Source organism: Bradyrhizobium sp. RD5-C2 (assembly GCF_019972155.1).
GTDB lineage: Bacteria > Pseudomonadota > Alphaproteobacteria > Rhizobiales > Xanthobacteraceae > Bradyrhizobium.
Genome location: NZ_BOVL01000018.1, coordinates 7294 through 63949, shown reverse-complemented (window position 1 = coordinate 63949; position 56656 = coordinate 7294). Strand labels below are relative to the sequence as shown.

The 56656-nt window shown below is 64.1% G+C and carries 51 protein-coding genes (1 of these 51 cut by a window edge); 28 read left to right on the top strand and 23 right to left on the bottom strand.

The window, feature by feature from the left end:
• Window positions 1–319, top strand: the 3' portion of a protein-coding gene (locus tag BraRD5C2_RS20810) for a circularly permuted type 2 ATP-grasp protein (RefSeq protein WP_223970915.1). The gene continues 2213 nt to the left of window position 1, outside the view; 319 of the gene's 2532 nt are visible here — the last part of the coding sequence; its start codon lies off the left edge, out of view; its stop codon occupies window positions 317–319.
• The gene (locus BraRD5C2_RS20805; RefSeq protein ID WP_223970912.1) at window positions 316–1194 is read left to right on the top strand and encodes a transglutaminase family protein; all 879 of its coding nucleotides are present in this window, start codon (window positions 316–318) and stop codon (window positions 1192–1194) included. The genes BraRD5C2_RS20810 and BraRD5C2_RS20805 overlap by 4 nt, the downstream gene beginning before the upstream one ends.
• 44 nt (window positions 1195–1238) lie before the next feature.
• Here BraRD5C2_RS20805 and BraRD5C2_RS20800 read toward each other — a convergent pair whose 3' ends face one another.
• Complete coding sequence (locus BraRD5C2_RS20800; RefSeq protein ID WP_223970909.1) at window positions 1239–2741, bottom strand: sensor domain-containing diguanylate cyclase; 1503 nt, start codon at window positions 2739–2741, stop codon at window positions 1239–1241.
• 171 nt (window positions 2742–2912) lie between these two features.
• The gene (locus tag BraRD5C2_RS20795) at window positions 2913–4619 is read right to left on the bottom strand and encodes a methyl-accepting chemotaxis protein (RefSeq protein WP_223970906.1); all 1707 of its coding nucleotides are present in this window, start codon (window positions 4617–4619) and stop codon (window positions 2913–2915) included.
• A 349-nt stretch (window positions 4620–4968) separates the two neighbouring features.
• Between BraRD5C2_RS20795 and BraRD5C2_RS20790 the strand changes: the two genes are divergently transcribed.
• From BraRD5C2_RS20790 to BraRD5C2_RS20775, 4 genes are all read left to right on the top strand, one after another.
• The gene (locus tag BraRD5C2_RS20790; protein WP_223970902.1) at window positions 4969–6351 is read left to right on the top strand and encodes an ethanolamine ammonia-lyase subunit EutB; all 1383 of its coding nucleotides are present in this window, start codon (window positions 4969–4971) and stop codon (window positions 6349–6351) included.
• 128 nt (window positions 6352–6479) lie between these two features.
• A complete protein-coding gene (locus BraRD5C2_RS20785) occupies window positions 6480–8066 on the top strand; it encodes a B12-binding domain-containing radical SAM protein (protein ID WP_223970899.1) in 1587 nt (528 codons plus the stop codon).
• A gap of 4 nt (window positions 8067–8070) precedes the next feature.
• Window positions 8071–8865, top strand: coding sequence for an ethanolamine ammonia-lyase subunit EutC (eutC, locus tag BraRD5C2_RS20780; protein ID WP_223970896.1), 795 nt, complete (start codon window positions 8071–8073; stop codon window positions 8863–8865).
• 197 nt (window positions 8866–9062) lie between these two features.
• The gene (locus BraRD5C2_RS20775) at window positions 9063–11447 is read left to right on the top strand and encodes an efflux RND transporter permease subunit (protein ID WP_223970893.1); all 2385 of its coding nucleotides are present in this window, start codon (window positions 9063–9065) and stop codon (window positions 11445–11447) included.
• 80 nt (window positions 11448–11527) lie between these two features.
• Here the strand turns inward: BraRD5C2_RS20775 and BraRD5C2_RS20770 are convergent, their stop codons facing one another.
• Window positions 11528–12031: a hypothetical protein gene (locus tag BraRD5C2_RS20770; RefSeq protein ID WP_223970891.1), complete on the bottom strand. Its 504-nt coding sequence runs from the start codon at window positions 12029–12031 to the stop codon at window positions 11528–11530.
• A 405-nt stretch (window positions 12032–12436) separates the two neighbouring features.
• Here BraRD5C2_RS20770 and BraRD5C2_RS20765 point away from each other — a divergent pair, with 405 nt between their 5' ends.
• The 10 genes from BraRD5C2_RS20765 (at window position 12437) to BraRD5C2_RS20720 (ending at window position 23058) form a co-directional block, all read left to right on the top strand.
• Window positions 12437–12673, top strand: a complete 237-nt coding sequence (locus tag BraRD5C2_RS20765; protein WP_223970889.1) for a cysteine rich repeat-containing protein — start codon at window positions 12437–12439, stop codon at window positions 12671–12673.
• A gap of 196 nt (window positions 12674–12869) precedes the next feature.
• A complete protein-coding gene (hpnC, locus tag BraRD5C2_RS20760; RefSeq protein ID WP_223970886.1) occupies window positions 12870–13748 on the top strand; it encodes a squalene synthase HpnC in 879 nt (292 codons plus the stop codon).
• The gene (gene hpnD, locus BraRD5C2_RS20755; protein WP_223970883.1) at window positions 13745–14581 is read left to right on the top strand and encodes a presqualene diphosphate synthase HpnD; all 837 of its coding nucleotides are present in this window, start codon (window positions 13745–13747) and stop codon (window positions 14579–14581) included. The genes hpnC and hpnD overlap by 4 nt, the downstream gene beginning before the upstream one ends.
• Complete coding sequence (gene hpnE, locus BraRD5C2_RS20750; RefSeq protein WP_223970881.1) at window positions 14581–15831, top strand: hydroxysqualene dehydroxylase HpnE; 1251 nt, start codon at window positions 14581–14583, stop codon at window positions 15829–15831. The genes hpnD and hpnE overlap by 1 nt, the downstream gene beginning before the upstream one ends.
• Window positions 15832–15897: 66 nt before the next feature.
• Window positions 15898–17859, top strand: a complete 1962-nt coding sequence (gene shc, locus BraRD5C2_RS20745) for a squalene--hopene cyclase (RefSeq protein ID WP_223970879.1) — start codon at window positions 15898–15900, stop codon at window positions 17857–17859.
• Window positions 17856–18614, top strand: coding sequence for a phosphorylase (locus tag BraRD5C2_RS20740; protein WP_374708029.1), 759 nt, complete (start codon window positions 17856–17858; stop codon window positions 18612–18614). Before shc ends, BraRD5C2_RS20740 begins: the two co-directional genes overlap by 4 nt.
• A gap of 362 nt (window positions 18615–18976) precedes the next feature.
• Window positions 18977–19621, top strand: coding sequence for a TetR/AcrR family transcriptional regulator (locus BraRD5C2_RS20735; protein WP_223970873.1), 645 nt, complete (start codon window positions 18977–18979; stop codon window positions 19619–19621).
• The gene (locus tag BraRD5C2_RS20730) at window positions 19618–21306 is read left to right on the top strand and encodes an acyl-CoA dehydrogenase family protein (protein WP_223970870.1); all 1689 of its coding nucleotides are present in this window, start codon (window positions 19618–19620) and stop codon (window positions 21304–21306) included. The genes BraRD5C2_RS20735 and BraRD5C2_RS20730 overlap by 4 nt, the downstream gene beginning before the upstream one ends.
• Before the next feature lie 13 nt (window positions 21307–21319).
• Entirely contained in the window at window positions 21320–22162 is an 843-nt protein-coding gene (locus tag BraRD5C2_RS20725) for a class II aldolase/adducin family protein (RefSeq protein WP_223970867.1), read from the top strand.
• Window positions 22108–23058, top strand: coding sequence for a Rossmann-like and DUF2520 domain-containing protein (locus BraRD5C2_RS20720; RefSeq protein WP_223970865.1), 951 nt, complete (start codon window positions 22108–22110; stop codon window positions 23056–23058). The genes BraRD5C2_RS20725 and BraRD5C2_RS20720 overlap by 55 nt, the downstream gene beginning before the upstream one ends.
• A 71-nt stretch (window positions 23059–23129) precedes the next feature.
• Here the strand turns inward: BraRD5C2_RS20720 and hpnH are convergent, their stop codons facing one another.
• Both hpnH and ispH read right to left on the bottom strand, forming a co-directional pair.
• Entirely contained in the window at window positions 23130–24290 is a 1161-nt protein-coding gene (gene hpnH / locus BraRD5C2_RS20715) for an adenosyl-hopene transferase HpnH (RefSeq protein ID WP_223970864.1), read from the bottom strand.
• A gap of 45 nt (window positions 24291–24335) precedes the next feature.
• Window positions 24336–25262 carry a 4-hydroxy-3-methylbut-2-enyl diphosphate reductase gene (ispH, locus tag BraRD5C2_RS20710; RefSeq protein ID WP_223970862.1) on the bottom strand — a complete coding sequence of 309 codons (927 nt, stop codon included), beginning with the start codon at window positions 25260–25262 and terminating at the stop codon, window positions 24336–24338.
• A gap of 452 nt (window positions 25263–25714) precedes the next feature.
• On the opposite strand from ispH, the gene hpnN reads away from it, so the two are divergent.
• On the top strand, window positions 25715–28330 hold the full coding sequence (gene hpnN, locus BraRD5C2_RS20705) for a hopanoid transporter HpnN (protein WP_223970860.1): 2616 nt from the start codon (window positions 25715–25717) through the stop codon (window positions 28328–28330).
• Window positions 28331–28458: 128 nt separating this feature from the next.
• Here hpnN and BraRD5C2_RS20700 read toward each other — a convergent pair whose 3' ends face one another.
• Complete coding sequence (locus tag BraRD5C2_RS20700; protein ID WP_223970858.1) at window positions 28459–29115, bottom strand: DUF2147 domain-containing protein; 657 nt, start codon at window positions 29113–29115, stop codon at window positions 28459–28461.
• 102 nt (window positions 29116–29217) lie between these two features.
• Here BraRD5C2_RS20700 and hpnO point away from each other — a divergent pair, with 102 nt between their 5' ends.
• A complete protein-coding gene (gene hpnO, locus BraRD5C2_RS20695; RefSeq protein WP_223970856.1) occupies window positions 29218–30609 on the top strand; it encodes an aminobacteriohopanetriol synthase HpnO in 1392 nt (463 codons plus the stop codon).
• Window positions 30610–30813: 204 nt separating this feature from the next.
• Here the strand turns inward: hpnO and BraRD5C2_RS20690 are convergent, their stop codons facing one another.
• From BraRD5C2_RS20690 to BraRD5C2_RS20675, 4 genes are all read right to left on the bottom strand, one after another.
• Window positions 30814–31578 carry an anti-sigma factor family protein gene (locus BraRD5C2_RS20690; protein WP_223970855.1) on the bottom strand — a complete coding sequence of 255 codons (765 nt, stop codon included), beginning with the start codon at window positions 31576–31578 and terminating at the stop codon, window positions 30814–30816.
• Window positions 31575–32132 (bottom strand): sigma-70 family RNA polymerase sigma factor, encoded by a 558-nt coding sequence (locus BraRD5C2_RS20685; protein ID WP_223970994.1) that lies wholly within the window; start codon window positions 32130–32132, stop codon window positions 31575–31577. Before BraRD5C2_RS20685 ends, BraRD5C2_RS20690 begins: the two co-directional genes overlap by 4 nt.
• Before the next feature lie 94 nt (window positions 32133–32226).
• Window positions 32227–32550, bottom strand: coding sequence for a cupredoxin domain-containing protein (locus BraRD5C2_RS20680; protein WP_097670580.1), 324 nt, complete (start codon window positions 32548–32550; stop codon window positions 32227–32229).
• A gap of 12 nt (window positions 32551–32562) precedes the next feature.
• Window positions 32563–33516: a metallophosphoesterase family protein gene (locus tag BraRD5C2_RS20675; RefSeq protein ID WP_223970852.1), complete on the bottom strand. Its 954-nt coding sequence runs from the start codon at window positions 33514–33516 to the stop codon at window positions 32563–32565.
• 251 nt (window positions 33517–33767) lie between these two features.
• On the opposite strand from BraRD5C2_RS20675, the gene BraRD5C2_RS20670 reads away from it, so the two are divergent.
• Window positions 33768–34175, top strand: a complete 408-nt coding sequence (locus BraRD5C2_RS20670; RefSeq protein WP_223970850.1) for a GFA family protein — start codon at window positions 33768–33770, stop codon at window positions 34173–34175.
• A 90-nt stretch (window positions 34176–34265) separates the two neighbouring features.
• Here BraRD5C2_RS20670 and BraRD5C2_RS20665 read toward each other — a convergent pair whose 3' ends face one another.
• The 3 genes from BraRD5C2_RS20665 to BraRD5C2_RS20655 form a co-directional block, all read right to left on the bottom strand.
• Entirely contained in the window at window positions 34266–34532 is a 267-nt protein-coding gene (locus BraRD5C2_RS20665) for a hypothetical protein (RefSeq protein WP_223970848.1), read from the bottom strand.
• Window positions 34533–34645: 113 nt separating this feature from the next.
• Entirely contained in the window at window positions 34646–35074 is a 429-nt protein-coding gene (locus tag BraRD5C2_RS20660; protein ID WP_223970846.1) for a universal stress protein, read from the bottom strand.
• 185 nt (window positions 35075–35259) lie between these two features.
• Window positions 35260–35634, bottom strand: coding sequence for a Spy/CpxP family protein refolding chaperone (locus BraRD5C2_RS20655; RefSeq protein WP_223970844.1), 375 nt, complete (start codon window positions 35632–35634; stop codon window positions 35260–35262).
• A gap of 385 nt (window positions 35635–36019) precedes the next feature.
• On the opposite strand from BraRD5C2_RS20655, the gene cax reads away from it, so the two are divergent.
• Window positions 36020–37123: a calcium/proton exchanger gene (gene cax, locus BraRD5C2_RS20650; protein WP_223970843.1), complete on the top strand. Its 1104-nt coding sequence runs from the start codon at window positions 36020–36022 to the stop codon at window positions 37121–37123.
• Between the two features lie 28 nt (window positions 37124–37151).
• Here the strand turns inward: cax and BraRD5C2_RS20645 are convergent, their stop codons facing one another.
• Window positions 37152–37634: a hypothetical protein gene (locus BraRD5C2_RS20645; RefSeq protein WP_223970840.1), complete on the bottom strand. Its 483-nt coding sequence runs from the start codon at window positions 37632–37634 to the stop codon at window positions 37152–37154.
• A 501-nt stretch (window positions 37635–38135) separates the two neighbouring features.
• Between BraRD5C2_RS20645 and BraRD5C2_RS20640 the strand changes: the two genes are divergently transcribed.
• Window positions 38136–38351, top strand: coding sequence for a hypothetical protein (locus BraRD5C2_RS20640; RefSeq protein WP_223970837.1), 216 nt, complete (start codon window positions 38136–38138; stop codon window positions 38349–38351).
• Window positions 38352–38465: 114 nt separating this feature from the next.
• Here the strand turns inward: BraRD5C2_RS20640 and BraRD5C2_RS20635 are convergent, their stop codons facing one another.
• The 5 genes from BraRD5C2_RS20635 to BraRD5C2_RS20615 all read right to left on the bottom strand — a co-directional run bounded on the left by BraRD5C2_RS20635 (window position 38466) and on the right by BraRD5C2_RS20615 (window position 43592).
• Window positions 38466–39383 (bottom strand): alpha/beta fold hydrolase, encoded by a 918-nt coding sequence (locus tag BraRD5C2_RS20635; RefSeq protein ID WP_223970834.1) that lies wholly within the window; start codon window positions 39381–39383, stop codon window positions 38466–38468.
• A gap of 7 nt (window positions 39384–39390) precedes the next feature.
• On the bottom strand, window positions 39391–41010 hold the full coding sequence (locus tag BraRD5C2_RS20630) for a GMC family oxidoreductase (protein WP_223970832.1): 1620 nt from the start codon (window positions 41008–41010) through the stop codon (window positions 39391–39393).
• Between the two features lie 99 nt (window positions 41011–41109).
• Window positions 41110–42417, bottom strand: a complete 1308-nt coding sequence (locus tag BraRD5C2_RS20625; RefSeq protein WP_223970830.1) for an MFS transporter — start codon at window positions 42415–42417, stop codon at window positions 41110–41112.
• Between the two features lie 231 nt (window positions 42418–42648).
• Window positions 42649–43089 carry a MaoC family dehydratase gene (locus BraRD5C2_RS20620; RefSeq protein WP_223970827.1) on the bottom strand — a complete coding sequence of 147 codons (441 nt, stop codon included), beginning with the start codon at window positions 43087–43089 and terminating at the stop codon, window positions 42649–42651.
• 11 nt (window positions 43090–43100) lie between these two features.
• The gene (locus BraRD5C2_RS20615; RefSeq protein WP_223970825.1) at window positions 43101–43592 is read right to left on the bottom strand and encodes a MaoC family dehydratase; all 492 of its coding nucleotides are present in this window, start codon (window positions 43590–43592) and stop codon (window positions 43101–43103) included.
• 169 nt (window positions 43593–43761) lie between these two features.
• Between BraRD5C2_RS20615 and BraRD5C2_RS20610 the strand changes: the two genes are divergently transcribed.
• The 3 genes from BraRD5C2_RS20610 to BraRD5C2_RS20600 all read left to right on the top strand — a co-directional run bounded on the left by BraRD5C2_RS20610 (window position 43762) and on the right by BraRD5C2_RS20600 (window position 46730).
• Window positions 43762–44532 (top strand): IclR family transcriptional regulator domain-containing protein, encoded by a 771-nt coding sequence (locus tag BraRD5C2_RS20610; RefSeq protein ID WP_223970821.1) that lies wholly within the window; start codon window positions 43762–43764, stop codon window positions 44530–44532.
• 129 nt (window positions 44533–44661) lie between these two features.
• Window positions 44662–45999, top strand: a complete 1338-nt coding sequence (locus tag BraRD5C2_RS20605) for an amidohydrolase (protein WP_223970818.1) — start codon at window positions 44662–44664, stop codon at window positions 45997–45999.
• Between the two features lie 104 nt (window positions 46000–46103).
• Complete coding sequence (locus BraRD5C2_RS20600) at window positions 46104–46730, top strand: pyridoxamine 5'-phosphate oxidase family protein (protein ID WP_223970815.1); 627 nt, start codon at window positions 46104–46106, stop codon at window positions 46728–46730.
• A gap of 121 nt (window positions 46731–46851) precedes the next feature.
• Here the strand turns inward: BraRD5C2_RS20600 and BraRD5C2_RS20595 are convergent, their stop codons facing one another.
• Complete coding sequence (locus tag BraRD5C2_RS20595) at window positions 46852–47277, bottom strand: hypothetical protein (protein WP_223970812.1); 426 nt, start codon at window positions 47275–47277, stop codon at window positions 46852–46854.
• Window positions 47278–47554: 277 nt separating this feature from the next.
• Between BraRD5C2_RS20595 and BraRD5C2_RS20590 the strand changes: the two genes are divergently transcribed.
• Both BraRD5C2_RS20590 and BraRD5C2_RS20585 read left to right on the top strand, forming a co-directional pair.
• Window positions 47555–48727, top strand: coding sequence for a M20 aminoacylase family protein (locus tag BraRD5C2_RS20590; protein ID WP_223970809.1), 1173 nt, complete (start codon window positions 47555–47557; stop codon window positions 48725–48727).
• 42 nt (window positions 48728–48769) lie between these two features.
• Window positions 48770–49627 (top strand): lysozyme inhibitor LprI family protein, encoded by an 858-nt coding sequence (locus BraRD5C2_RS20585; protein ID WP_223970807.1) that lies wholly within the window; start codon window positions 48770–48772, stop codon window positions 49625–49627.
• 11 nt (window positions 49628–49638) lie between these two features.
• Here BraRD5C2_RS20585 and BraRD5C2_RS20580 read toward each other — a convergent pair whose 3' ends face one another.
• Window positions 49639–50820, bottom strand: a complete 1182-nt coding sequence (locus tag BraRD5C2_RS20580; RefSeq protein ID WP_223970804.1) for a cytochrome P450 — start codon at window positions 50818–50820, stop codon at window positions 49639–49641.
• A gap of 138 nt (window positions 50821–50958) precedes the next feature.
• Between BraRD5C2_RS20580 and BraRD5C2_RS20575 the strand changes: the two genes are divergently transcribed.
• Window positions 50959–51867, top strand: a complete 909-nt coding sequence (locus BraRD5C2_RS20575; protein ID WP_223970801.1) for a LysR family transcriptional regulator — start codon at window positions 50959–50961, stop codon at window positions 51865–51867.
• Between the two features lie 88 nt (window positions 51868–51955).
• On the opposite strand, the gene BraRD5C2_RS20570 is transcribed toward BraRD5C2_RS20575, so the two are convergent.
• Window positions 51956–53578, bottom strand: coding sequence for an inorganic phosphate transporter (locus BraRD5C2_RS20570; protein WP_223970799.1), 1623 nt, complete (start codon window positions 53576–53578; stop codon window positions 51956–51958).
• A 593-nt stretch (window positions 53579–54171) separates the two neighbouring features.
• Window positions 54172–55605, bottom strand: coding sequence for a UdgX family uracil-DNA binding protein (locus BraRD5C2_RS20565; protein WP_223970796.1), 1434 nt, complete (start codon window positions 55603–55605; stop codon window positions 54172–54174).
• 255 nt (window positions 55606–55860) lie between these two features.
• Between BraRD5C2_RS20565 and BraRD5C2_RS20560 the strand changes: the two genes are divergently transcribed.
• Window positions 55861–56655 carry an ImuA family protein gene (locus BraRD5C2_RS20560; RefSeq protein WP_223970793.1) on the top strand — a complete coding sequence of 265 codons (795 nt, stop codon included), beginning with the start codon at window positions 55861–55863 and terminating at the stop codon, window positions 56653–56655.
• The last annotated feature ends 1 nt before the right edge of the window (window position 56656 follow it).

Sequence of the window (56656 nt, the reverse complement as noted above, 5' to 3'; positions counted from 1 at the left end):
GCCGCTGCTGACGCCGGTGCGCGATCTTGCCGTGCTCGACCCCTATAATCCGCGCTCGGTCGCATTCCAGGTCGCGGCGCTGAACGAACATATCGCCGCGCTGCCAAGCCTGAAGGAGCACGGCCTGATCGAGCGGCCGCAGCGGCTCGCGGTCGCGCTCGAGGCGATGTTGACGACGGCCGAAGCCGGTAGTCTCGACGTCAAGACGCTGTTTGCGCTGGAGCAGGACCTGCTCAACCTCGCCGACTCGGTCGGGCTGCATTATTTCCCGCACGGGCCGAACGCTAGCCGGCCGGAGAAGCTCACGGGGCTGGCGTGATCTACGACATCCGTCACGTCACGACCTACAGCTACGAGACCCAGGTCAGCTTCGCGCGCTGCTCGCTGCGGCTGGAGCCGATCACCGGCGACGGGCAGCAGCTGGTTTCCCATTCGGTCGAGATACGTCCCAAGCCCGCGGAGCGCACCGCGCGGCGCGACTTCTTCGGCACGCTGACCGAAAGCGTCCTGATCGAGACCGCGCATCGCAGTCTTCGGATCGATTCACGCTCGCGGGTCTCGGTGGTGCGGCAGCCGCCGCTCCGCGACGCCGCGAGCCCGTCTTGGGAGGACGTGCGCGACAGCGCATTCGAAGCGTTGAGCCTCGATGCAACCTCGCCCGTCGGCTACGTCTTCGCCAGCGGGCTGGTGCCGGTGCTGCGGCCGGTGACGGCCTACGCTTCCGCGAGTTTTTCGCCTGGCGGCGGCATCCTTGCCGGTGCAGCCGATTTCATGCGCCGCATCCGCAGTGACTTCAAATACGATCCCAAGGCGACTGTGATCTCGACGCCGCTTCGCGACGTGTTCGAAAAGCGCCACGGCGTCTGCCAGGATTTTGCCCATGTGATGATCGCCGGGCTTCGCGGCCTCGGTCTGCCGGCCGCCTATGTCAGCGGTTATCTGCGCACCATTCCGCCGCCGGGCCAGCCGCGGCTGCAGGGCGCGGACGCAACCCACGCCTGGGTGTCGGTCTGGTGCGGCAGCGAGCTCGGCTGGGTCGGGTTCGATCCGACCAACGATCTCATGGTCGCCAACGATCACATCATTCTCGCCATCGGCCGCGACTTCGCCGACGTCTCGCCGGTCGATGGCGTCATCGTCGGCGCGCGCAAGCAGAAGCTCAGCGTCGCCGTCGACGTGTTGCCGGTGGAGTGAGCCGTGGGGGGCGGGCGCGTTCGACCGCGCCGCCGCCATCTCGATCAGGCGACCTGCCGCTTGCCCGATTTATCCCACCCGATCGGGCTGACGATGATGCGGTCGCGGCCTTCATGCTTGGCTTGATAGAGCGCGAGGTCCGCGGCCTTGAGCAGATCGCGCGATGTGCGTTCGTGATCCGGGACGAGGCAAGACAATCCGATGCTGATGGTCGGCAACTCGTGCTCGGATTCGCGCGCAGCAGTCAGCTTCGCGCGAATCTGCTCGGCAACCTCCAATGCGCCAGCCTTGCCGATGCCGGGCAGCAGCACCGAAAACTCCTCGCCGCCATAGCGCGCGCCGAGATCGGTTGCGCGCTTGGTGCTGGCTGCGATGCAGCGTCCCACCGTGGCGAGCACAGCGTCGCCGGCTTGATGGCCGTAGGTGTCATTGAAGGTCTTGAAATGATCGACGTCGATCATCAGAAGCGATACCGGCGACTTTGCGCGCATGCCACGCCGCCATTCGACGTCAAGCGTATCGTCGAGGCGGCGGCGGTTGGCGAGGCCGGTCAGCGCATCGGTGTTCGCGAGGTGCGCGAGCCGGCCTTCCGCGGCGGCCCGCCGCTTGAGCGCAGCCAGCAGATAGAACATCAAAACGATCGAGAAGCCGCAGAGCGCCGCCACCACGCTTCCGATCAGCCAGAGCTGTTGCCACCAGTCGGCATAGATGCCGTCGAGCGCGAGGCCCTCGGCGATCAGCAGCGGATGGTGTCCGACCGCCTGAAAGACATAGAGCCGGCTGACGTGATCGACGAGCGATTTTGTCATGTAGGAGCCGGATTGCCGTGCCGGGAACTGCTTGAAGACCTGTGAGTCCCTGATGCTTTGCCCGATCTTGCCGATGTCGAACGGTGCCCGCATCAGCATGACGCCGTCGGTGTTGAACAACGCCATGCTGTCGCCGAGGCCGAAGCTCAGCTTACGAAACAGATTGTGGAAATAGCTGAGCCGCATGCTGCCTGCGACGACGCCGGCAAAGGACCCATCGTCATTGCTGATGCGGCGGCTCAGGCTGATCAGATATTCGCCGTCTGGAGTCACCCAGGGAGCGCTGATGAACAGTCCGCTGTCGGCTCGCGCCTGGTGCACCCGGAAGAAGTCCTGATCCGCGAAATTTGCGGTCCGCGGCGTCAACGTCCGGGAATCGAGCGTGACGTCTCCCGCCGTATTCAGCACGAGGATCGAGCCGAGATCCTTGGCGGTGGCGGCACGGTCGAACAGCACGACCTGGCGAAGCTCCGGGCTGATCTTGCCGAGCTCCGGCAGCCTGACGCCGTCGGCGACGGCCTGCAGCGACAGGTCATAGAGCTCGATGTTGCGATCGATCTCGCTGGCGATGGAGGCGACGAGGTTGGTCGCGCCTTCCTTGGCATGCTGATAGTCCTTGCCGGCCATCTCCCAGAGAATGGACGCGCAGATCGCCGAAAAGCACAAGACGAGACCGATCCCGAGCGCGAGGAGCCGTTTGGTCGGCACCGCCTTCGGCCTTGGCAACAGCCCGTTCATTGCTCGCTTCCACTTCCCCGCGCCCCCGCGCTCTGTCCGTTTCTATAGGGGCATCAAATTGAGAAAGGCGACCTCAACCACAGGCAATTTGCGCCCATGCGTTGCGATAGTCTTAACCATTCCGGATTGGTCGGAACCTGCTGCGGGACCCGGACAGACTGCCTGATCCGTTCAGGTTCCGGTCCGTCGCAGATCCTCAGCGGCGTCGCTGCGCAAGTTGCGGAAGAACTGCTCGACCTCGCGCGACAGCGTCTCGGCGGTTGCGGTCAGATCGTTCGATGCCGCGAGCACCGATTCCGCCGCCTTGCTGGTCTGGTCCATGTCGTCGCGGAGCGAGCCGACATTCGTCACCAGGGTTTCGTTGCCCTGGGCGGCCATCTGCGCGTTGGCGGAGATTTCGCGCGTGGCTGCATCCTGCTGGCTGATCGCACTTGCGATGTTGGCGGTGACGTTGCTGATCTCGCGCACCGCCTGGCCGATCTCGCGCACGGCGGCCACCGAGTTGCGGGTCGAAGCCTGGATCAGGCCGACATTCTCGCTGATCTCGGCGGTTGCCTTGGCGGTCTGCCCGGCCAGCGCCTTGACCTCGTGCGCAACGACCGCGAAGCCGCGGCCGGCATCGCCGGCGCGGGCGGCTTCGATGGTGGCGTTGAGCGCGAGCAGGTTGGTCTGCTCGGCGATCGCCTGGATCAGGTTCAGCACGCCGTCGATGCGCTGGGTGGTGGCGGCAAGGCTCTCGATCTCGGTGATCGACCGGTCGGTGCGTGCACCTGCCTGATCGACCGCCCCGGACGACTGCTTGACCTGGCGGCCGATCTCCTCGACCGAGGCGGAGAGCTCTTCGGCTGCACTCGCCACCGCAGAAACGTTGCTCGAGGCTTGTTCGGTCGCGCCTGCCGCCGCCACCGTCCGGCCGCTGGCGTCCGTCGCGACGGTCGCGATGGTCTGCGCGGTTTGACGCATCGTAGTGGCGTTGTCGTGCACCGCGCGGATCACCTCACCGATGGTGCCGCGGAACGTCTCGACGAAGCTTTCGATGTGCCGGCCGCGGGCATCGCGGGCCTGGGAGTCCTGCAAGACTTGCGCGTTCAGGCTGCGATTGCGGTCCATCGCCTCCTGGAAGACTCTGATGGCGCGTGCCAGTGCGCCGATTTCATCGCTGCGCCCGACATGCGGCACGTCGACATGGTCGGCGCCCTCGGCGACGTGCTTGATGGTCGTGGTGATCTGCGACAGTGGCCGCGCAACCGAGCGGGCGATGATCAGCACGCCGAGCACCACCACGATCAGGGCCGCCGCACCGAGCCCGGTCAGCAGCAGCGCCAGCTCGCGGTTGGTGTCGGTCTGCTGTGCCAGCTTCTTGCCGCGCTCGGCGTAGACCTTGGAAAGCGCCTCGAGGTCCTTGTTCAGTGCGGTGCGCACGTCGCGGTTGGCGTCGTTGTCGCCCCACTCGCGCCCGGCGGCTGCGCCGATTTCGATGCCGCGGCGGACCAGCTCTTTCCGGAACTCGACGAACTGCTCGATGCGCTGCTTGAACACCGTGAACTGCGCGGCGTCGTCGGCCTGCACCAGGGTTTCCCAGTTCTTCACCACGCCGAGGATGCGGTCGTTGAACGCCAGCAGCCCGGCGCCGTATTTCTTCACTGCCGTAGGGTCGGTCGACATGTAGACGCCGCGGGATTCCATCACCACCGCATAAACCAGCGAGTTGACCCGCTCGACATTGAGCGCGGCGCGGCTTGCGAGGTCGACGGCCTCGGTCAGCTCGGCATTGCGCCGCGCGTTGTAGTCGGACAGCACGGTGATGGCCGCGGTCAGCGCCGCAATCAGCGCAAACGTCGAGTACAGCCTAGCAGCAAGCGAGAATCGGGATGCCATTGGAGGCCGGGATGTGGAGATGGGGAATGTGGCGGGGGACGGCATTGCGGGCACTCCAAGAGGCCGGGGAGTACCTTCGGCCAATTAAAGCTTATGCAAAATCTTCATGGACAATCTCTTAACGCGTGCGTTCTGCGCCGCCGCAACCGTTAAAATCTCTAAATAATACCAATGTCTTATGAGCCGTTTCGCAGCGACGGGGTGGCGGCGGCTTGCCGCCGTGTTGAATGACGGACCGCCATCATCCTCATTCATCAACATCCCCTCGGCACACAGGGCGAAGCTGATGGCACGACTTTCGCAAAGAGGTGCTAGGTTACGCCGTCCCCAGCCTCGACGCGAATTCCCCATGCTCTATCGTCACACCATCGACGCCACCAATTATGCATTCGACGATCTGCGCATCCTGCTTGCCAAGGCCTCGCCGCCGCGGTCCGGCGACCGGCTGGCCGGCATCGCGGCCGACAGCGCCGCGGAGATGATCGCTGCGCGGCTCGCGCTTGCCAACGTTCCGCTCAAGCAGTTCCTCGATGAGCCCGTCATCCCCTATGAGGACGACGAAGTCACCCGCCTGATCCTCGACAGCCACGACGTTGCCGGCTTCCTGCCGGTGTCGTCGCTCACCGTCGGTGGCTTCCGCGACTGGCTGCTGTCGGATGCCGCCACCGGTGACGCGATCAGCCGGATTTCGCGCGGCATCACGCCGGAGATGGTGGCGGCGGTGTCGAAGCTGATGCGCAACCAGGATCTGATCCTGGTCGCGAAGAAATGCGAGGTGACGACCCGCTTCCGCAACACCATCGGCTTGCGCGGGCGACTGAGCACGCGACTGCAGCCGAACCATCCGTTCGACGATGCCAAGGGCATCACCGCCTCGATCCTCGACGGGCTGCTGCTCGGGTCCGGCGATGCCTGCATTGGCATCAATCCGGCGAGCGACGATCCGAACGTCATCGGCGGCCTGCTGCGGCTGCTGGACGACGTCATCACGCGGCTCGGGATTCCGACGCAGGGCTGCGTGCTGACCCATGTCACGACCACGCTCGGCCTGATCGGGCAGGGGCTGCCGGTCGATCTCGTGTTCCAGTCGATCGCCGGTACCGAGGCCGCCAACCGCAGTTTCGGCGTCGACCTCTCGCTCCTGCGGGAAGCACGGGAAGCCGGGCTGTCGCTTCGCCGCGGCACGGTCGGCGACAATGTGATGTATTTCGAGACCGGGCAGGGCTCGGCACTGTCGGCCAACGCCCATCACCAGGTCGACCAGCAGACCTGCGAGGCGCGGGCTTATGCGGTGGCGCGGGCGTTCGATCCGCTGCTCGTCAATAGCGTGGTCGGCTTCATCGGTCCGGAATACCTCTATGACGGCAAGGAAATCATCCGCGCCGGGCTCGAGGATCATTTCTGCGGCAAGCTGCTCGGCCTGCCGCTCGGGATCGACGTTTGCTACACCAACCACGCCGAGGCCGATCAGGACGACATGGATAATCTCCTGACGCTGCTTGCGGCGGCCGGCGTGAACTTCATCATGGGCGTGCCGGGCGCCGATGACGTGATGCTGAACTATCAGTCGACATCGTTTCACGATGCGCTCTACATCCGCGACCTGTTCGGTGTGAGGCGGGCGCCCGAATTCGACGACTGGCTCGCGCGCGTCGGCCTTGCCGGGCAGGACTTCCGCCTCGTTGCCGATGCGGGGCAGCTGCCTGACCTCGCCGCCAGGCTCTTGGCCTGACGGGATAGCTAAATTCTGCAGAGCAACTATCTCACCGTTGTGACGTTGGTAAGCGCCACAATGTTGAAGAATTTCTGGCCCAGCGTTCCACGCTATGGTTAGATTTGCGGGTGCTTCGGGGTCGTTTGATGAGAGCTGAGGGCATAAAGACAGCACGGCGTATTCTCTGCGTCTTTCCGCGCTATACGTCGTCCTTTGGGACCTTCGAGCACTCCTATCCCCTGACCGAGGGCGTCAAGGCGTTCATGCCGCCGCAGGGCCTGCTGCTGATCGCTGCATACCTCCCTGAGAACTGGCCGGTCCGATTCGTCGACGAGAATCTGCGTCCGGCGACGACGGAGGATTTCGAGTGGGCGGACGCGGTGTTCGTCAGCGGTATGCACATCCAGCGCCAGCAGATGAACGACATCTGCCATCGCGCGCATGATCATGGGCTTGTGGTCGCGATCGGCGGCCCATCGGTCAGTGCCTGTCCGGACTACTATCCCTCATTCGACTACCTTCATGTCGGCGAGCTCGGCGATGCGACCAATGAGCTGTTCAGGCGTCTGGAGCAGGACACCAGCCGTCCGGACGAGCAGGTGGTGCTGAAGACCGTCGACCGCCTGCCGATGACGGAATTCCCGCTACCGGCCTATGAGCTCGCCGAAACCAAGAAGTACTTCCTCGGCAGCATCCAGTTCTCCTCGGGCTGCCCCTATCAGTGCGAGTTCTGCGACATCCCCGGGCTCTACGGCCGCAATCCGCGGCTGAAGTCGCCGCAGCAGATCATCGCCGAGCTCGATAAGCTGCGCGCCTGCGGTGCGACCGACACCGTCTATTTCGTCGACGACAATTTCATCGGCAACCGCAAGGCGGCAGCCGAGCTGCTGCCGCATCTGATCGAGTGGCAGAAGCGGACCGGCTATGTCACGCGGCTCGCCTGTGAGGCGACGCTCAACATCGCCAAGCGCCCCGAGATCCTGGAGAAGATGCGCGAGGCCTTCTTTGTGACGATCTTCGTCGGCATCGAAACGCCCGATCCCGACGCGCTGAAGGCGATGCACAAGGATCAGAACATGATGGTTCCGATCCTGGAGGGCGTGCGCACCATCAATTCGTTCGGTATGGAGGTCGTCTCCGGCATCATCATGGGGCTCGATACCGACAAGCCTCAGACCGCTGACGCGCTGCTCTCCTTCGTCGAGGAGTCCCGGATTCCGCTGCTCACAATCAACCTGCTGCAGGCGTTGCCCAAGACGCCGCTGTGGGATCGGCTCGAAAAAGCGGGCCGGCTGGTCGATGACGAGGGCCGCGACTCCAATGTCGAATTCCTGCTGCCCTATGAGGACGTGGTCAGCTCCTGGCGCAAATGCATGGAGATCGCCTACCAGCCCGAGAAGCTGTTCGAGCGCTACCTGCATCAATGCAACTACACCTATGCCAACCGCATCAAGGTGCCGGTCAGCCCGGAGATGAAGAGCTGGGCCAACATCCGGCGCGGCCTGATCATGCTGCGCAACATCTTCTGGAAGGTCGGCGTGCTCGGCGACTACAAGCGCGTGTTCTGGAAGTTTGCGCTCGGCCGGCTCAAGCGCGGCGACATCGAGGGGCTGATCTCGGCGACGCTGGTTGCGCATCATCTGATCACGTTTGCGCGCGCAGCCTCCAGCGGCCGGCAGAACGCCTCGAACTACTCGATTCGGCTGCGCGAGGCTTCTGTTCCCGCCGAATGACAGCATGACGACACCGCCGGCGCCATCGTCCCCGTCGCTTCCCGATTTGCGCGACCTCACGCCGGCGCGCATCGGCCTCGGCCGGTCCGGGGCCAGCCTGCCGACCGATGCGTTGCTCTCGTTCACGCTCGACCACGCCCGTGCCCGCGACGCTGTTCACGCGGCCTTCGATGTCAGCGGCATTGCAGCCGGTCTCGCCGCCCTCGATATCAGGCCGCACGAGGTGTCGAGCCAGGCGCCCGGCCGGCGCGACTATCTGCGCCGGCCCGATCTCGGACGCATGCTGGATTCGGCGTCGCGGCGGTCGCTGGAGAGAAGCGGCATCACCGCATGCTCCTGCGCGATCGTGATCGGGGACGGCCTGTCGCCGACTGCCGTCAATGTGCATGCCGTCGAATTGATCCGGCACCTCGTGCCGCGGCTTGCGTCCGACAGCATCGACGCTGGTGCGGTGGTCATCGCGTCGGGCGCGCGCGTCGCCCTCGGTGACGAGATCGGCGCCATCATCGGTGCACGCATGCTGGTGATGCTGATCGGCGAGCGGCCCGGTCTGTCCGCGCCCGACAGCCTTGGCGCCTATCTCACCTTCGCGCCGCGGATCGGCCTCAGCGATGCCGACCGCAACTGCATCTCGAACATCCACTGTGCCGGGCTGAGCTATCCGGAAGCCGCATTCAGGATCGCGTGGCTTGTGCGCGAAGGCTTGGCACGCCAGATCACCGGGATCGCGTTGAAAGATGAAAGCGGCGGTGGATCGTCACAGAATGCGCTACCGGGGTGTGACAAATCAGATACTTAATAGCGGGGATCAGCGGTTCCCCGCGCATTTGGTTGTACCCTCGCGCTTGCGAGCAAAGGGGCGGACAGGTAAAACCGGCGCCGGTCAATATTCGCGTGTTTTCAAGGACTAGCGCCGATAAGCCGCGCTCACCCGCCTCATTCGCGCCCCTAGACCCAAGCTAGACAGATTGCGCCGTTTTCAGAACTGGACAGGGCATGCTCGAAAAGAACTCCGAAAGTCAGGTCCACGTCGAGAAGGTCGAAGAGCCGCGTTCGGGCCCCAGCATCGCGTTCGGGCTGGAGCGTATCGGCCTGATCGCGATCAAGGCGCCGGTCCTGTCGGTCATCATTCTGCTGGCGCTGATGGTGGCGGCCGTTTTCGGTATCGAGCGCATCAAGATCGACGACTCGCTCAGCCAGTTGTTCCGTTCCAATTCCAAGGATTACAAACAGTACGAAGCGGTCACCAAACGCTTCCCGGCTACCGAGTTCGACGTGCTGGTCGTGGTCGAGGGCAAGACGCTCCTTGCGCGCCAGAACCTCGAAAAGATCCGCGACATGGTCACCGACCTGCAGCTGGTCGAGGGCGTGCGCGGTCTGGTCTCGCTGTTTTCGGCGCGCCAGGCGCCTGAGCCCGGCAAATTGCCAGCCGCGCTGTTCCCGACCGAGCTGCCGCAAGGCGTCGCCTACGACAAATTCGTCGAGACCGTTAAATCCAACGAGATCATTCGCGGCAAGCTGCTGTCCGAGGACGGCACGCTGGCGCTGATCGTACTGTCGCTCGAGCCTGAGGTTGTCGGCAGCAACAAGCTCAGCAAGGTCGTCGCGGACATGAGAAAGATCATGGCCGATGATCTCAGCGGCAGCGGGCTCAACGCCCAGCTTTCCGGCGTCCCGGTCATGCAGCTCGAAATCCGCAACGCGGTCAAGCGCGACGGGCTGACTTACAATATCCTCGGCATTCTGGCTGGCTGCATCATCGCCATCATCTTCTTCCGCAAGATATCGTTCATGGTGATCGCCGCGTTCCCGCCGATCATTGCGATCCTGCTCGCGCTCGGCGGCCTCGGCTGGGCCGGCTTCAATCTCAACATGTTCCTGAACGTGATGACGCCGCTCATCATGGTGATCAGCTTCTCCGACTCGATGCAGCTGACGTTTGCGGCACGCGACCGCCTGATCGCCGGCCAGGACAAGTACACGGCGTTCAGGAATGCGGTGATGGTGGTCGGTCCGGCTTGCGTGCTGACGCATGGCACCGCCGGCATCTCGTTCATCGCGCTGCAATTCTCGGATTCCGACCTGATCCGCAAATTCGGCGAGGCGGGGCTTGCAGCGACCATCATTGCGCTGATCGCGGTGCTCTCGCTGGTGCCTGCATTCGGAATGCTTCTGGTACGCAACGAAAAAGTGTTCGCGGTAAAATTCCAGGGTGCCGACGCCGGCGTCCAGGCGCTGCGCAATTTCTGCTACTGGATCGCGGTGCGCATGGTGGGCCGTCCCGGGCTGTTCAGCCTGATCGCGGTGATCGTGGTCGGCGGGCTCGGCGTCATCTACGCCAATCTCGAGCCGCGCTACCGTCTCGCCGACCAGGTTCCGGACAAGCGGCAGGCGGTGGCGGCGTCGAGCCGGCTCGACGCCAAGCTGACCGGCGCCAATCCGGTCGATGTGCTGATCGAATTCCCCAAGGGCCAATCGCTCTACTCGCCGGAGACCCTGAAGACGATCGCCGACGTCCACGCGATGGTCGAAACCGCGGCGGGTGTCGGCAACGTCTGGTCGCTGGAGACCCTGCGCCGTTGGCTCGCCGAAAAGGCCGGCAGCAATGACGTCGCAACGCTGAAGGAATATGTCGGCGTAATTCCCGAGCATCTGGTGCGCCGCTTCATCTCGGCGGATCAGGATGCGGTCGTGGTGTCGGGCCGGGTCCCGGATCTCGACTCGAGCCAGCTGCTTCCGGTCGTGAACAAGCTGGATAGTTCGCTCGACAAGGTGCGCGCCGAGCATCCCGGCTACGAGATTGCGGTCACCGGCTTGTCGGTGATCGCCGCGCGCAACAGCGCCAACATGATCGAAAAACTGAACCGTGGCCTGACCGTCGAATTCCTGCTGGTGGCGGTTTTCATCGGCCTGGCGTTCCGCTCGGTGGTGGTGATGTTCTCGTGCATCCTGCCCGGCATCTTCCCGGTGGTGCTGTCAGGCACCGTGCTGTGGTTGCTCGGGGAGGGGCTGCAATTCGCCAGCGTCGTGGCGTTGACCGTGTCGTTCGGCCTCGGGCTGAGCGCCACCATCCACTTCCTCAATCGCTTGCGGCTCGAGACCAAGCCCGGTGTGTCACCGGAGCTTGCGGTGGAGCGCGCCACGGTCCTGGTCGGCCCGGCGCTGATCCTGACCACGGTGGTGCTGGCCTGCGGCCTCGTCGTCACCGTGTTCTCCGACCTGCCGTCGCTGCGGCTGTTCGGCTGGCTCAGCGCGTTCTCGATGGTCGCGGCCCTGGTCGCGGACCTGTTCATCCTGCGGCCAACCTCGATGTTCCTGATCAACCTGTCGCAAAAGCTGCGCGGCAAGGGCGGGCAACCGGTGCCGATCGAGAAGGCCTGATTGACCGAAACCAAATGGCCCGGTTCCGAAGCGTTCGGAACCGGGCCTTTTTTGTTCGCGCGTGAAATCGCTCGGGAACGTCAGGTCTTCGTCATCGTGATCGTGACGCCGCGGATCTCACCCTTGGAATCGATCTGCACCACCTGCTTGGAGCCGTTGGTCTGCAGGTTCAGGTTTGCGGCAAAGCCGGACGCCTCGACAAACACGTCGATCCGGCCGCCACCCGCGGTGCCCTGCAAATTGCCGAAGATGTTGCGGCTCGCCTCGCTCCAGTTGCCCGAGATCCGGTCGCCCTGGCTGGTAACGTCGCTGGAAAGGTCGAACTTGTAGCTGTCGCTCGCACAATGCAGCGACTGCTTCAGGTTCATGCCCGATGGCGCGACCTTGTAATCCGCCTTGCAACGAATGCGTTCGGTCGTGCCGTTGGACAACGCCACCGTGCCCGTTCCGGTCCACGAGCCGGCAAAACCGGCAAATGGACCATTGGCCTGGGCATGGACTGCGGAGGCGGACAGCATCACTGCGGCGCCGACGGCCACAGCTCTGAGGGCCTGACCATAAAGGCTGGAACCAAACAGTTTCATTGTGAATTTTCCCATCAAAATCAACGCCTCTGTCGCAAGAAAGCGTCTCGCCGCATCGAAGGTTTAGTGTCACCCAGGAATGTTAGGTTCAAACGACAGAAGCCGCGCGCGCGAGCCCTGTTGTCAACGAACAGAATCAGAAACTGTTGCCCTCTTGATGGCATCTAGCTTTGCGCGAGTGCGATCCGCAATACCCAAGCGCGACAAAGTGATGGCATGAATCGTTGTTGTAATTCAATAGCTTAGGCGGGGGTTTACAGCGCCGCAAATTTAGCCGCATTTAGCAGTGCTTGTCGTCAATCCGTTGCCGCGTTACGTGGCGTCTGCAATCCCCAAAATCCGTCCCGGCCATGCCGAAACGCGTTTCGGGAACAGATTTTCTGCTGTCGGAAATGAAGGAATACGATGCGTAAATTTCTCCTGGCTGTTGCCCTGTTGTCGATCCCGCTCTCGTCCAGCGCCTTCGCCCAGCAGCAAGGGCGCGGTACGCCCGATGAGCAGAAGGCCTGCACGCGCGACGTGCAGCGTCACTGCCGCTCCGTCATCGATCAGGGCGATTTCACCATTCTTGCCTGCCTGCAGCAGAACCGCAGCAAGATCAGCGCCGCCTGCGACCAAGTGCTGAAGAGCCACGGCCAATAAGACCGGATTCAGGTCTCAAGGGACCGCTATCGACACCGCGGCTGGCAGTCATGCCGGCCGCGGCCGCATATGCTGGCGGTCACAGATAGCATTGGTTTTGGTGGCGTATTCGCCTATATGGGGCTCGCAAATCCCCCGCATGCGCCTGACCGTCCGCGCCTGCGTCGTGCCATGACCAGTGTAGTCTAAATTTCCCATGACCACCGCGAGCGACCTGCGATCCGGAAAGACCCACCGCGACGAGAATTTTCCGGTCGCGTCGTGGATCATTCATCCGCGGCATCGTGCCCTGATCCTGGCCTTCTATAATTTCGTCCGCACTGCCGACGATATCGCCGATCACGCCACGCTGCCGCCTGCGGAGAAGCTGCGCTATCTCGACCTGATGGAGGCCGAGCTGCTCGGCAATGGCGATAGCCAGAAGGAAGCGGTCAGCCTGCGCCGCGCTTTCGCCGAGCGCGGCATGGCGCCGCGGCATGCGCTCGACGTGCTGGTGGCGTTCCGCCTCGATGTCACCAAGCTGCGCTACGAAAACTGGGACGACGTGATCGACTATTGCCGCTACTCGGCGATGCCGGTCGGGCGCTTCATGCTCGACGTGCATGGCGAGGATATTTCGACCTGGGCGGCGTCGGACGCGCTCTGCGCCGGCTTGCAGATCAACAATCACCTGCAGGACTGCGGCAAGGACTATCGGAACCTGAACCGCGTCTACCTGCCGCGCGATGCGCTGGCCGCTGCGGGTGCGTCCGTCGAGATGCTCGGCGAGGCGAAGTCGCAGCCGGCCCTGCTCAAATGCCTGCAGGCGCTCGCGGTGCGCACCGAGGCGCTGCTCGACCAGAGCAAGTCGCTCGCCGCCGAAGTGAAGGATTTCCGGCTCGGGCTCGAGATCTCGGTGATCCAGGCGTTCGCCGACAAGATCGTCAACATGCTGAAGGTGCGCGACCCGCTCAGCGAGCGCGTGCATCTGGGCCCGGTCGAATTGCTGCTGCAGAGCCTTGGCGGCGTCGCCGGCGAGACAGCGCGGCGGGCGATCGGACGGCGTGCGGTCTCCAAGACGGCGGCAGGGGCATGAGTGCTGAGGCGGCGGCCAACGCAAATTACGGAAGCACCGCGTCGGGCAGCTCGTTCTATGCCGCGATGCGCATCCTGCCGCACGCGCAGCGCGAGGCGATGTTCCAGATCTACAGCTTCTGCCGGCAGGTCGACGACATCGCCGATTCCGATGGTCCGCGACCGGAGCGCCTGGCCGCCTTGCAGCAGTGGCGCGACGATATCGATGCGCTGTATGCGGGACGTCCGCCGGAGCGGCTGAAGGACTATGTCGCGTCGGTGAAGGCCTTCGGCCTGAAGCGCGAGGATTTCGTCGCGATCGTCGACGGCATGGAGATGGACGTGCCGCAGGACATCCGTGCGCCGGATCTTGCGACACTCGACCTGTATTGCGATCGCGTCGCGAGCGCGGTCGGCCGGCTGTCGGTGCGCGTGTTCGGCCTGCCCGAGGAGGACGGCATCGAGCTCGCGCATCACCTCGGCCGTGCGCTGCAGCTCACCAACATCCTGCGCGACATCGACGAGGATGCCGGTCTCGGCCGGCTCTATCTGCCGCGCGAATGGCTTTGGCATGCCGGCATCACCAATAACGACCCGGCCCGCGTCACGGTCGACCGCGCGCTGCCGAAAGTCTGTGCGCCGCTTGCCGAGCGCGCCAAGATGCACTTCCAGAAGTCCGACGAGATCATGAAGCGCAATTCGCGCCGCGCCGTGCGCGCGCCGCGGATTATGTCGAAATACTACCGCGCGATCCTCGATCTCCTGATCGCGCGCGGTTTCGCCGCTCCACGTGAGCCGGTGCGTGTGTCCAAGGCAGCCAAGATCGGCATTCTTCTTCGTTACGCGATCATCTGATGCAAAAGACCGTTCATATCATCGGTGCCGGTATTTCCGGCCTCTCCGCAGCCGTGCGGCTCGCCAATGGCGGCTACAAGGTCGCCGTCCACGAGGCGACGCAGCAGGCCGGCGGCCGCTGCCGCTCCTATTTCGACGCGGCCACCAATCTCACCATCGACAACGGCAACCATCTGCTGCTGTCGGGCAACCGCCACGCGCTGAGCTACGCGCGTTCGATCGGCACCGAGGCCGGCCTCGTGGGGCCTGCGCGCGCGCAGTTTCCGTTCGTCGATCTTGCTTCCGGCCAGCGCTGGCAGCTCGACCTCGGCGATTCCCGCCTGCCGCTGTGGGTGTTCGACGAGGCGCGCCGCGTCCCGGACACCGGCCTGCGCGATTATCTCGCATTGGCGCCGCTGGCCTGGGCCAGCACCGAGGCGCTGGTCGGCAACACGATTCCCTGCAAGGGCACGCTGTATGACCGCCTGGTGCAGCCGCTGCTGCTCGCCGCATTGAATGTCGATCCGCCGGAGGGCTCGGCCGGACTTGCCGGCGCCATCGTGCGCGAGACGCTGCTCGCCGGCGGGCAGGCCTGCCGTCCGTTGATCGCGCGTGACGGCCTGAGCTCGGTGCTGATCGAGCCGGCCGTGAAGCTGCTGCAGGAGCGGGGCCACAGCGTCCAGTTCAGTCACGAATTGCGTACGCTTGGCATGTCCGGTGATCGCATCAGTGAGCTCGACTTCGGCGGTGGCGACAAGATCACGCTGGCGGCCGACGATGCCGTCGTGCTCGCGGTGCCACCGCGCGCCGCGGCAACCCTGCTGCCCGGCCTGAAAACCCCGACCAAATTCCGCGCTATCGTGAATGCGCATTTCCGCGTCGATCCGCCGCGCGACGCCGCGCCCATTCTCGGCGTGGTCGGCGGCCTCGTGGAGTGGCTGTTCGCGTTCCCGCAGCGGCTGTCGGTGACGATTAGCAACGGCGACCGCCTGGTCGACATGCCGCGCGAGGAGCTCGCGCAGGCGATCTGGCGGGATATCTGCAAGGCATCCGGCGTTTCCGGCGACCTGCCGCCGTGGCAGGTCGTGCGTGAGCGCCGCGCCACATTTGAGGCGACGCCGGAACAGAACGCCCTGCGTCCGGGGCCCGCGACGGCGCAAAAAAACCTGTTCCTTGCCGGCGACTGGACTGCTACCGGGTTGCCGGCAACCATCGAGGGGTCGGTGCGGTCGGGTGATCGCGCCGCAGATATGGTTCTGGCCAGGCGCTAGATTCGACCTGTTAAGCGGCCGCGGCTTTCGATCAGCCGGCCCGCAATGAAGAGGATATCGAGCGAAATGCTTTCGAGAGATCACAGCGTTGCAGTCGACCCGGTCGCGCTGGAGAAGAGCATCTCCGAGGCAACCGAAGCGCTGCTCGGCTATCGCCAGTCCGACGGACACTGGGTGTTCGAGCTCGAGGCCGACAGCACCATTCCGGCCGAGTACATCCTGCTGCGTCACTATCTCGCCGAGCCCGTCGATGCCGCGCTCGAGGCCAAGATCGGCAACTATCTGCGCCGCGTCCAGGGCGCGCATGGCGGCTGGCCACTGGTGCATGACGGCCCGTTCGACATCAGCGCCAGCGTGAAGTCGTACTTCGCGCTGAAGATGATCGGCGATTCCGTCGACGCGCCGCACATGGTGCGGGCGCGCGAAGCGATCCGTTCGCGCGGCGGAGCTTCCGGCAGCAACGTGTTCACGCGCTTCCTGCTCGCGCTCTATGGCGTCGTGACCTGGCGCGCGACGCCGGTGCTGCCGATCGAGATCATGCTGCTGCCGATGTGGTCGCCGTTCCACATCAACAAGATCTCCTACTGGGCGCGCACCACCATGGTGCCGCTGATGGTGCTCGCCGCGCTGAAGCCGCGCGCCAAGAATCCGAAGGGCGTCGGCATCGACGAATTGTTCCTGGAGGATCCGAAATCGGTCCGCATGGCGCCGAAGGCGCCGCATCAGAGCGCGAGCTGGTTCTATCTGTTCCGCTCGCTCGACGCCGTGCTGCGCGTGATCGAGCCGATGTTTCCGAAGCGCCTGCGCCAGCGCGCGATCGACGCCGCGCTCGCCTTCACCGAGGAGCGGCTGAACGGCGAAGACGGCATGGGCGCGATCTATCCGCCGATGGCCAACATCGTTATGATGTATGAGGCGCTCGGCAAGGACGAGAGTTTTGCGCCGCGCGCCATCACTCGCCGCGGCATCGACAAGCTGCTGGTGATCGGCGAACACGAGGCCTATTGCCAACCCTGCGTCTCGCCGGTGTGGGACACCGCGCTGACCTGTCATGCGCTGCTGGAAGCGGGCAGCGACGATACGTTCGCCAAGGCCAAGCAGGGTCTCGATTGGCTGAAGCCGCGCCAGGTGCTGGAGCTGAAGGGCGATTGGGCGGTCAAGGCGCCGGACGTCCGTCCCGGCGGCTGGGCGTTCCAGTACAACAACGACCACTATCCCGATCTCGACGACACCGCAGTGGTGGTGATGGCGATGGATCGCGCGCGGCGCCATACCGGATCCGGGGAATATGACGAGGCGATCGCGCGTGGCCGCGAGTGGATCGAGGGGTTGCAGAGCCGCGACGGCGGCTGGGCGGCGTTCGACGTCAACAACCTCGAATATTACCTCAACAACATCCCGTTCTCCGATCACGGCGCCTTGCTCGATCCGCCGACCGAGGATGTCACCGCGCGCTGCATCTCGATGCTGGGCCAGCTCGGCGAGACCGCCGAGAGCAACAAGGCGATGGCCGACGGTATCGCCTATCTGCGCCGCACCCAGCTCGCCGAGGGTTCCTGGTACGGCCGCTGGGGCCTGAATTACGTCTACGGCACCTGGTCGGTGCTCTCCGCGCTAAATGTCGCAGGGGTCGATCGCAACGACCCGATGATTCGGAAAGCGGTCGATTGGCTGGCGTCGGTCCAGAATCAGGACGGCGGCTGGGGCGAGGACGCCGTCAGCTACCGGCTGGATTACAAGGGTTATGAAGTTGCGCCGTCGACCTCCTCGCAAACGGCATGGGCCTTGCTTGGATTGATGGCGGCCGGAGAGGTCGAAAATCCCGCTGTTGCGCGGGGGGTGGAGTACCTAAAGGCAACACAGACGGAAAAAGGGCTGTGGGACGAGCAGCGATACACAGCTACGGGGTTTCCGCGGGTATTTTACTTGCGATATCATGGCTACTCGAAGTTCTTTCCGCTCTGGGCGCTGGCGCGGTATCGGAATTTGAGAAGCACCAATAGCAGGGTGGTAGGGGTCGGGATGTGATTGTTGAGGCGGGGGCCGCCGAGACCGTGGGCAGTAGAATTGATCCTCGGCCGGTATTGATTGTGACTGGATTGGTGCAGGAGGCCCGCATCGCAGCCGGTCCCGGCATGATCGTGATCTGCAGCTCGAGCGATCCGCAGCAGCTGCGTGAATTGCTGGCGACGCTGGATCCGACGAGCTTCCGCGGCGTGATTTCGTTCGGCGTGGCCGGCGGGCTCGATCCGTCGCTGAAGTCGGGCGACGTCGTGGTTGCGACCGAGGTGATGTCCGGCGATACCCGTTTCCTGGCGGCGTCCGCCCTGAACGAAGAGATGATCGCCAGCGCCGCGCTGAAGCGCCGCAGGATCGTCCGCGGCGGGCTTGCCGGCGTCGAAGAGGTGATCGCGGCGAAGGCCTGCAAGGCCGCGCTGCGCTCGATGACGGGCGCAGCCGCAGTCGACATGGAAAGCCATATCGCGGCAGCCTATGCTGCGAAGGCGGGCGTTCCGTTCGCCGCGCTGCGCGTGATCAGCGATCCCGCGCACCGGGCGCTGCCCGAGCTTGCGAAATCCGCGGTGAAGCCGAACGGCGACATCGACCTGCGCAAGGTGCTGCGCGGCATCGTGCGCAATCCGCGGACGCTGCGGGCGCTGGTGTCGACCGGTATCGATTTCAATCGCGCGCTGCGCTCGCTGCGCAGCTGCCGCGGCTTCCTGCTCGGCAATGACGTGCTGATGCCGGTGGCAGATGTCCTGATCACGGCCAAGGCGGCCTGATCCAACTGTCCCGGGCCGGACGCTCGCCGGACCTGGCTCAAACACTCAAGCTCAAGAACAAAGGCCCGATCGCACCGCGATGGGGCCTTTTGCTTTGTGGCCAATAGTTTGGCTCGAAGCCACGCCGGTTGTGGTTCCGGGCATTCGGCGAGTGATGTGCCGGGCGTCCGTTGTTGGCTTGCGCGCGCGTGACCCTTGAGGCCCGATTCTCCGACGATCATTGGTCCTGCAATCCAGCCGCAGCGTTGGCGGGCGGTGTGCGCCGTCCTGCGACCTCGGGCCGCCCCGTGGGCGCGCTTGACAGAAACCGTAATTCAATCGACTATGAATTATGATCCTGTATTCATGAATAAAGGTTCACTATGGCAATCGCTGCGGTTCGCCTCAACCAGCTCGTCGAGACCAAGGCCCGCATTCTGGATGCCGCCAGGGAGGCGGTGGCGCTGAGTGGGTGGAAGGACGCCCAGATCGCCCTGATCGCCTCACGGGCCGGCGTGGCCACGGGCAGCGTGTACCGCTACTTCGACTCGAAGGCTGACCTGTACGCGCAGGTGCTGGCCCTGGTTTCCGAGCGCGAGGTGGCCGTTGTCGCCGCGATCGTCGAGGCGGAGGGATCTGCGTCCCAGTGTCTGGTGGACGCGATCTACACCTTCGCGGTCCGGGCGATGCGCGGCCGCCGTCTGGCCTATGCGCTGATCGCCGAACCCTGCGAGCCCGAGATCGATGCGGCGCGCCTGAAATACCGGGCGGCCCTGGCCGATCAGATCGCAAGGCTGGTCCGGCGTGGCATCGCCGACGGCGAGTTCGTCGAGATTGATGCGAATGTCGCGGCATCCTGCGTGGCCGGCGCTTTCATGGAGGCGCTGGTTGGTCCGCTGGCGCCCGAAGCAGCCCCGGACTCCGACGCGGCAAAGGCGATCGCACAATCGATCGCGGGGCTTTCCGCGCGCATGCTGTTTCGCAATCCCACGCCAGAATTGACCCCTGTATCGAGAGTCTCCGCATGAATGCGCGTGTCCAGCCGGTCGCCGCCTCGGAAGCGAAAGCCGCTCCATTTGCGACCCATGAGGTCCGCAACCAGGCGCGGCCAGCCACAGGCTTCAACGCGTTCGATGACGACCGCGCGTTGAGCGCCCTGATCGCAAAGATCGTACCGTGGGCAAGAGACAAGCTTTCTGCGCTCGGCGCGCACGCCGGCAGCGAAGCCGTGCAGGACGCCGCGCGGCTTGCCAACGAGCACGAGCCGAAGCTCCTGACCCATGACCGGTATGGCAACCGCAACGATTGGGTCGAATTTCATCCGGCGTGGCATCAATTGATGGCGCTGGCGTTCCAGAGCGAGGTCCATAGCCTGGCCTGGTCGACGCGCGAGTCAGATGGCCATCTGGCGCGCGCGGCGCTGAGCTATCTCTGGAATCAGATCGAGAACGGCGTCGGTTGCCCCACCGGGATGGCATACGCCGCAATCGCCGGGTTTTCCGGCAAACCGCAATTCAGTCTGTGGCGGGAACGAACGTTGGCGGCGGACTACGATCCGCGCCGGCTTCCGATCGAGGCCAAGCGCGCGGCGGTGATCGGCTATGCGATGACCGAGAAGCAGGGCGGCTCCGATCTGCGTGAGACCCAGACCACCGCGCGCTTCGTCGAGCGCGGCGCGCATGGCGAGATCTATGCGATCACCGGCCACAAATGGTTCTTCTCAGTGCCGGTCGCCGATGGATTCTACACGCTGGCGCGCACCCAATCCGGTGTCAGTTGCCTGTTCGTGCCGCGCCTGTTGCCGGATGGCAGCGCCAACCGCATCCACATTCAGCGCCTGAAGGACAAATGCGGCAACCGTTCGAACGCGTCGAGCGAGATCGAGTATCACGAGACGTGGTCGATCCTGGTCGGCGAGGAAGGCCGCGGCATCGCGGAGATCCTTTCGCATGCGCATTTGACGCGGCTGGATTTCGCGATCGGTTCCGCCGGACTGATGCGGCAGGCGTTGAGCCTGGCACTGAACCACGCGCAAACGCGAACGGCATTTGGCAAGCCGATGGCCGAGCTCCCGATGCAGCGCAACGTGCTTGCCGATCTCGCAATCGAGAGCGAAGCGGCGATGCTGGGCGCATTTCGCGTCGCGCGTGCGACCGACGGCCTGCAGACGAGCGACCACGAGCGGCTGCTGGCGCGGGTCGCCACTCCCGTGGTGAAGTTCTGGAATTGCCAGCGTGCGCCGGCCTTCACCTATGAGTGCCTGCAGGTGCATGGCGGCAACGGCTTCATCATGGAGAATGCGATGGCGCGGCTCTATCGCGAGGCGCCTTTGAACTCGATCTGGGAAGGCACCTCCAACATGATGTGCATGGACGTGCTGCGCGCCATGCAACGGGATGCAAATTGCCGGGACGCGTTCGTCGACGAACTGCGCGCGAGCAAGGGCCTCAATCCGCTCTATGACCGGTGCACGGACGACCTCGCGGATCGCATGCTGGCACGATATCCGGACGATGGGCATGCGAGGGCGCTCGTCACCCGCATGGCGCATGCGTTGCAGGCTGCCGAGATGTTGAGGCACAGCGACGCCGCTGCCGCCGATCTGTTCGTGCAATCCAGGCTTGGCGCGGACGGGATGCATGTGTTCGGCGCGCTTCCGTCGTCGGAAGGCCTTGGCAACGTCGTCGAACGCGCCTCCGTCATCCGCCACTAAGGGTCCCAGTCATATGCGTCAGACCGAAGTTTGTGCCGTCAACGACGTCAGGGCGATGGTCGGGGAAGCGGAGTGGGCGATGCGGGTCGATCTCGCGGCGTGCTACCGCCTGGTCGCGCTCTATGGAATGACCGACCTGATCTACAACCACATCAGCGCGCAAATCCCGGGCCATGATGATCAGTATCTGATCAATCCGTACGGCATGCTTTACGAGGAGATCACGGCGTCGAGCCTCGTCAAGATCGACATTGAGGGCCGGACCTTGCTGCAGCCCGACCACGGCTACAACGTCAACGTGGCCGGCTTCTATCTGCATGCTCCGATCCATCGCGCGCGGCCCGACGTGAAATGCGTTCTGCATACCCACACCCGGGCAGGCACGGCGGTCAGCACGCTTGCCGAGGGGCTGCTGCCGCTGTCGCAGACGGCAATGCGGTTTCACGGGCGGATCGGCTATCACGATTTCGAGGGGCCGGCGATCGACCGCGACGAATGCGACCGGGTCGTCGCCGATCTCGGCCGCAACAACGTGCTAGTGTTGCGCAATCATGGCCTCCTGGTCTGCGGCAACACGATTCCGCAGGCGTTCAATGCGATCTACTGGCTCGAGCAGGCCTGCCGGATCCAGGTCGATGCGCTCGGTTGTGGCCGGCCGCTGCACGCCCCGAGCGAGCTGGCGATCGGCAACACGGTGACCTGCTTTGCCGGCACCGAGATCACGCTCGACAACGAGCGCGACACCAATCCGGTGCTCAATGAATCAGCGCAAAACCTGCAAGCCGGTTACGGGCTGCTGGAATGGCCGGCGCTGCGGCGCAGGCTCGACCGCATCGATGGGAGCTACGCGCAATGAGCACGTCGCAGGCCTCGTTGCGGATAGGCTTCATTGGCGCCGGCCGCGTGGCGCAGACGCTCGCGCCGGCGTTTGCCCGCGCGGATCTGAACGTCGCGGCGTTTTACAACCGCGGTCTCGATGCCGCGCAGCGTCTCGGATCCCGCATCCCGTCGGCACGGCCGATGACCGAGGCGCAGCAGGTCGTGGACAGCTGCGACATGGTTTTCCTCACGGTGAGCGACGACGCGATCCTGCCGGTCTGCCGCGGTCTGCGCTGGGAGCCGCGTCACCGCGTGGTCCATTGCAGCGGCGCGACCGAACTGGCCGCGCTCGACCATGCGCGGTCCGCGGGCGCTGCAACCGGCGGATTTCACCCGATGCAGATGTTTGCAAATCCCGACGTCGCGCTTGAGGGGCTGCGCGGATGCACCGTCGGCATCGAGGCTGAAGGCGACTTCCGGCACGACCTCGAGTGGCTCGCCACCAGCATCGGGTGCGAGCCGCTGGCGCTGCCGGCCGGCGTGCGCGCGCTCTATCATGCCTCGGCCTACTATGTCGGTCCGTTCCTGATCTCGCTGCTCAAGGAAGGCGTCGATCTCTGGAAGAGCTTTGGCGCCAGCGAGGCCGATGCGTTGCGCGCCATGATGCCGCTGCTGCGGGGGACGGTCGCGGCCGTTCTCGACGGTGGCCTCGCCAACGGCATGGGTGGCTGCGTGGCGCGCGGCGACGTTGGAACGATTGTCAAGCACCTGCGGGCCCTGGACGAGCGCTTTCCCGCCTCGGGCGCGTTGTATCGCGAACTGGCTCTGCGCAATGTCCCGCTCGGGATCGAGCGTGGTACACTCAGTGCTCCGCGCGCCGCAGAGATCGAACAGCTGCTGTTGCGAACCCGGCGAGAGCAGGCGGCATCCTGATCCAAGAAGAAAGGGCCCCGGTTCGCTGAACCGAGGCCCTTGTTCGTTCTGCAGTCCGCTCACATGGAGCTTTACGCGGCGCTGGAAGCCTTCTGCTGCTGCTTGGCGGCGGCAGCCGCAGCCTCGTCGCGACGGATATCCGAGAGCTTCTTCTCGACCTGCTCGGCGAAGATGTACTGCGCCGGACGCTGCTTCGACATGTCGATCTCTGGCGCCATCGGGCCTGATGTCTTGATGCCGCGCAGCGCAACCCACATCGCCTTCAGCGGATTGTTGATCGCAGCGGTCGCCGCGGTCGGCTCGTAGCCGCAATGGGCCATACAGTCGGCGCACTTCTCGTACTTGCCGGTGCCGTAGGTCTCCCAATCGGTGGTGTCCATCAGCTCCTTGAAGGTCTTGGCGTAGCCTTCACCGAGCAGATAGCAGGGCTTCTGCCAGCCAAAGATGTTGCGCGCGGGCATGCCCCAGGGCGTGCACTCGTATTCCTGGTTGCCGGCGAGGAAGTCGAGGAACAGGCCGGAATGCATGAAATTCCACTTCTTGCCCTTGCCGAGCGCAAAGACGTCGCGGAACAGCTTCTTGGTCTTGGTGCGGTTGAGGAAGTGCTCCTGATCGGGCGCACGCTCATAGGCGTATCCCGGCGACATCGAGACGCCGACGCCGAGCTCGGTGGTGAAGTCGAGGAATTTGGCGATCTCCTCGGCCGGATGGCCGTCGAAGATGGTGGCGTTGACGTTGACCGTGAAGCCGCGCGCCTTCGCCGCCTTGATCGCGGAGACGGCGCGATCGAACACGCCCTTCTGCGACACCGCCTTGTCGTGATGGTCCTTCAGGCCGTCGAGATGCACCGAGAAGAACAAATAGGGCGACGGCTCGAACAGATCGAGCTTCTTCTCGAGCAGCAGCGCATTGGTGCACAGCGAGACGAACTTCTTGCGCGCAACGAGGCCGCGCACGATCTCGCCGATCTCCTTGTGGATCAGCGGCTCGCCGCCGGGGATCGCCACCATCGGTGCGCCGCATTCATCGGCCGCGTCCCAGCATTCCTGCGCGGTCATGCGGCGATTGAGGATCGCATCGGGATAATCGATCTTGCCGCAGCCGACGCAGGCGAGGTTGCAACGGAACAGCGGTTCCAGCATCAGCACGAGCGGATAGCGTTTGCGGCCAAGCAGCTTCTGCTTGATCAGATAACCGCCGATACGCATTTCCTTGAAGAACGGTATAGCCATTAGACGATTTTCTTTCTGCACTTATCAAAGGGAATTGGGTTTAGATCAGCCCGCAGTCAGTTCGGCCGGCAGCCGGAATTCGATATTCTCTTCGCGGCCCGGAACGACCGAGACCGATACCGGTCCGATGCGCCGCAGGGCCTCGATGACATCGTCGACCAAAACTTCAGGTGCCGATGCACCCGCCGTGATGCCGACGGCCTTCGCATCCTTCAGCCAATCCGGGTTGAGCTCGCTCCCATCGGCAATGAGATAACTCGCGACACCAACCTCGGTGCCGATCTCACGAAGCCTGTTCGAGTTGGAACTATTGGCGGCCCCCACCACCAAAATGACGTCCACCAGCTTACTTAGGTCCCTTACCGCAGATTGGCGGTTCTGTGTCGCATAGCAGATATCCCTGATGTCCGGGCCTTGAATATCTGTAAATTTTGCCTGAAGGGCCGCGATGATGTCCCGGGTGTCGTCCACGGACAGGGTGGTCTGGGTGATATAGGCGACCGGAGCGTTGGTCGGCAGCCGCAATTCCGCCACATCCTGAATGCTCTGGACCAGCAGGACCGGCCCCGGAACCTGCCCCATGGTTCCCTCGACCTCGGGATGGCCGGCATGTCCGATCAGGATCAGGGCGCGGCCCCTCGAGATATAGCGTTTGCCCTGGTTGTGGACCTTGGTGACGAGCGGGCAGGTGGCATTGAGCACGGGCAGGTCGCGGGCCTCCGCCTCCTCCTCGACGCTCCTGGCGACGCCATGGGCACTGAAGACGGTCACCGCCTTGGCCGGCACTTCCGACAGGTCCTCGACGAAGATCGCGCCCTTCTTCTTCAGGCTTTCGACCACGTATTTGTTGTGAACGATCTCGTGGCGGACATAGACGGGCGGGCCATACTTCTGCAGCGCGCGTTCGACGATTTCGATCGCGCGCACAACGCCCGCGCAAAAGCCGCGCGGCTGGGCAAGAAACACTTGCATAGGTCGTCCGTTACGCAAATTGCACCAATCTCATTCCATGCCCTGCGGCCTTTTCGGCAACGCACTCCGCCTGGTCGGACGCCGCAACATCAGTTGCAATGTCCGCACCATCTCAGGTCGTGCACGTGATCCGCGCCCTCAAGGGCATGGAAATACAGGGATTTGTGGCAAAAAGGTAGCGCTTCGAGCGGATGAGTAGCCAGCTAGGTGAGGGAACTGAGGTAATATAGTGTGGATTTCGGGGCCTGCGACCGTCCGTCTCCCTCACTTGTTCGTCACTTTATCGCCCACTCCTGCGGTCTATACCGGCGACTAGTGGCCGTTCCTGTGCTTTGGAACCTCCTCGCATCTCGTCGGCGAAGGTAACCAAAACAACATTAGATCGGTCCCCGGAACTCCGCTACAGAGCGGGCGTTTTCGGCCATGCTTCCCCGAGATTAGAAAGAAACGAAGTGCTGACAAATATTGTCGTCTCCGTTGTTAGGACCTGTACGCGTTTTGCCCTTCCGGTTGTCATTCTCGCTGTGCTGCTGTCGATCGGCGCCGGCTTCTATACGGCTCGCAATTTCTCGATCAATACCGACATCAACAAGCTGATCTCGCCCGATCTGGACTGGCGCAAGCGCGACAACCAGTTCGAGGAAGCCTTTGACCGCGAGCGGTTGATCCTGGCCGTCGTCGAGGCAGCGACGCCCGAGCTGACCAGCTCGGCCGCGAAGGCGCTCACCGCGAAGCTGCAAGCCGATAAGAAGAACTTCGAGGCGATCACCGCGCTCGGCTCCGGCGAATTCTTTGAGAGGAACGGCCTGCTGTTCCTGCCGACCGAAGAGGTTGGCAAGGTCACGGGCCAGCTCGAATCGGCCGCGCCGCTGATCGAGATCATGGCCGGCGACCCTTCGATCCGCGGGCTGACCGGTGCGCTGGAGACCGGCCTTGCCGGCGTCAAGCGCGGACAAGTCAAGCTCGACAATGCCGCGCCGCCGTTCAACCTGATCTCCGAGACCGTCGAGACCATCCTTGCCAAGGGCGGCGCGACCTTCTCATGGCGTGAGCTCACCAGCGACAAGCCGCTGACCGATGCGGACAAGCGCGCCTTCATCGAGATCAAGCCGATCATCGACTATTCGGCGCTGGAGCCGGGCAAGGGCGCAACCGACGCGATCCGGCAGGCGGCCGCCGATCTGAAATTCCCGACCGAATATCACGCGCGCGTTCGCCTGACCGGACCCGTGCCGATCGCCAACGAGGAATACGCCACCGTGCAGGACGGCGCGATCACCAACGGCATCGGCACCGTGGTGATCGTGCTGATCATCCTCTGGCTGGCGCTGCACTCCGGCAAGATCATCTTCGCCGTGTTCGTCAACCTGTTCATCGGTCTTGCGCTCACCACGGCGGTCGGCCTGATGATGGTCGGATCGCTGAACCTGCTCTCGATCGCCTTCGCGGTCTTGTTCATCGGTCTCGGTGTCGATTTCGGCATCCAGTTCAGCGTTCGCTACCGCTCTGAGCGCTTCAAGAACGACAATCTGACGCTCGCGCTCGAGAACGCTGCGCGCCGCTCAGCGGTGCCGCTATCGCTTGCGGCGATGGCGACGGCCGCCGGCTTCCTCTGCTTCCTGCCGACCGATTACAGAGGCATCTCCGAGCTCGGCAAGATCGCCGGCGCCGGCATGCTGATCGCATTCCTCACCAGCATCACGGTGCTTCCGGCGCTGCTCGATCTGCTCAATCCGCCCGGCGAGAAGGAAGCGGTCGGCTACGCCTTCCTGGCACCTCTCGACCACTTCCTGGAAAAGCACCGCATCCCGATCATCGTCGGCACGATCCTGATCTCCGTCGCTGGTTTGCCACTGCTCCACTACATGAAGTTCGACTTCAACCCGATCAACCTGCGCAGCGCGAAAGTGGAATCGATCGCGACCTTCCTCGACTTGCGGAAGGATCCGAACACCGGCGCCAACGCCATCAATGTGATGACGCGCTCGGAAGCCGACGCCAAGAAGATCGAGGCCAAGCTCGAGAAGCTGCCGGAAGTGTCGCGCGTGGTGTCGCTCGACAGCTTCGTGCCTGACGACCAGCCGGCCAAGCTGAAGCTGATCGCGCAGGCGGCCAAGACGCTCAACCCGGCACTCAATCCGGATTCGGTTGATCCTGCGCCGTCCGATCAGGAGAATGTCGAGTCGCTGAAGAGCTCGGTCGACAGCCTGCGCAGGACCGCGGGCGACAGCAAGGGGCCGGGTGCGGTTGCCGCGCGCCGGCTCGCCGACGCCCTGCAGAAGCTCGCCGATTCGAACCAGGCGATCCGCGACAAGGCGCAGGACGTCTTCGTCGCACCGATGAAGATCGTATTCGACCAGCTCAAGAACACGCTGCAGGCGCAGACCGTCACGTTGCAGAACCTGCCGCCGGAACTGGTCGCGAGCTGGAAGACCAAGGATGGCTTGATGCGCGTCGAGGCGGAGCCGAAGGGCGATCCGAACGACAACGACAATCTGCGCCGCTTTGCCGACGCTGTGCTCGTTGCCGAGCCGACCGCGATCGGTGGGCCGATTTCAATTCTGAAATCCGGCGATGTCGTCGTCGACGCATTCATTCACGCCGGCATTCTGGCGCTTGTGGCGATCAGCGTGCTGTTGTGGCTGGCATTGCGCCGCGTCGTCGACGTGTTGCTGACGCTGGTGCCGCTGCTGGTTGCCGGTATCGTCACGCTGGAGATCTGCGTGCTGATCGGGCTGCCGCTCAACTTCGCCAATATCGTCGCGCTGCCGCTGCTGCTCGGCGTCGGCGTCGCGTTCAAGATCTACTATGTCACGGCGTGGCGCCAGGGCAGGACAAACCTGCTGCAATCGAGCCTGACGCGCGCGATCTTTTTCAGCGCGCTGACCACGGCGACCGCGTTCGGCAGCCTGTGGCTGTCAAGCCATCCCGGCACCGCGAGCATGGGCAAGCTGCTCGCGCTCTCGCTCGTCACCACGCTGGCGGCGGTGTTGCTGTTCCAGCCGGCGCTGATGGGCAAGCCGCGCGAGGTCGGCAAAGAGGAGGATATCGCCAACGACGTCACCTGACGCCTAGGCGGTTCGTTTTCGATCCGGCTTGGCGGCAGGTGCCGCCGAGCCGTGATTTCAGACCGAGCGATCCAGTCATCCCGGCGCGCGCGTGAGCATCTGTGCTCTCGCGCGCGATCTCACATCCGCTAGTGCGTCGGTCGCGCGATGTCCGGCAGCAGGCAGATATCGCCCACGACGTCAGCAGACGCATTGGCGCTGCCTGGGGCATTAGCTGCTTGCTTTTGACCCGGCTTGGCGGCAGGCGCCACGGCGCCGGTGGTCTTCTGCGGTGCTGCCGATTTGGGCAGGGCACCCTTCGCTGCCGGGCTGCCGGCGATAGGCGGGTTGCCGGCGACGCTCATGGGGATCGGCGGACCGACGCGGGTCCAGGTCTCGCCGCCGCACAGGAAGCCGAGCACGCAGCCCTGGATCTCTAGCTGATCGGTGCCGACGGGCTTGATGGTCGAGCTGTAGAGCTGGCCGTCCTTCGCGTTGTAGACTTGGCCTTCCCACGCGTCGGTGCCGGCCTTCTTCTTCATGTCGATCAGGATCGGCATACCGAGCGTCGGCCTGGTTTGCTTCGCAGGATCAGGATTGTTCTTATCCTTGCCGCCGGGGGTTTTTTCCCAGGACACAGCACCCCACATGTTGCCATTGCACTGGGCGACGCGGATGGTGGCGACACCGTCTGCGACCTTCCAGTCGCCGGTCGGGTCCGCTGCAAATGCCGGTGATAATACGGTGGCCAAAAATAAACCTGAAAAGGCTATTGTACGCGCGAAAGTTCTTGGGCAGTGCAACATGGTCCAAACCTGTGCTTATCTAGACGATCCGAGCGGGGGTCAAAACGCCGCTAGCGAGCGTTTTAAGTTGACGAGATGGCCATCAACCGACGTATGTAACGAATGGTAAGTTCCAATTTAGACGTTTCCGAGATATTTGTGGAGCGCGAGGGGCAGCGCGGTGCCATGCACACGCGTCACCTCAACGAGCAGCTCGTTCGCGTCCTCAAGACCATCGGCTACGACGTCGGCTTCCAGAAGGGGCAAGGCCAATACCTCTTCGATCGTCAGGGGGCTCGTTACCTCGATCTATTGAGCGGATTTGGCGTTTTTGCGATTGGCCGCAATCATCCGGACCTGCGCAAGGCGCTGAGGAGCGTGCTCGACGCCGATCTGCCGAATCTGGTGCAGCTCGACGTCTCGACGCTGGCCGGCGTGCTCGCGGAACGGCTTCTGGAGTATGTCCCATATCTGGACAAGGTGTTTTTTGCCAATTCCGGTGCCGAAACCGTCGAAGCGGCGATCAAGTTCGCGCGCGGCGCCACCGGCCGTCCCGGTATCGTCTATTGCGGGCATTCGTTCCACGGCCTGTCCTACGGCGCGCTGTCGCTGACAGATGATTCGAATTTCCGCAGCGGCTTCGAGCCGCTGCTGCCGGGCTGCACCGCGATCCCCTACAACGACCTTGAGGCGCTCGAGAAAGCGCTGTCGTCGCGCCAGGTCGGCGCATTCATCGTCGAGCCCATCCAGGGCAAGGGCGTCAATATGCCCACCGACGAGTTCCTGCCCGGCGCGCTGGCGCTGTGCCGCAAATACGGCACGCTGTTCATCGCCGACGAGATCCAGACCGGCATCGGCCGCACCGGCAAGTTCCTCGCGATCGAGCATTGGGGCATCGAGCCCGACATGGTGCTGCTGGCGAAGGCCCTCTCCGGCGGCCACGTGCCGATCGGCGCGCTGCTGACGCGCAAGAACATCTTCGACAAGATCTTCAACCAGATGGATCGCGCCGTCGTGCATGGCTCGACCTTCGCCAAGAACGATCTGGCGATGGCCGCCGGTATCGCCACGCTCGATGTCATCAAGGCCGAGAAGCTCGTCGAGAACGCCGCTAAACGCGGCGCCGAGCTTCGCCTTGCGCTGACGCGCATGGTGCCCGGTTATGAATTGATGAAGGAAGTCCGCGGCAAGGGCCTGATGATCGGCGTCGAGTTCGGTCCGCCGAAATCGCTGCGGCTCAAGGCGTCGTGGAATCTGCTGGAGACCGCCAACAAGGGCCTGTTCTGCCAGCTGATCACGGTGCCGCTGTTCAAGGATCACAAGATCCTGACCCAGGTTGCCGGCCACGGCCTCCACACCATCAAGCTGCTGCCGCCGCTCATGATCACCGAAGAGGACTGCAGCTGGATCGAGAAGTCGTTCGACGACGTGATCGCCGGCAGCCACAAGGTGCCCGGTGCGATCTGGTCGCTCGGCAAGACGCTGGTCGACAACGCGGTGCGCAAGTCGGCGTAAGCCCGAACCTGTAGCCCGGATGCAGCGAAGCGAAATCCGGGGTTTTCGATCCTTGCGAGCCTGTTCCCGGATTTCGCTTCGCTTCATCCGGGCTACAAGATTTGGTCATTGCGAGCGAAGCGAAGCAATGCATCGCACCAAAGCGGAGGCATGGATTGCTTCGTCGCTGTCGCTCCTCGCAATGACGAGGCGTGACCGTTTTATTCACCCTTCCTTGTTGGCGTGCATCGCGCTCTCGAACTTGTCGCCGAACTCCGTCAGCTCATCGGCGCCGAGGTCGCTGACCGCCCAGTAATTCAGGCCGCGGTCGCTCCAGCGCCGGATGTTGAAGCCCTGCAAGGTCGAGATCTTCGCCGACTTCCGCTCGGTGCTCGCGGTCTGCGCCACGAACAAATTGATGACGTGCTGGCGGCGCTTGTAGACCACCGCGCCGATCTCGCGGGCGTTGACGTAGTCGAGCCGGCCGCCGATCAGGGTAAAGCCCTGCGCGGTGAGATCGATCACCGGCGGCGAGACGTCGAGCTTGCCGTTGAACCAGGGCTTGACCGTATGCTGATCGGTCGAGACCACGTCGATGAGGTGGCCGGCCTGCAGCGAGCGCAGATGCGCCGACACCACCTCGTTCTCGACGCGCTGCTCGTCGTCATTGCGCAGCACGATCGCGACGAGGCCGGTCGCGGCCATCGCCGACACGGCGGAGCCCATCGCGAAGCCGCGCAGCACCGAGCGCCGGGTCGGCGCCGCCTGCGGCTGCGGCAATGATTTCTCGATCTTGCGGCGCAGCTCGAGCGGCGCCTTGTAGCGCACGTCGCTCTCGGCGATCGCCTGGCGGATCTCCTGATACTCCTTCATCAGGGCGGCGCAATGCGCGCAACCCTCGATATGAGCTTCCACTTCGCGTGCATGGCCGGCGTCGAGTTCGCCGTCGATCAACGCGTGGACCAGCACTTCGGCTTCCTCGCAGTTCATTTCACTTGCTCCTGTTCCGCAAGCCAGGCCGATCGCAGCATGGCGCGGGCGCGTGCGAGGCGGGACATCACGGTGCCGACAGGCACGGCGGCGACATCGGCGATCTCGCGGTAAGAAAGATTCTGGATTTCCCTGAGCACGAAGGTCTCACGGAACGGCTCGGCGAGCGCCGCAACCAGCTTGCGCACGGTGTCGCCGTCGAAACGGCGCAGCAGCTGCTTTTCCGGTGTCTCCGGCGCCTCATTCCACAGCGGGGTCTGATCGCCGCCCTCGGGCAGCTCCTCGACCGCGGTGGGGGCGGTCTTGCGGCGGGCATATTCGGCGCGGCAGACATTGCGCAGGATCGCAAACAGCCACGGCTTCATCGCGGGTCCACGGTAGCTGTCGAAATGCTTGAAGGCGCGCAGATAGCATTCCTGCACCGCATCTTCTGCGTCGGCGGCATCGCGCAACAAATAGCGTGCCAGGGTGTAGGCGTCGTCAAGGTACGGCAGCGCGGCTTCGCGAAAGCGCCGCGCCTTTTCGGGATCGTCTTGCGACGCTTTGACAACCATCGTGTCCTGCCCGGCATGTCGAGAGACGGCTTGTGCCCGGCCGGGGGCGGAGGGCCACCGGCCGGGCATGGCTGTGATTGTATGGGTGGTCACGTTACCCAACCTTGATACTGCCTGTCATGTGCGGATGGAGCGAGCAGAAATACTTGTACTCGCCGGGCTCCGTGAAGGTGAACGAGAAGGTGCCGTCGGTATCCATGGTCTTGGAGCGGAACTTGCCCGCGCACACCACGGTGTGCGGGATGTCGTCGCGGTTGGTCCAGGTCACGGTGGTGCCGACCTTCACGTCGAGCGGGTTCGGCGCGAACGAGAAGTTGTCGATGTGGACCGCGGTATCTTCGGCGCGGGCCGCCGTGACCGGCAGCAGCATGGTTGCGACCACGGCTATACCGAAGTCGCGTCGATTGATCGAACTCATCGGTCTCGTCCCTTAGCCCTGCAACGGCGTGTCGATGATCGCCAGCGGCTGGCCGTTCTGCTTGAAGTTGATGCTGGCGACGCCGAGCATGCTGCGCAGCTTGGCATCCTCGACCTTCATCGGGCCGGGCGAGGGGGCAGCACCCGGTGCCGGCTGCGGGAAGGCAGTCGAACGCGCGGTGTGGAAAGTGACGTTGCCCTCGACCTTCTGCATCACCTGGTGGATGTGGCCGTTGAGCACGGTGACCGAGCCGAAGCCCTTGACGTATTCCAGCGCGCGGGCGCCGTCCTCGGTGCCCCAGCCCCATTGCGGATAGACCGTCCACAGCGGGATGTGGGCGAACAGCACGATCGGCGTCGACTTCGAGCGGCCCTTGAGGTCGTTCTCGAGCCATTCGAGCTGCTCGTTGCCGAGATTGCCGAGGCCGCCGCCCTTGAGGTCGACGACGTTGACGAGACCGACGAAATGCACGCCGCCGGCGTCGAAGGAGTAGTAGCCCGGACCCTTGGTGCCCTTGCCGTAACGCTCCTTGTAGAGCTTGATCTCCTCGTCGATGAAGTCGTGCTCGCCCGGCACGTAGTGCACGTCGAGCTTGGCCTGCGAAATGATGCGGTCGGCGTCATCGAATTCGGACGCCTTCGACAGATGCGTGATGTCGCCGGTGTGGATCATGAACGACGGCTTGACCTGCATCGCCCGGACCTTGTTGATGGCCTCTTCAAGCGTGCCGATGGCATTCGGGTTGGCCGGCTTGTCGAAGCCGACATGGCTGTCGCTGATCTGCATGAAGGTCATGCCGGTGGCAGCTTCAGCTGCGGCCGCCGAGCCGACGATGCCGAGCGAATGCGGCACGCCGCCGGTGACCGTCCAGAGTACGCCGGTGCCGGCCCAGGTCATGCATTCCAGCACCTTGCGTCGGCTGACGCCTTTCTCTTCATCGTGGTGATCGTGATCGTGTCCGCTCATGACAAGTCTCCCATGGGCCCAGGGATTGGGTTTCCGGGGAGGTGATCGGCGGGCCTAAGGGTTTATTCCCGCGGCTTTGGAGGGGGTTGGGGGCCGGGATGACGATTTCGTGAGAGCCGGAAAGCCGACGGCGTCATGGGCAGCCATATGGCCGGCGCGACAGGTGGACGCAAGGGCAAGATGCGCCATTGAAGGCGTAGGGCCTGCAACGCTATCGACCCCGGCAAACTACTGATCGGTCGGAGGAAAATATGTCTGAGGTCACCGGCGGCTGTCACTGCGGCGAGGTTCGTTACGAGGTGACCGGGAAACCGGTCGTCCATGCGCTGTGTCACTGCACCGATTGCCGACGCCATGCCGGCGCGCCGATGGTCGGTTGGGTGATGGTCGCTGAAGGCATGGTCAAGGTGACCAGGGGGCAGCCCACCATCTACCGGTCCTCCGAGCATGGCCGACGGCATTTCTGCGCGAATTGCGGCACCGGGCTTTTCTACACCAATGGCAACATGTTGCCCGGCTTGATCGACATTCAGAGCGGCACCTATGACGATCCCGATGCGGTGCCGGCCACGATGCATATCCAGGTCGCGGAGCGGTTGCGCTGGATGGAAACGGCGCATGAGCTGCCGACCATCGAGCGCTATCCGTCGCAGGAATGACCGGCCGCCGACGGGCGCAGCGGCGCTGATGCGCGCCGCAACATAGATGAACGGCCGCAACAAAGCTGTCTTGCAGCCGTCAGCATAGTGTCAGCGCTCCTGCATAAGAATGGCAGACTTCATTCGCCACACCGGGAGATCTTCATGAGCGACCACGCAGGCGTTGAGCATCACCACAAGGCCGCCGAGCACCACGAACACGCGGCGCGTCATCACCGCGAAGCCGCCAAGCACCACGAAGCCGGCGACCATCACAAGGCGGCGCATCACGCGCACAGCGCCCATGGTCACGCCAGCCATGCCCAGCATCACCACACCGAGGCCAGCCGGCATCACGCCGAGCACCACGGTGAACACTAAAAAACGTTCCAGTACTGCGTGAGTGGCTTCCGCCGTCCCCGCAAGGGGACGGCGCTTTCTTTTGGCGGGCGCTGCGCGCTGACGCTCTTATTCGTCGAACGTCCGATCATTCACGGACAAACCAGCACGGGCGTTTTTGCCTGCGCCAGCACCTTATTTGTCACACTGCCGATCAGAAGCACGGAGAGTCCGCTGCGTCCGTGCGACGACATGACGATGAGATCGCAACCCCTGTCCGCGGCCGCCGCGATGATCGCTTGATGGGGTTGCCCGTTTTCCGCCAGCACCGTCTCGCAGGGAATGCCGGCCTCCCTGGCCGCATTCGCCGCTTCGTTCAGCGCTTTCGTGGCCTGCTCCTTGCGCATCTCGGCATAGTTGGCGATCGTGTCACGGAAATGCCCCGTCAGTTCCGAAAACGGCTCCACGGCGAAAATCACGGAGACCTTGGCTCCGATGGATTTTGCGAGCGCCATCCCTTGGGCGATGCCGTGCTTCGCTAGTTCCGATCCATCCGTCGGAATGAGAATATGCCGGTACATGCTTCAACTCCCGTGGTGCTTCAGGAATTCGCAAGCGAAGAGCGACGCGGGACGGAAGGCGAGACTTGAAGGTCGTCTGAACGAGGCAGCAAGACGTCACGTCGTGGCCCGAACGCTTGAGAAGCCTCGGCAAGGCAAACCCGGCGCTGCGGAATGTCGTCCGAACAGCGCTGCGCCATCCAGCCCTATTCGTCCTCGTCTTCCGGACCACCGTGCTGCTCGATCGCATTTCGCATGCCGCGCATGACGGCGAACGACACGAAGGCCATCCTTCGCTTCTGGTCATCGCTTAATGTCTTGTACAGCGGCTCCCAGGCATCGGAGAGCTTCTTGAGGTCGGTCCCGCGCTGAATCAGCCGGTCCGCTCTGCGTTGCATCATCTCGACCGGATTGCCGTCATGAAGGCCGTCCATCGCGCCGTTCTCGTGCAATTCGGCAATCCGCTCCAGCCGGGCCTGCCGATTTTTCGCCCGCGTGCGGATCGCATCCTCGATCGCCGGCCAGTACTTCTCCTGATCGGGGGTGAGTTGCAGGGCGGCTTTGACGATGCCGACGCGCATGTCGGTCAGGCTCTTGAGGTCGGCGGCGCTGGGTGACGCGACGCCGACAGTCGGGGATGTCTCTGCTGCGAAGGCGAGAGACGAGGTTGTCACCAAAAATGCAATCGCTACGGCGGCTGCGTTCCTCGTCATTGCAAACTCCTGAGCTGCTATCGCGGATGTCCGCGAGAAGAGACACACAAGCTGGTCAGCCGCGGCTTGATCTAGGTCAAAGGGAAATATGGACGCGCTTCTGACCGTTCGGGAAATGCCGTGGGACTTCGCGTAGACCGGCGTGGCTCAGCGGTGGCCGGTGAGACGACGGCGACGGATTGAGCTAGATCAAGATCGAGCGGTCCGTGGTGATCAAAAGGTGCTGTCCAAGTCGTTTCGACCGAGCGGTACCATGCACCTTCTGCTCAAGGAAATACGACATAATCCACTGCTTTGGATGTTGATCTTCGTACCGATCGTTCTGGCGGTCGAAACGGCAGCTCCGTCCGCCCATACGGCGCTGTTTGTGCTCGCTGTCCTGGCCATCGTGCCATTGGCTGCCCTTCTCAGCCACGCGACGGAGAGCGTCGCGGAGAAAACGGGCGATGCGATCGGAGGCTTGCTCAACGCAACCTTGGGAAATCTGACCGAGCTGATCATCGCGATCGCAGCGTTGCACGCCGGAGAATACATGCTGGTCAAGGCATCGATCGCCGGTGCCATCGTCACCAACTCGCTCTTCATGCTTGGCGCATCGTTCCTGCTCGGTGGGCTCCGCCATCACGTTCAAGAGTATAATCGAGCTGGCGGGAGGATGTACGCGGCGTTGCTGCTGATGGCCACGATTGCTCTGCTCGCGCCCTCAGCCGTCGCCGACCTTGATCCGGCACGCGGCCAAGCCATGGCGCTCGCTCTCAGCACAGGCCTCGCCGTGCTGCTGATAAGTGCCTACGGGCTGGGCCTGCTGTTCTCGCTCAAGACCCACAAGGAGCTGTTCGCAAGCGAGGAGCACGGCGAGACCGGCAGCCCCGGCTGGCCGATCGGACTTGCGGTGGGTACGCTTCTCGCCGTCACGGTGCTGGTTGCCCTGGTCAGCGAGATATTCGTGAGTTCAGTGCAGAAAGCAGGCGAAACGCTGGGATTGAGCCCGGCGTTCGTCGGTTTCATCATCGTCGCGCTGGTTGGCGCCGCGGCGGAAATGGCGGTCGCATTCTCCGCGGCGCGCAAGAACCGGCTCGACATGAGCGTCAGCATTGCGCTCGGAAGCGCTTCGCAAATCGCCCTGTTCGTGGCGCCTGCGCTGGTTCTTCTAAGCTATGTGATCGGTCCGAAGCCGATGGACTTGCAGTTCTGGCCGGGCGCCGTGACGATGGTCATGATCGCTTCCGTGACATCCTGCTTCATCACCAACAGCGGACGGTCGGCATGGTTCATCGGCGCCTTGCTCGTGTTGATCTATGCGATTTTTGCCATGACGCTGTACATGGTGCCGCCGGGATCGCACGCTCCGGTTTGACCATCCGTCCAACGACTGCCCAGCCGGATCAGTATTGATACTGCTGCTGCGGGCAGATCATTTGACCGTATCGATCATGATAGCAGCCCTGGTTGCCGTAGTAGCCATAGCTGCCATAGTACGCGCCGGCCGCGGCCGCGGCGCCGGCCGCCGCAGCACCATAGCCCCAGCCTGGTCGATAGTAGCCGCCGCCATAACCGGGATAGCCGGCGACCGAGCGGCCGGGGCGTCCTGCAATCGGTCGGCCCGGATAGCCCGGACGGCCGGCGATCGGGTGTGAGGGGCGCGGGCGGCCGGCAGCGCGATATCCTCCACCATGGATCCTTCCGGCATGCATCCTTCCGGCACCGGCATGCATGCCGCCGCCACGCATCCCACCGCCATGAAATCCGCCGCCTCCGCCGCCACGGAAGCCGCCGCCTCCTCCACGGCGGGCATAGGCGTCATCAGGAACGAGGCAGACAGCAACGAGGAGCAGAACTGCCAGAGCGGCGAGGATGCAACGAAGCATGGCGTGTCCTCCCTAGCGGACGAGGTTGCGAACCGTGAAGCAGCATCATACCAAGGGCGCTGGGTTGACGTAGATCAACGGAACGCAATCGCGTTCGAGATGCCGGGTTCCGCGGGCGCCTTCGTGCAACCGCGACAGGCGCCTGCTTTCAAATCTCCTCCGGCACAATCTGCACTTTGCTGTCGAAGCGGCCCTGCTTAGAATGCCGGACTTCGGAGGTTACGTGACTTGTCGTGTCACCTCTCAGTCAGGCGACAGCCCCATCCATTGCCGAGTTCACCAACGTTTTTTCGCTTGCGGCCGTGCGCAGTTGGAATAGTTGAACCAACCTCGATCCGAGGTGTTCTGTGGCGCCGGAACCCCGCGATTTGCAGCGGCGATGATGAGGACGGGTTCGGAGACATCAGCCTCGCAGGCAACATTCTGCGGGGCGTCTCTCCAATCTCGATCGCTTTGGCCGTGTTCTTGCGCAGTTGGCATCGCCTCGGGGAGAGAACGAACGTGCGGAAAGCGGATGTAACGTGCGCGTGCTGTGGCGCAGGTTTCCGGCGGTTGGAGCTATGGTCCGAACCCGGTGCCGAAGGTGAGTATCACTGTCCCGTTTGCGACTATTTGCTTGAAGCATTTGATGGCACCAACCTGATCGCCTATCGGCTGACGATCCAGCCGGTGCGCGCACCGGTCTATTCGGTGAAGCAACTCGACGATCGACGATGACGTGACGTTCGGCTGCCATCGGCGCGCAACTGGTCAGTATCGTCCAGGTCCAGCCCAAACCTGGCCTGGACTCATCTCGCTTCGGTTTTCGAGGTCGATGCGGACGTAGCGCGCCTATGAGAAGGTGTCGCGGCCCGCGCGCTCGGCAAACGTTCTGATCGCCGCAACCATTAGGTCCGGCGCTTCCTGCGCGACGCAATGCCCGACGCCGTCGAACCTCCAGCGGCTGGCGTGCGGGATCAGGGCGGCGGCGCGGTCGGCCATCTCCTTGTAGACCGGCCATGACTGTTCGGCCGTGGCGATGCGGATCGGGCAGGCGATCTCGGAGAACCACGGGAACGGATTGCCGCGCGCATCGCCGGTGTAGATCTGCTCCATGGCCTGGAAGATCGGCCCGAGCAGTGCCGACTCGATCTCGGGCGTACAGCGCAGCCGCATGCGGCCATCGTCGAGCCGCGCAAAGCCGTGACGGACATAGGCCCACAGCGAGGGCTCGGTCCACGGCGCGAACGCCGGCGCGGCGCGCAATCGCCGGAACAAATCGTCGGCATTGTCGAATTCGGCGCGGCGACGCAACACGCCTTGCACCGATGCGTTCGCGATCTCGCTCAGGCCGCCGCTCCGCGGCGTGCGCGGATCCATCGCGGTCGGCTCCGTCACGAACAGCCGCAAGAAGCGGTCCGGCATCAGCTTCGTGGCGAGCATCAGGTCGGTCGCGCCGGCGCTGTGACCGATGCCGTAGATGTCACGGAGATCGAGGCGTTCGACCACCATGCAGAGATCGTCGGCGAAATCCTGGAACTGATAGCGCTCGGCCGCCGGCTTGTGGCTGAGGCCATGGCCGCGGCGGTCGAGCGCATAGACGGTGTAGTCGGCGGCCAGCGCTTCGGCCACCTCGGTCCACACTTCGGCGACAAAGCCGGTGCCGTGCAGCAGCAGCGTCGGCGGCTTGCCGGAGGCCGGTTCGCCCCATCGTGCCAGCGCGATCTGTGCGCCGGCATCGCCAACGAGAATGCGCTTGCTGGAGTTCATCGTCGTTCTATCGCGCATCCTGCAGGATCATCGCAGCCGCCTTCTCGGCGATCATCGCGGTCGGCGTGTTGGTGTTGCCGGAGGTGATGGTCGGCATCACGGAGGCATCCGCGATGCGCAGGCCGTTAAGGCCGTAGAAGCGAAGGCGTTCGTCGACCACGGCCATCGGATCGTTGGCCGTTCCCATCTTCGCGGTGCCGACGGGGTGGAAGATCGTGGTGCCGATGTCGCCGGCGGCCTTGGCGAGCGAGGCGTCGTCGTCGCCGACCGAGGGGCCGGGCAGGAATTCCTCGGGGCGATATTTCTCCAGCGCCTTCTGCTTCATCAATCTGCGCGTGGTGCGGATCGCGTCGGCTGCGACCTGGCGATCGTCCTCGGTCGACAGGTAGTTCGGCGCGATCGACGGCTTGTCGTCGGGCGCGGTCGAGCGGATCCGCACCGTGCCGCGCGAGGTCGGCTGCAGGTTGCAGGCGCTCACGGTGATCGCGGGGAATCGATGCAGCGGGTCGCCAAATTTGTCCAGCGACAGCGGCTGCACGTGGAACTGGATATTGGCGCGCGAGCGCGTCTCGTCTGAGCGCGTGAAGATGCCGAGCTGCGACGGCGCCATGGTCAGCGGCCCGCGGCGTCGGAACGCGTAGTCGAGGCCCATCAGGCCGCGGCGCACGAGGTTGTAGTAGGTCTCGTTGAGCGTGCGCACGCCGGAAACCTTGTAGATCGCGCGCTGCTGCAGATGGTCCTGCAGATTATGGCCGATGCCCTGCACGTCAGCCACGATGTCGATGCCGAGCGGAGACAGCCATTCAGACGGGCCGATGCCGGAACGATGCAGTACCTGCGTAGTGCCGATCGAGCCGGCGCAGAGAATCACCTCGCCCTTGGCCCGCGCCTCCACCGTCTCGTTGCCCTGGCGGAACTCGACGCCGGCGGCGCGGCCGCTCTCGATGATCAGGCGGTCGACCAGCACGTCGGTCTCGAGCCTGAGATTGCTGCGGTTCAGCACCGGCTTGAGGAAGCCGCGCGCCGACGACCAGCGCCGCCCACGCTTCTGGTTGACGTGGAAGTAGCTGGTGCCTTCGTTGTCGCCGGTGTTGAAATCCGGGATGCGCTTGATGCCCATCTCCTCGGCGGCATCGCCGACCGCATCGAGGATCTGCCACGACAGCCGCGGCGCTTCGATGCGCCAGCCGCCGCCCACACCGTGATGCTCGCTCTCGCCGAGGAAGTGATCCTCCAGCCGCTTGAACGCCGGCAGCACGTCGCTGTAGCTCCAGCCGGTGAGGCCAAGCTGCCGCCAGTGATCGTAGTCGGCGGCCTGGCCGCGCATCGAGATCATGGCGTTGATCGCCGACGAGCCGCCGATCACCTTGCCGCGCGGATAGGCGAGCGCGCGGCCGTTGAGACCTGGCTCCGCCTCGGTCTTGAACATCCAGTCCGAGCGCGGATTGCCGATCGCGAAGAGATAGCCGACCGGGATGTGAAACCAGATCCAGTTGTCCTTGCCGCCGGCTTCCAGCAGCAGCACGCGCTTCTTCGGATCGGCCGACAGGCGGTTAGCCATGATGCAGCCCGCCGTGCCTGCGCCGACGATAATGTAGTCGAAATCACCCTCGAGCCTTCGCGGCATGTCCTCATTCCCGGCAAGCGTCTTTTGTTGGGCTCTTATTAGTCAGACGCAGCCGGTCGAGACAAGCCCGGCCGACGGCGCCTGGCATGCGCTGGATGACTAGGGACGGCTCGGTTCGGCCAATGTGACCTCATGTCTCGCTCGGGGAACGCAGAGGATCAGCGTCAGCATACCGATCGCGAGCAGTGCGCCGACGAGGGCGAGCGGTGCGTAGATGCTCCCGGTTGCGACATTCATCCAGCCGATCAGGGCAGGGCACACCGCGCCGCCGAACGAGCCGATCGCGCTGATCAGCGCGATGCCGCCCGCCGCGGCGCTGCCTTCCAGCATCGCGTTCGGAATGGTCCAGAATAGCGAGAGAATCGCGAAGATGCCGATCGAGGCGATGGCGAGCAGGGTTACGGTCAGCAGGATGCTGCCCTGCGCGGTCTGCAGGGCGATGAAGCACGCCGCCGCGACGAGGCCGCAAGCGACCACGTGCCAGCGCCGTTCCCGTGTGCGATCGGAGCTGTAGCCGATCGCGACCATGCCGATCGCCGACGCCACCGAGATCGCGCCGCTCAGCCAGCCGATCTCGGTTGTGGTCGCCACTCCGACGCGCTTGAGCAGCGTCGGCGTCCACAGCAGGATGGTGTTGAGCGAGCAGAAGAACGCAAAATAGATGAAGGAGAGCAGGTAGACGCGCGGCTCGCGCAGCGCCGCCGCGAAGCTGCTTGTCGTGTTGGGGGCGGCGGCGCGATCGCGCGCGAGATCGCTTGCGACCTGCCGTCGCTCGTCGGCGCTGAGCCATGTTGCGGCATCTGGCCCGTCGGCGAGATAAAGATATGCGGCGATGCCGAGCAGCACGGCGGGAACGCCTTCGAGGATGAACAGCCACTGCCAGCCGTGCAGGCCATGGACGCCTTGCATGTGATCCATGATCAGGCCCGACAACGGTCCTGCAACGACGCCGCCGAGCGGCACGGCCATCACGAACAGGCTCGTCATGCGGCCGCGCACGCGGTCCGGAAACCACAGCGTCAGGTAATACAGGATGCCGGGGAAGAAGCCGCCCTCGGCGGCGCCGAGCAGGAAGCGCAGCAGATAGAGGTGATACTGGTTCTGCACCAGCGCGAGCAGTACGGTGACAGTGCCCCACAGCAGCATGATCCGCAGCAGCGTCTTGCGGACGCCGATCCTGACCAGCAGCAGATTGCTCGGCACTTCGAGCGCGACATAGCCGACCGAGAAGATGCCGGCGGCAAGCCCGAACACCGCGTCATCGATGTTGAGGTCGTGCAGGAATTGAAGCTTGGCAAAGCCGATGTTGAAGCGATCGATGATCGCCACTGTGTAGCAAGCCAGCAGGAACGGGATCAGGCGCCAGGCGATCCGTCGATAGAGCCGCGATTGGGCCGAGTCCTGCATGAAAGTCTCCTCAGTGACTAATTGTTCGTTAGTGCGGCGACGGCAGTGCGCTCCCTCGCCCCGTTCTTACGGGGAGAGGGTTGGGGTGAGGGGCTGTCTCCGCATAGTCAGAGAGAGCTAGGCATGCGGAGACTCCCCCTCACCCGGAATGCATCTGGCGATGCATTCCGGCCTCTCCCGCACGCGGGGCGAGGCGAGGTTGAGTTCGCCGCTCGACTTGAGTGTCTTTCGCTACTTCGCCGGAAACTCCAGCATCGCTTCACCGGCCGCGACCGTCTCGCCGCGTTGGTTCTGCACGGCGACATCGACCAGCACCCAGCGCGACTTCGCGGTGGTCTGCTTGGCCTTGATGGTGCCGGCGGGGCGGATCGTGTCGCCGGGCTTCACCGGCTTCAGCCAGCGCGTCTCGAGCCTGCGGTGGATCGCGCCCGCGGGAAGCGCCCAGTCGGTCAGCATGCGCGAGATCAGGCCGAAATTGTTCATGCCATGCATGATGATGCCGCCGAAATTGGTCTTGCCGAAATCGCCCTTCATGTAGTTGTCGTCGAGATGCAGCGGGTTGTAGTCGAGCGATGCATCGCAGAACAGGCGGATCGATTCGCGCGAGACGGCGAAGGCGGGGCCGTCGATGGTGTCGCCGGCCTTGAGAGCGTCGAAATTCGCTGTGGTCATCGTGATCCTCCTTACATCGGACGGATGGTCTGGCCGCGACCCGAGCAGATCACGTCGCCATGCTGGTTGAAGAAGACGTTGTCGTGCACCACGAACAGCCGCTCGCGCTTGATGAACTTGTCGAGCGCGCGGGCCTGCAGGGTGATGGTGTCGCCGGGACGGGCAGGGATGTTGTAGCTCCATGACTGCCCGGCATTGACGGTGCCCGGCGAACGCATCCAGTCGTCGGCCGGCGTGCAGGCGAACATCAAGAGGATATGAATCGCGGGCGGCGCGATCAGTCCGCCATAGGGCCCGGCCTTCGCGGCCGCTTCGTCGAGATAGAGCGGATTGGTCTCGCCGACCGCACGGCAGTACAGCGCGATCGCGTCCTGCGTGAGCTGGTAGGGCAGTGTCTTGCGCGGCTCGCCGGGGACAATGTCGTCCCACACCTTGCGCAGCTTCGCGTCCTTCCAGAAATCGGTTTCGAACGGGGTGGCCGCAGAACTTTCTGCTTGCGCCATCGAGGATCCTCCTGCTATTCAGTTCGCCAGGCGAACATTTAATTCGCTGTGTGAATTGAGGCTAGCGCGGTCGGGAGCCCCTGACAAGCGGGCAGCGCCGCGTCATGTGTAGGCAGCCATGCGGGCTGCGATGTGAAGAGCAGAACGACGCCCCCACCAAGATGACGCCATGAGCAAAGAGAGCGACGGCTTCGTGCGCGCGATCGCGCGCGGTTTCTCGATCATCGAGGCGCTCGGCAAACCGCCGGGCCGGCATACGCTGGCGGAGGCCGCCGATACTGCCGATCTCAACCGCGCCACCGCGCGCCGCATCCTCGCGACCCTGGTGGCGCTGAAATATTGCGCCTCGGATGGACGCTATTTCAGCTTGCGGCCGCGCGCGCTCGGGCTCGGCCTGTCCTACCTCAATGCATTGCCCTATTGGGCGCATGCGCAGCGCGCGCTGGAGAATTTGCGCAACGAGATCGGCGAGTCCTGCGCGATGGCGGTGCTCGACGAGGATGAGATCGTCTACGCGCTGCGTCTGCCGGCGCGGCGAATCCTCTCGGCCAATCTCGGCGTCGGTAGCCGGCTGCCCGCGCATCTGGTGTCGCTCGGCCGCGTCATGCTGGCGGCGCTGCCGCCAGGCACCCGCGAGGCTTATCTCGCGATCGGCGGCTTCAAGCAGGTCACGCCGCGCACCGTGACCGATCCGGATCGTCTCGGCGAATTGCTCGCGCGGGTCGAGAGCGACGGCTACGCCTGGGTCGATGGCGAGCTCGATCCCGCGATATGCGGCATCGCCGTGCCGTTGCGCGATCCGGCCGGTGCGGTGGTCGCAGCGCTCAGCGTTAATACGATTTCCGGCACGGTCAGCGAGGCCGGCGCGCGCAAGAAATTTCTGCTGCCGCTGCGCCGCACCGCACAGGAGATCCGCAGCCAGATGCTCACGTCAGGTTAGGCGCACACGCTCTGGATCAGTCATTGTTTCCCGTCACCGTGCCTGCTTAAATCGCGCGGCCGAGCCCGGCCTGGCGATGTAGCTGGCTACTCGGGATGCAGTATCCGGACTTCGGTTGGAGCGATTGCCATGAAGAAGATTGTTCTCACGCTGCTTGCGTCCGCCGCGCTCTGCGCGTCATTGCCGCACCGCGCCAATGCCGAACTGGATGTCGTCGCGCTGAAGGGTGCAATCGAGAAATCGGTCGAGACCGACTATCCGAAGCTCGACGCGCTCTACAAGGACCTTCACGCCCACCCCGAGATCGCGTTTCAGGAGGAGAAGACCGCCGCCAAGCTGGCTGCCGAAATGCGGGCGCTGGGCTTCGAGGTGACGGAGCATGTCGGCAAGACCGGGCTGGTCGCGATCTACAGGAACGGCGAGGGCCCCACCATCATGGTGCGCACCGAGCTCGATGCGCTGCCGATGGAAGAGAAGACCGGCCTTCCCTATGCCAGCCACGACAAGACCACATGGCAGGGACGGGAAACCTTCGTGGCGCACAGCTGCGGCCACGACGTCCACATGGCGAGCTGGGTGGGGACGGCCAAGACGCTGGTCGGCCTGAAAGACCAATGGCACGGTACGCTGATGTTCATCGCCCAGCCGGCTGAAGAGATCGTGGCGGGCGCCAAGGTGATGCTGGCGGATGGTCTGTTCACGAGGTTTCCAAAGCCGAATTTCGGCTTCGCCCTGCACGACGGCCCGTTCGCCTACGGAACGGTGCGCTATCGCGTCGGGATCGGATCATCTGCCGCCGATGGCCTCTACATTAAATTCCATGGTCGCGGCGGGCACGGTGCGGTGCCACAGGCGACGATTGACCCAGTGATGATGGCCGCGCGCTTTGTCGTCGATGTTCAGAGTGTGATCAGCCGCGAAAAGGACCCGACCGAATTTGGCGTGGTCAGCATCGGCGCAATTCACGGTGGCACCGCGTCAAACATCATTCCTGATGACGTGGTGCTGCTCGGCACCATTCGCACCTTCAAGCCGGAGGTGCGCGCCAAAATGCTTGCCGGCATCGAGCGGACGGCAAAGGCGGTTGCCGCCATGTCGAATGCGCCGGAGCCTGAGATCAACCTGGCCGAAGGGACCAAGGCCGTGATGAACGATCCGGACGTGGTCGGCACGGCGGAAAAGGTGCTGAAGGCGGCGTTTGGCGACAAGTTCGCAACCTCGCCGCCGGGCACGCCCAGCGAGGATTATTCGGAATTCGTCAGTGCCGGGGTGCCGTCGATGTTCTTCAACATCGGTGTCTATGAGCCGGAGCGCGTCGCCGCAGCCCGAGCGGGCAACGGCCCGCCATTGCCGAGCAATCATTCGCCGCTGTTCGCGCCGGTGCCGGAGCCCACCATCAAGACCGGTGTCGAGGCCATGACGCTTGCCGTGCTGAGCGCGTTCGACCGGCAGGCGAAGGGAAACTAGCCGCCTGCGGCCGGGCAGGCGCAGAAAATTCACTGTCGCTCAGCCGAACAATCTGGGCGTGCCAAGACTCGCAGATAGATTGATCAACTTGTTGGAGAAGTCACGTGGCAGACCCGGTCCGCGCCCCTTTCTACCACGACGGAATGCGTGAATTGCAGGACCGCTTCGACGGCCGTCGCGTCGCCGACGGTCTCGAGAAGCATCGCCTGCACTTCGAATTCTGGGACCAGGAGCGCAAGCTCATCGAGGAGACGCGGTTCTTTTTCATTGCGACGAGCTATCAGGACAACGTCGATTGTTCGATGCGTTGTGGCGATCCCGGTTTTGTGAAGATCACCGGGCCCGACACGCTCGAATATCCCGAGTATGACGGCAACAACATGTACCGCACGCTCGGCAACATTCACCGCAACCCGAACGTCGGGTTGCTGTTTGTACGCCTCGACGGCAAGACTTTTCGCGCGCGCATCCGAGGCAAGGCAACGATCGACGACAGCGCGGAAACGCTTGCCCGGCACCATGGCGCGAAGGTTGTCGTGCGCGTCAAATGCGAAATCTTTCCGAATTGCCCGCGCTACATTCCGGACCTGATGAGCACGTCAGCGGATGCCCCGGCCAATCCGTTCGTTCCTCGGCCCGGGTACGAGCCGCCCGCACCGGAATGGAAGAGCCGGGATTACCTCAAGGACGTGCTTTCGAAATACGACCCGCATCGGAAAGGCGACGCATAGCGGGCGGGCTCGCCGTCGCGAAACGGGATCTTGCTCTGCGCCGCGCTTCAGGGGCAAAGCGGACGTGGCTTCCAATCGTCCGCGCCCTCAGCGGATATGGGATCGGCGGAGCAAAATCCGTTCAGGGCAGCGGCGCCATATAGGGGATGCTGCCGACCAGAACGAACACCTGCACCGCATTGCACAGCATGCCGCCCCAATGCAGCCGGCGCAGCCGCCGCACCGCGGTCGGATCGCCCGAGTCGCGCGCGTCCGCCTCGGCATCGAGCCGCCGCAGAAACCATCGGCGTGCCAGCACCGCGAAGGCCGCGATCAAGGCGATGCCAAGCGCGACAGCCGGCCGGCCCGCCGCGGCGAAGGCGAGCGTCCCGATCACCCCCGAGACCGTCAGCACCAGGAAGTAGGCATTGAACATGCCGCGCAGCAGGCGGGTGACGGGCGGGACGTCGAGCTTCACGAGCAGGAACGCCGGCGCCGCGAGCAGGAAGTAGCCCATCGGCACCAGCAGGATGATGGTGGAGAACAAGACCGCTTGATCCGGCGTCATGCAGCCGCGCCCTTCTTCGAGGAGGATTTCGGTGCGGAAACCTCAAGTAGTATCCGCATGAGATATCCCCGGCACTATTAGGCTTTGGTCGGATGCGATCCCGTCAGGCCGGACATTGGCAAGCGGACGCAAGGCCACTCGGCCCTACGTCCGGGGAATATTCGGCATCCCATTTGCGAATGCAGGGCCCAAGCCGGAGGCATGCCACATCTGTTGGGTGGACCGCCTCTTGCATGCTAGAGAGGACTTACGTGCAACCTCCGAGGCCAGAACTCTCATGCCCATCGTCAACCGCGTCGCCGATCTGCAACCCGATATCCAGGCTTGGCGCCGCAACATCCATGAACACCCCGAACTGCTCTACGATGTGCACCGCACTGCATCATTCGTGGCGGACCGGCTGCGAGAATTCGGCTGCGACGAGGTCGTGACCGGGCTCGGCAAGACCGGTGTGGTCGGGGTCATCAAGGGCAAGAAGGGAGCGGCCAAGGGCGAGGTCAAGGTGATCGGCCTGCGCGCGGACATGGACGCGCTGCCGATCCACGAGGAAACCAACCTGCCTTACGCCTCGAAGACGCCAGGCAAGATGCACGCCTGCGGCCATGACGGCCACACCGCGATGCTGCTCGGCGCGGCGCGCTATCTCGCCGAGACGCGCAATTTCGCCGGCGATGCGGTCGTGATCTTCCAGCCGGCCGAGGAGGGCGGGGCCGGTGCCGCCGCCATGATCAAGGACGGCCTGATGGACCGCTTCGGCGTCCAGCAGGTCTACGGCATGCACAACGGTCCAGGGATTCCGATCGGCTCGTTTGCGATCCGCTCCGGCCCGATCATGGCGTCCACCGACGAGGTCAATATCAACATCGAAGGGCTCGGCGGCCACGCCGCGCGGCCGCATAAATGCATCGATTCGGTGATGGTCGGCGCGCAACTGATCACCGCGCTGCAGTCGATCGTGTCGCGCAGCGTCGATCCGCTGGATTCCGCCGTGATCTCGATCTGCGAATTCCACGCCGGCAATGCCCGCAACGTGATTCCGCAGACCGCGGTCTTGCGCGGCACCGTCCGCACCCTGACCCCGGAGGTCCGGCAATTGATCGAGAAGCGCATCGGTGAAGTGGTCAAGGGCGTGGCCCAACTGACCGGCGCGCGGATCGATCTCGACTACAAGCGCGGCTATCCCGTCACCGTCAACCACGCCTCGCAGACAGAATTCGCGACCCGCATCGCCAAGGAAGTGGCCGGCGACAGCAACGTGCATGCGATGCCACCGCTGATGGGCGGCGAGGATTTTTCGTATATGCTGGAAGCGCGGCCCGGCGCCTTCATCTTCTGCGGCAACGGCGACAGCGCCGGCCTGCATCACCCCGCCTACAATTTCAACGACGAGGCGATCGTGTTCGGGACGTCGTACTTCGTGAAGATCGTGGAGGACGCGCTGGCGGCGTGACCGTTGCCGGCCGTCATTGCGTGAAGTCGGCAAGGGAAGGCGATGAGACTGGGCATTATCCTGGCCTTGAGCGTTCTTGTCGCGGTCCGTTCGTCGTCGGCTCTTGCGCTGGACTGCGCGCGGGCCTCTTTGCCGGTCGACAAGCTGATCTGCGCCACGCCGAAGTTGAAGCAGGCTGACGCCGTGATGAGCGCGGCCTATTTCAAGCTGTTGCGAGAAACCAAGGACCGCGAATTCCACGATGCGCTGGTCCAAAGCCAGCGCCGATGGCTCGCGGTGCGCTCACAAGGTGCCGACCGGTACGGACAGGGGGAAGATGACAAGACCGACGATCGCGAGGTGTTGCTCAAGATGACTCGCGATCGCCTGGCTCGCCTGCAGACCACCGAGCCGATCCGCGCTATGGAGCGCCAGCGTGAAATTGTTGCCAAGGACGGCGGCGGCCCCTTTGCCGGTTACATGACATCCTGCGTTCTTCTGCCACCGCCCTACGGAGGCTGGAGCTACGGCTGCTGGGGCGCGGCGCATCGCCAGAACAACGACAGGGTTTGCAGCGTCGAAATGGCTTGGGCGAGCGGTCACGTGACCGAATATCGGCTTGTTAGTGTCCTGAAGGACGGCGAACCCAAGCCCGTGGCGATTTGCTCAATCGGTTCTGACACGACGAGCGCGCGATGCCCGGAGCCCGGCGACAACGCTACGATCTGGGGCGATGCGCGCTGGAATACGAATCCTGCCTCGCCCAACGATCTGCCCCCGCCCTACACCGGCGATCTCTGGAAATACGATCCTGACATTGATGTCGACGCGATCGACAAGCCATGGATGCACGATTGCCTATTCGCCGCGTCCTATCCGCCTGCGGATAGCGGCCGCGTCGTTCCTGCCGCCGGCAAGTAATGCGATAATCCTCACGCGTCCCATTGCACCGGCAGCGTCACCGGACCGCGGAACACCCAGCCGCGGACGACAGGCGGGGTCTCCGCGCGGAGGCGCAAATTGCGCAAGCGGTCGAACAGCATCGGCACCACGATCTTGCCGACGGTGAGCCGCGACACCCAGGTGCCGGCGCAGAAATGCGGTCCGGCGCCGAACGCCAGATGCGATTGCTTCGGTCGCGTCACGTCGAAACGATCGGGCTCGGCGAAGCGATTGCCGTCGCGGTTCGCGGCACCGACGCAGAGCCCGATCTGAAGGCCCTCGGGCAGCGTGGTGCCGGAAAGATCGACATCGCGCGTGACGCGGCGCGGATACATGCCGATCGGCGAGATCCAGCGCACGGCTTCCTCGAGCGCGGCGGGCCATAGCTCCGGCTTCGCCAGCACGGCGTCCTGCTGCGCCGGGTTTTGCAGGAGGCCGAGCACGAGGGTCAGGATTGCATCGCGCGGCTCGTTCAGTCCGCCGCCGATGATCACCTTGATGTTGGCGCGGATGCCCTCGATCGGCATCGGCGGATCGGCGTTGACCATCGAGGACAGGATCGAGGGGTTGGGGTGGCTGCGGTGATCGTCGAGCACCGCGTCGATCGCGGTGTCGACATCGGCGCTCGCCTGCATCGCCTTACGCTCGATTTCGGCGTCGGCAGCGTAATTGCCGGCGCCGTCGATCAGTGCCTGCGACAAGTCGGCCAGGGTCTGCCACGGCATCGCGCGAAAGCCGATCATCGCCATCAGGCTGAGCGAAGCCATCGGCGCGGCCAGCGCTGAGAACAGATCGGCCTCATCGGCAGCGGACAGGTCATCGATCAGCGCTTGCGCGATCGCGGTGAATTTCGGCGCCCAGTATTCCTTGATCGTGGCCGGGCGGAACGAGGGCTCGATCGCCTTGCGGCCGATCGCGTGCTCGGCGCCGTCCTTGCGCATGAAGGTCGGCCCCATCACCTTGTTGACCAGCGATGTCGGATTGTCGGCCGAGTAGGTCGCCGGGTCGCGCTCGATCCGCACGATGTCGTCGAAGCGCGTCACCAGTGTCAGCTTCGCGGCCTCGACGAACACCGCCGGCGCCAGCTCGCGCAGGCGGCGGAAGGTCGGATAGGGGTCGTCGAGCAGATCCTGATACGCGATGTCGGTGACGATGGGCACGGTGCTGGTCATTGGTCCTCCCGGGGCGCTTTTTTGCGAAGCCTAGCGCCAGGCGACGCAATCGCTAAATTCGATGGGCTCGATATCAGTCATCGAAATATTAAATGACATTGTGATAGGCTGGGCCGCCAGCAAGGCGGGAGGTGCAACGTGGCGGCCAATTCCTCGATCGATCCGATCGACATCGGGACTTTGCGGACGCTGGTGCTGGTTTACGATCTGCAGTCGTTCTCGGCGGCCGCCAAGCGGCTCGACGTCAATCAGTCCACCATCAGCTATGCGGTGGAGCGGCTGCGCGGCGCGCTCGGTGATCCCCTGTTCGTGCGCAACGGCAATGGCGTGACCGCCACCGAACGCTGCGCGGCGCTGGTCGCCTGGGCGCGGGACATGATCGGCGAGATCGACGGGCTTGCCTCACCGGTCGAATTCGATCCGGCGACGGCACAGGGCAGCCTGACGATCTCCTGCAATTATCACGAGCGGCAGACCTTGATGCCGCAGTTCAGTGCAGGGCTGCGTGCCGGCGCACCAAAAGTCCGTCTCGTCCTGCTCGACGCCGCGGGCCATGGCAACATCCATCTCAAGCAGAACCAATGCGACATCGTGCTCGGTCCGGTCGGGATCGTCGGCGAAAGCTTCTTTCGGCGCCATATCCTCACCGATCACTATGTCTGCGTGATGGATCCGGCCAATCCGCTGGCGCGCGGCCGGATCGCATTGTTGGCCTATGCCAAGGCCGAGCATGTCTTCATCACCCATAGCGGCGAGTGGCAGCCGCTTTATCTCGAGGCGCTGAAGGCGAGGGAGATCGAGATCGAGCCGGCGGTCAGCCTTCCGAACCACGACAGTCTGGAGCGCATCGTCGCCGGCACGAAGCTGGTCGCGACCATTCCGTATCACCTTGCGCGGGCGATGCGCGGCGGCCTGCACGTCGCCTCGTTGCCGTTCCGGGTGCCGATCTCGATCGACATGTACTGGAGCGCCCGGACGGCCAAATCGGGCCTGCACAAATGGGCGCGCGGCCTGCTGGCCGAGATCGCGAAAGTGTACGCCGCCTGAGCGCGCCGCGATCCTCAAAAAGCAAAAGGCCCGCACCTAACGCGCGGGCCTTTTACCCGGCGCGTTGCCGCGCCGAGAGCTTGGGGCATCAGAACACGTGGTAGAACACGTAGTACAGACAGCCCGAGAGGATCATCGCGGCCGGCAGGGTCAGCACCCAGGCCATCGCGATGTTGCGGATCGTCGACCATTGCAGGCCGGAGCCGTTGGCGGCCATGGTGCCGGCGATGCCCGACGACAGCACGTGCGTGGTCGAGACCGGGAGGCCGTAGCCATCGGCTGCCGCGATGGTCGCGGCGGCCGTGATCTCGGCGCAGGCGCCCTGCGCGTAGGTCAGGTGGGTCTTGCCGATCTTCTCGCCGACCGTGACGACGATGCGCTTCCAGCCGACCATGGTGCCGAGGCCGAGCGCGATGGCGACGGCGAACTTCACCCAGCTCGGGATGAACTTGGTCGCGGCATCGAGCGAGCCCTTGTACTCGGTCAGCGTGGCGACATCGGCGGCGGTCAGCTCGGCTTCCTTGTCCTTCATCAGGAAGCGGATCGCCTCGGACGCCAGGTACATGTCGTTACGGGTGTTGCCGACCGCGTCAGCCGGGAATTTCGCCAGCGATCCATACTGGGCAACCTGCTGGCCGATGTCGCGCACCAGCACCGCGAGCGACGGGAAGGTGCCTTCGTTGATCTGGTGCTGCGCGACGTAGTTGGTCACGGCCGGGCGGGGATTGCCGATCACGTTGTAGCCGGCGGCCTTGCCTTCGATGACCTTGCTGGCCGAGGTGGAGTGCGCGGCGAACTGCTCGATCTGGTTCGCGGGCAGCGCGCGGTTCAGCGCGTAGGCGGTCGGCACGGTGCCGATCAGGATCAGCATGATCAGGCCCATGCCCTTCTGACCGTCGTTCGAACCGTGGAAGAAGCTGACCAGCGTGCATGTCAGGATCAGGATGCCCCGGATCCACCACGGCGGCGGTTGGTTGCCGACCGGCTCGCCGAACAGCGCGGGCGTCGCACGCGCCAGCACGGCCTTGAGGATGTAGAGCAGACCGGCGGCGAGCACGAAGCCGAACAGCGGCGACAGCAGCAGCGCCTTGGCGATGCCGGCAGCCTGGGTCCAGTCCACGCCGGAGGTGCCGTCGCGGCCGCGCAGCAGCGCGTTGGTGATGCCGACGCCCATGATCGATCCGATCAGGGTGTGCGAGCTCGAGGCCGGCAGGCCAAGCCACCAGGTGCCGAGATTCCAGAGGATGGCGGCGATCAAGAGCGCGAACACCATCGCAAAGCCGGCGCTGGAGCCGACCTGCAGGATCAGTTCGACCGGCAGCAGCGACACGATGCCGAACGCGACGGCGCCGCTCGAGAGCAGCACGCCGAACAGGTTGAACATGCCCGACCAGACCACGGCGACATGCGCCGGCAGCGAGCGGGTGTAGATCACGGTGGCGACCGCGTTGGCGGTGTCGTGGAAGCCATTGACGAACTCGAAGCCGAGCGCGATCAGCAGCGCGACGAACAGCATGATGTAGGGCAGGAACGACGTGACGCGCGTGCCGGTGGCGTCGACGTCGGCATAGATGCTGTAGGCAACGAACAGCAGCGCGGCCGCGACCACGCCCAAATAAATGATCCCCGTCATAGGGTGGAAGCCCTTGTCGAGGTCCGGACCCTTTTTCAGGGCGGGCTCGATCGAGCCGGGTAACGCCATATCGCTCATGGTAAACTCCTGTCCCAATGCCTCCGATTTTGATCCATGCATATGACAGGCAATTGAAATCCGGCCCGTGAAATGAACCGGCGACCCATTACGGTGGACATCCCGCCGAATTGTTGTGCAAGGCATTGAAGGTCCACGGGCCTTCGCGGCCTCGTGGCAATCTTCAGCAACAGACGATCACCGATCGCGCACTGATCGTGACTGAAGTCACCGTCCGGGTTTCGTGGGGCGAGACGTGTGGGAGGCGAGGACGCCGGCAGTGGGACGCCGGGCCCGCGAAGCCACGCCACCGGGAATCGAGGTCACCGGAAATCCTGGCAACCAGGAATTCAAATAACCAGAAAAGCGACGCGTGCCGCGAGCAAGTGGGTGAGGAGGGAAGGATTGCGAGATGAGGTGGCGCGCCGCACGATTGGGGCTAGCAAACCGCGCAGCGCGCCCGCCTCAGGTACGTCATGGCGTGAACATGACGCCCGATACCTTTGGAACACGTCACAGTACCACGGATCAATTAAAGGTTGTAGGTATTTGTCCGCGTCCAGAAACAATTTCACGTTGAAGTGTAGCTCCCGGTTCCGCCGGTTCGGCGCAACTCAGGCCGCGCGGGCCGCATTGCGCAACTGATCTGCGGCAATTTTCAGGTCGTCGATAAAGCGCTGATATTCCAGCGCTTTGGCTTTCTCGTCGGGCAGACGCAACAGGTAGGACGGGTGCACGGTGACGAGCACCTTGGTTCCGTCGTGATCGAGCAGGCGGCCGCGGTTCTTGTTGATCGGGGTGATCTTGCCGAGCACGCTCTGCGCTGCGGTGGCGCCGAGCGCCACCACGAGTTCCGGCCTGATGGCGGCGAGCTCGCGCGCGTACCACCGACGGCAGGCGCGGATCTCCGGCGTGCCCGGCTTCTGGTGCAGCCGGATCTTGCCGCGCGGCACGAATTTGAAGTGCTTCACCGCGTTGGTGATGTAGACCTTGGCGCGCGCGATGCCGGCGTCCTCAAGCGCGCGATCGAGCATCTGCCCGGCCGGTCCGACAAAGGGATGGCCTGCGAGATCTTCCTTGTCGCCGGGCTGCTCGCCGACCAGCATCAGCATAGCACTTTGCGGTCCTTCGCCGAACACGGTCTGGGTTGCGTCCTTCCATAGCGGGCAGGCGCGGCAATCGGCGGCCTCTTCGCGCAAGGCCGCAATCGTGTCGCGAGCTTGCATGTCGTGAGGTTGCTTGCGGGCCATCGGCTCATCCTGCAGCTTCCGCGGCTCGGCCGCCTTGCGTGCGATGAAGGGGCCGCTGGTCATGCGCATGGCGTCTTCGATCAGCGGCTTAATGATCGAGTCCTCGGGCAGGTTCCTCCAATAGGCCTGCGGCATCTCCATCACTTTCAGCCGCGCGGGATTGAAGAGGCCGTTGTCATGACGCCGCCAGGCCTCCTCGAGCCGATCCTCGCTCGGCACCTCGGATTTGGCGACGCCCGGCGAGATCGAGATCGCGTGCCCGTCCCAATGCGCGCAGACGTCGGGGGTCAGGATCGACCACGGCATGTCGGCGAAGCGGCCGGCGAAGAAAGGTGCGGCGAACTCGACGATGCGATGCTCCGGCTCGAACCAGGCGACGTAATGCGCCGTCCGTTCGCGGCCGATCTCGCGGAAGCGGAGCTGCGCGTGCATCCTGTCGATATCGCCATAGACCGCGCGCGCCATCGCGTGGACCTCGGCGACATCTGGGTCGGTCGTCACGCTGAGCAGATCGTGATGGCTGCGCAGCCGCCATAGCAGGCGATAGAGCAGGGCGAAGCGCGTGTCATTGCGATGCAGGATCGCGGTCTTTGCGAGCTCGACGAATATGGCTGTCACGTTGAACCGCGCCTGCGGCGCATCGGGCAAGTCATTCGCGCAGGATGCCGACGGCAGTTCGTCGTCCTTGCGTACGGTCCACGTGACCTCCGCAGGCTTCACGTCATTCAACGCCAATCGCCGCGCGGCCTTGCGCCAGCCCTCGAAATCGGTGTCGTTGTCGAGCACGATGATACGCATACGATTGCTCCGTTTCCGTCACGTCGCCATTTTCGGGGCCAGTGCACCTGGCGTGCGGGAGATCAGGTTGCGTCCGGTTTTGGGGCTCCCGAATCCCATTGATTCCATTCATGAATCGATGAGCTCACCAATCCGATTGACTCTGCCGGCCCTGTTAGCTTTATATTAGAACATATCATGAACAAATGGGCCAGTCCCTGGTTCTCTGTTCTGGTCAGTGACGGTCTCAAATTTTCAAGTGGAAGGAGCGGCGCAATGAACGGCGCACGCACGGGTACGCTTGCGTCTCTGCGCGGCAGCATCGCGCGCATCGAGGCGCCATCGGAGGCGGCGATGCCGAACCGCATCGCGCTCGGACACACGAGCGCGGACGCGATCCTGCGCGGCGGGCTTGCGCCGGCTGCGCTGCACGAGGTGTTCGCGGCCGGCCATCAAGGCGGCGCGGCGACCGGCTTCATCGCGGGGCTCGCCGGACGAGTGTCAGCGCGCAAGCCGCTGGTCTGGGTGCGGCAGGATTTTTCCGATCGCGAAAACGGCGCGCTGTCGATGCGCGGGCTGGCCGAGCTCGGCCTCGATCCGCGCCTCCTGGTCACCGTGCGTGCCGCCGATGTCGACAGCGGGCTGCGCACCGCGGCCGACGCGCTCGCCTGCGATGCGCTCGGCGCTGTTGTCCTCGAGATCTGGGGCGATGCGCGCCAGCTCGATCTCGTCGCCAGCCGCAAATTGACCTTGGCCGCGCAAGCCTCCGGCGTCACCGCGCTACTGCTGCGGATCGCCGCCACGCCGATCCCCTCGACCGCGGAGACGCGCTGGATCGTGCGCGCGGCGCATTCGCCGCCCGGCAATGCCGCAAGCGCCTGGGGCGCGCCGCGCTTCGAGGCCGAACTCGTGCGCAATCGTCATGGCCCGGTCGGGCGATGGATCATGGAATGGAAATGTGATGAGTGCCAATTCAGTGAACCGTCGGCGTATCCTCAGCCTGTGGCTGCCGCGCCTGCCCATCGACCGCATCAAGCGCAAGCTCGCGCAGGACATCGCCTCGCAAGCTGAG

Bases quoted from the DNA above. Each gene is read 5' to 3' on its own strand.
- hpnC (WP_223970886.1), top strand. From the start codon at position 12,870: ATGACCACCGCGAGCGACCTGCGATCCGGAAAGACCCACCGCGACGAG.
- BraRD5C2_RS20625 (WP_223970830.1), bottom strand. From the start codon at position 42,417: ATGCAGGACTCGGCCCAATCGCGGCTCTATCGACGGATCGCCTGGCGC.
- BraRD5C2_RS20680 (WP_097670580.1), bottom strand. From the start codon at position 32,550: ATGAGTTCGATCAATCGACGCGACTTCGGTATAGCCGTGGTCGCAACC.
- hpnO (WP_223970856.1), top strand. From the start codon at position 29,218: ATGGTAAGTTCCAATTTAGACGTTTCCGAGATATTTGTGGAGCGCGAG.
- BraRD5C2_RS20610 (WP_223970821.1), top strand. From the start codon at position 43,762: ATGAGCAAAGAGAGCGACGGCTTCGTGCGCGCGATCGCGCGCGGTTTC.
- BraRD5C2_RS20655 (WP_223970844.1), bottom strand. From the start codon at position 35,634: ATGCGCGTCGGCATCGTCAAAGCCGCCCTGCAACTCACCCCCGATCAG.
- BraRD5C2_RS20645 (WP_223970840.1), bottom strand. From the start codon at position 37,634: ATGCTTCGTTGCATCCTCGCCGCTCTGGCAGTTCTGCTCCTCGTTGCT.
- BraRD5C2_RS20580 (WP_223970804.1), bottom strand. From the start codon at position 50,820: ATGACCAGCACCGTGCCCATCGTCACCGACATCGCGTATCAGGATCTG.
- BraRD5C2_RS20595 (WP_223970812.1), bottom strand. From the start codon at position 47,277: ATGACGCCGGATCAAGCGGTCTTGTTCTCCACCATCATCCTGCTGGTG.
- BraRD5C2_RS20785 (WP_223970899.1), top strand. From the start codon at position 6,480: ATGAGAGCTGAGGGCATAAAGACAGCACGGCGTATTCTCTGCGTCTTT.
- BraRD5C2_RS20585 (WP_223970807.1), top strand. From the start codon at position 48,770: ATGAGACTGGGCATTATCCTGGCCTTGAGCGTTCTTGTCGCGGTCCGT.
- BraRD5C2_RS20570 (WP_223970799.1), bottom strand. From the start codon at position 53,578: ATGAGCGATATGGCGTTACCCGGCTCGATCGAGCCCGCCCTGAAAAAG.
- BraRD5C2_RS20690 (WP_223970855.1), bottom strand. From the start codon at position 31,578: ATGAACTGCGAGGAAGCCGAAGTGCTGGTCCACGCGTTGATCGACGGC.
- BraRD5C2_RS20730 (WP_223970870.1), top strand. From the start codon at position 19,618: ATGAATGCGCGTGTCCAGCCGGTCGCCGCCTCGGAAGCGAAAGCCGCT.
- BraRD5C2_RS20700 (WP_223970858.1), bottom strand. From the start codon at position 29,115: ATGTTGCACTGCCCAAGAACTTTCGCGCGTACAATAGCCTTTTCAGGT.
- BraRD5C2_RS20770 (WP_223970891.1), bottom strand. From the start codon at position 12,031: ATGAAACTGTTTGGTTCCAGCCTTTATGGTCAGGCCCTCAGAGCTGTG.
- hpnD (WP_223970883.1), top strand. From the start codon at position 13,745: ATGAGTGCTGAGGCGGCGGCCAACGCAAATTACGGAAGCACCGCGTCG.
- BraRD5C2_RS20630 (WP_223970832.1), bottom strand. From the start codon at position 41,010: ATGCCGCGAAGGCTCGAGGGTGATTTCGACTACATTATCGTCGGCGCA.
- BraRD5C2_RS20795 (WP_223970906.1), bottom strand. From the start codon at position 4,619: ATGGCATCCCGATTCTCGCTTGCTGCTAGGCTGTACTCGACGTTTGCG.
- shc (WP_223970879.1), top strand. From the start codon at position 15,898: ATGCTTTCGAGAGATCACAGCGTTGCAGTCGACCCGGTCGCGCTGGAG.
- BraRD5C2_RS20720 (WP_223970865.1), top strand. From the start codon at position 22,108: ATGGCCGGCGCTGCGGCGCAGGCTCGACCGCATCGATGGGAGCTACGC.
- hpnE (WP_223970881.1), top strand. From the start codon at position 14,581: ATGCAAAAGACCGTTCATATCATCGGTGCCGGTATTTCCGGCCTCTCC.
- BraRD5C2_RS20800 (WP_223970909.1), bottom strand. From the start codon at position 2,741: ATGAACGGGCTGTTGCCAAGGCCGAAGGCGGTGCCGACCAAACGGCTC.
- BraRD5C2_RS20590 (WP_223970809.1), top strand. From the start codon at position 47,555: ATGCCCATCGTCAACCGCGTCGCCGATCTGCAACCCGATATCCAGGCT.
- BraRD5C2_RS20725 (WP_223970867.1), top strand. From the start codon at position 21,320: ATGCGTCAGACCGAAGTTTGTGCCGTCAACGACGTCAGGGCGATGGTC.
- BraRD5C2_RS20670 (WP_223970850.1), top strand. From the start codon at position 33,768: ATGTCTGAGGTCACCGGCGGCTGTCACTGCGGCGAGGTTCGTTACGAG.
- BraRD5C2_RS20765 (WP_223970889.1), top strand. From the start codon at position 12,437: ATGCGTAAATTTCTCCTGGCTGTTGCCCTGTTGTCGATCCCGCTCTCG.
- BraRD5C2_RS20605 (WP_223970818.1), top strand. From the start codon at position 44,662: ATGAAGAAGATTGTTCTCACGCTGCTTGCGTCCGCCGCGCTCTGCGCG.
- BraRD5C2_RS20565 (WP_223970796.1), bottom strand. From the start codon at position 55,605: ATGCGTATCATCGTGCTCGACAACGACACCGATTTCGAGGGCTGGCGC.
- ispH (WP_223970862.1), bottom strand. From the start codon at position 25,262: ATGCAAGTGTTTCTTGCCCAGCCGCGCGGCTTTTGCGCGGGCGTTGTG.
- BraRD5C2_RS20790 (WP_223970902.1), top strand. From the start codon at position 4,969: ATGCTCTATCGTCACACCATCGACGCCACCAATTATGCATTCGACGAT.
- BraRD5C2_RS20775 (WP_223970893.1), top strand. From the start codon at position 9,063: ATGCTCGAAAAGAACTCCGAAAGTCAGGTCCACGTCGAGAAGGTCGAA.
- cax (WP_223970843.1), top strand. From the start codon at position 36,020: ATGCACCTTCTGCTCAAGGAAATACGACATAATCCACTGCTTTGGATG.
- BraRD5C2_RS20735 (WP_223970873.1), top strand. From the start codon at position 18,977: ATGGCAATCGCTGCGGTTCGCCTCAACCAGCTCGTCGAGACCAAGGCC.
- BraRD5C2_RS20615 (WP_223970825.1), bottom strand. From the start codon at position 43,592: ATGGCGCAAGCAGAAAGTTCTGCGGCCACCCCGTTCGAAACCGATTTC.
- BraRD5C2_RS20620 (WP_223970827.1), bottom strand. From the start codon at position 43,089: ATGACCACAGCGAATTTCGACGCTCTCAAGGCCGGCGACACCATCGAC.
- eutC (WP_223970896.1), top strand. From the start codon at position 8,071: ATGACGACACCGCCGGCGCCATCGTCCCCGTCGCTTCCCGATTTGCGC.
- BraRD5C2_RS20685 (WP_223970994.1), bottom strand. From the start codon at position 32,132: ATGGTTGTCAAAGCGTCGCAAGACGATCCCGAAAAGGCGCGGCGCTTT.
- BraRD5C2_RS20635 (WP_223970834.1), bottom strand. From the start codon at position 39,383: ATGAACTCCAGCAAGCGCATTCTCGTTGGCGATGCCGGCGCACAGATC.
- BraRD5C2_RS20660 (WP_223970846.1), bottom strand. From the start codon at position 35,074: ATGTACCGGCATATTCTCATTCCGACGGATGGATCGGAACTAGCGAAG.
- BraRD5C2_RS20675 (WP_223970852.1), bottom strand. From the start codon at position 33,516: ATGAGCGGACACGATCACGATCACCACGATGAAGAGAAAGGCGTCAGC.
- hpnH (WP_223970864.1), bottom strand. From the start codon at position 24,290: ATGGCTATACCGTTCTTCAAGGAAATGCGTATCGGCGGTTATCTGATC.
- BraRD5C2_RS20560 (WP_223970793.1), top strand. From the start codon at position 55,861: ATGAACGGCGCACGCACGGGTACGCTTGCGTCTCTGCGCGGCAGCATC.